General features: G+C 67.0%; 48 protein-coding genes and 3 tRNA genes (1 of these 51 cut by a window edge). 19 read left to right on the top strand and 32 right to left on the bottom strand.

Going from position 1 to position 57049, the window contains the following annotated elements; translation table 11 throughout:
• Positions 1 to 1242, top strand: partial view of an asparagine synthase B gene (gene asnB / locus GIW57_RS10445; protein ID WP_236510537.1) — the 3' portion only. It extends 450 nt beyond the left edge of the window; only the last 1242 of its 1692 coding nucleotides appear in the window; the start codon falls outside the window, past its left edge; it ends in the stop codon at positions 1240 to 1242.
• Between the two features lie 106 nt (positions 1243 to 1348).
• Positions 1349 to 2737 carry a cation:proton antiporter gene (locus GIW57_RS10440; protein ID WP_236510535.1) on the top strand — a complete coding sequence of 463 codons (1389 nt, stop codon included), beginning with the start codon at positions 1349 to 1351 and terminating at the stop codon, positions 2735 to 2737.
• Positions 2738 to 2859: 122 nt separating this feature from the next.
• Here GIW57_RS10440 and GIW57_RS10435 read toward each other — a convergent pair whose 3' ends face one another.
• Positions 2860 to 5190 (bottom strand): penicillin acylase family protein, encoded by a 2331-nt coding sequence (locus tag GIW57_RS10435; protein ID WP_236510532.1) that lies wholly within the window; start codon positions 5188 to 5190, stop codon positions 2860 to 2862.
• 125 nt (positions 5191 to 5315) lie between these two features.
• Here GIW57_RS10435 and bfr point away from each other — a divergent pair, with 125 nt between their 5' ends.
• Complete coding sequence (gene bfr / locus GIW57_RS10430; RefSeq protein WP_025877631.1) at positions 5316 to 5804, top strand: bacterioferritin; 489 nt, start codon at positions 5316 to 5318, stop codon at positions 5802 to 5804.
• A gap of 261 nt (positions 5805 to 6065) precedes the next feature.
• Here the strand turns inward: bfr and parC are convergent, their stop codons facing one another.
• Entirely contained in the window at positions 6066 to 8309 is a 2244-nt protein-coding gene (parC, locus tag GIW57_RS10425) for a DNA topoisomerase IV subunit A (RefSeq protein WP_236510529.1), read from the bottom strand.
• Between the two features lie 59 nt (positions 8310 to 8368).
• Positions 8369 to 9277, bottom strand: a complete 909-nt coding sequence (locus GIW57_RS10420) for a helix-turn-helix transcriptional regulator (protein WP_236510526.1) — start codon at positions 9275 to 9277, stop codon at positions 8369 to 8371.
• A 145-nt stretch (positions 9278 to 9422) separates the two neighbouring features.
• Between GIW57_RS10420 and emrR the strand changes: the two genes are divergently transcribed.
• The 4 genes from emrR to emrB are packed head-to-tail and all read left to right on the top strand — an operon-like array spanning position 9423 to position 14141.
• Positions 9423 to 9866 (top strand): multidrug efflux system transcriptional regulator EmrR, encoded by a 444-nt coding sequence (emrR, locus tag GIW57_RS10415; RefSeq protein WP_025877626.1) that lies wholly within the window; start codon positions 9423 to 9425, stop codon positions 9864 to 9866.
• A complete protein-coding gene (gene emrC / locus GIW57_RS10410) occupies positions 9863 to 11356 on the top strand; it encodes a multidrug efflux transporter outer membrane subunit EmrC (RefSeq protein ID WP_236510523.1) in 1494 nt (497 codons plus the stop codon). Before emrR ends, emrC begins: the two co-directional genes overlap by 4 nt.
• An 11-nt stretch (positions 11357 to 11367) precedes the next feature.
• Positions 11368 to 12546 (top strand): multidrug efflux MFS transporter periplasmic adaptor subunit EmrA, encoded by a 1179-nt coding sequence (gene emrA / locus GIW57_RS10405; RefSeq protein WP_100464331.1) that lies wholly within the window; start codon positions 11368 to 11370, stop codon positions 12544 to 12546.
• Positions 12547 to 12554: 8 nt separating this feature from the next.
• A complete protein-coding gene (gene emrB, locus GIW57_RS10400) occupies positions 12555 to 14141 on the top strand; it encodes a multidrug efflux MFS transporter permease subunit EmrB (protein ID WP_099819969.1) in 1587 nt (528 codons plus the stop codon).
• A gap of 133 nt (positions 14142 to 14274) precedes the next feature.
• Here emrB and GIW57_RS10395 read toward each other — a convergent pair whose 3' ends face one another.
• The 3 genes from GIW57_RS10395 to GIW57_RS10385 all read right to left on the bottom strand — a co-directional run bounded on the left by GIW57_RS10395 (position 14275) and on the right by GIW57_RS10385 (position 15928).
• Positions 14275 to 14553, bottom strand: coding sequence for a hypothetical protein (locus tag GIW57_RS10395; RefSeq protein WP_236510519.1), 279 nt, complete (start codon positions 14551 to 14553; stop codon positions 14275 to 14277).
• A gap of 326 nt (positions 14554 to 14879) precedes the next feature.
• Positions 14880 to 14966, bottom strand: a tRNA-Leu gene (locus tag GIW57_RS10390).
• 50 nt (positions 14967 to 15016) lie between these two features.
• On the bottom strand, positions 15017 to 15928 hold the full coding sequence (locus GIW57_RS10385) for a LysR substrate-binding domain-containing protein (RefSeq protein ID WP_236510516.1): 912 nt from the start codon (positions 15926 to 15928) through the stop codon (positions 15017 to 15019).
• 99 nt (positions 15929 to 16027) lie between these two features.
• Between GIW57_RS10385 and GIW57_RS10380 the strand changes: the two genes are divergently transcribed.
• Entirely contained in the window at positions 16028 to 16774 is a 747-nt protein-coding gene (locus tag GIW57_RS10380) for a sulfite exporter TauE/SafE family protein (protein WP_100464341.1), read from the top strand.
• A gap of 60 nt (positions 16775 to 16834) precedes the next feature.
• Here GIW57_RS10380 and GIW57_RS10375 read toward each other — a convergent pair.
• Both GIW57_RS10375 and GIW57_RS10370 read right to left on the bottom strand, forming a co-directional pair.
• Positions 16835 to 16921: transfer RNA gene (locus GIW57_RS10375), tRNA-Leu, on the bottom strand.
• 159 nt (positions 16922 to 17080) lie between these two features.
• A tRNA-Leu gene (locus GIW57_RS10370) sits at positions 17081 to 17165 on the bottom strand.
• Positions 17166 to 17293: 128 nt separating this feature from the next.
• On the opposite strand from GIW57_RS10370, the gene rnr reads away from it, so the two are divergent.
• From rnr to rlmB, 3 genes are all read left to right on the top strand, one after another.
• Positions 17294 to 19753 carry a ribonuclease R gene (gene rnr, locus GIW57_RS10365; protein ID WP_236510513.1) on the top strand — a complete coding sequence of 820 codons (2460 nt, stop codon included), beginning with the start codon at positions 17294 to 17296 and terminating at the stop codon, positions 19751 to 19753.
• Between the two features lie 130 nt (positions 19754 to 19883).
• A complete protein-coding gene (locus GIW57_RS10360) occupies positions 19884 to 20378 on the top strand; it encodes a GFA family protein (protein ID WP_236510510.1) in 495 nt (164 codons plus the stop codon).
• A 92-nt stretch (positions 20379 to 20470) separates the two neighbouring features.
• Entirely contained in the window at positions 20471 to 21214 is a 744-nt protein-coding gene (gene rlmB / locus GIW57_RS10355) for a 23S rRNA (guanosine(2251)-2'-O)-methyltransferase RlmB (protein ID WP_089239900.1), read from the top strand.
• A 110-nt stretch (positions 21215 to 21324) separates the two neighbouring features.
• Here the strand turns inward: rlmB and GIW57_RS10350 are convergent, their stop codons facing one another.
• Genes GIW57_RS10350 through GIW57_RS10340 form a run of 3 tightly spaced genes read right to left on the bottom strand, consistent with a single transcriptional unit; the run spans position 21325 to position 25954 of the window.
• On the bottom strand, positions 21325 to 22764 hold the full coding sequence (locus tag GIW57_RS10350; RefSeq protein ID WP_329605750.1) for a TolC family protein: 1440 nt from the start codon (positions 22762 to 22764) through the stop codon (positions 21325 to 21327).
• Positions 22761 to 24719 (bottom strand): MacB family efflux pump subunit, encoded by a 1959-nt coding sequence (locus GIW57_RS10345; protein ID WP_108267837.1) that lies wholly within the window; start codon positions 24717 to 24719, stop codon positions 22761 to 22763. The genes GIW57_RS10350 and GIW57_RS10345 overlap by 4 nt, the downstream gene beginning before the upstream one ends.
• Positions 24716 to 25954: an efflux RND transporter periplasmic adaptor subunit gene (locus GIW57_RS10340; RefSeq protein ID WP_236510504.1), complete on the bottom strand. Its 1239-nt coding sequence runs from the start codon at positions 25952 to 25954 to the stop codon at positions 24716 to 24718. The genes GIW57_RS10345 and GIW57_RS10340 overlap by 4 nt, the downstream gene beginning before the upstream one ends.
• Positions 25955 to 26159: 205 nt before the next feature.
• On the opposite strand from GIW57_RS10340, the gene GIW57_RS10335 reads away from it, so the two are divergent.
• From GIW57_RS10335 to GIW57_RS10325, 3 genes are all read left to right on the top strand, one after another.
• The gene (locus GIW57_RS10335; protein WP_025875399.1) at positions 26160 to 26888 is read left to right on the top strand and encodes a response regulator; all 729 of its coding nucleotides are present in this window, start codon (positions 26160 to 26162) and stop codon (positions 26886 to 26888) included.
• A gap of 6 nt (positions 26889 to 26894) precedes the next feature.
• Positions 26895 to 28286 (top strand): ATP-binding protein, encoded by a 1392-nt coding sequence (locus tag GIW57_RS10330; protein WP_099819977.1) that lies wholly within the window; start codon positions 26895 to 26897, stop codon positions 28284 to 28286.
• A gap of 279 nt (positions 28287 to 28565) precedes the next feature.
• On the top strand, positions 28566 to 31511 hold the full coding sequence (locus GIW57_RS10325) for a ligand-binding sensor domain-containing diguanylate cyclase (protein WP_236510501.1): 2946 nt from the start codon (positions 28566 to 28568) through the stop codon (positions 31509 to 31511).
• Positions 31512 to 31799: 288 nt separating this feature from the next.
• Here the strand turns inward: GIW57_RS10325 and rnt are convergent, their stop codons facing one another.
• From rnt to GIW57_RS10245, 16 genes are all read right to left on the bottom strand, one after another.
• On the bottom strand, positions 31800 to 32384 hold the full coding sequence (rnt, locus tag GIW57_RS10320; RefSeq protein WP_032951815.1) for a ribonuclease T: 585 nt from the start codon (positions 32382 to 32384) through the stop codon (positions 31800 to 31802).
• A 248-nt stretch (positions 32385 to 32632) separates the two neighbouring features.
• The gene (locus GIW57_RS10315; protein ID WP_100464362.1) at positions 32633 to 33154 is read right to left on the bottom strand and encodes a DoxX family protein; all 522 of its coding nucleotides are present in this window, start codon (positions 33152 to 33154) and stop codon (positions 32633 to 32635) included.
• 23 nt (positions 33155 to 33177) lie between these two features.
• A complete protein-coding gene (locus tag GIW57_RS10310; protein WP_236510498.1) occupies positions 33178 to 33933 on the bottom strand; it encodes a putative DNA-binding domain-containing protein in 756 nt (251 codons plus the stop codon).
• Positions 33926 to 34801, bottom strand: coding sequence for a DUF692 domain-containing protein (locus GIW57_RS10305; protein WP_236510495.1), 876 nt, complete (start codon positions 34799 to 34801; stop codon positions 33926 to 33928). The genes GIW57_RS10310 and GIW57_RS10305 overlap by 8 nt, the downstream gene beginning before the upstream one ends.
• The gene (locus GIW57_RS10300) at positions 34788 to 35144 is read right to left on the bottom strand and encodes a hypothetical protein (protein ID WP_180164215.1); all 357 of its coding nucleotides are present in this window, start codon (positions 35142 to 35144) and stop codon (positions 34788 to 34790) included. Before GIW57_RS10300 ends, GIW57_RS10305 begins: the two co-directional genes overlap by 14 nt.
• A gap of 183 nt (positions 35145 to 35327) precedes the next feature.
• Entirely contained in the window at positions 35328 to 36035 is a 708-nt protein-coding gene (phoU, locus tag GIW57_RS10295) for a phosphate signaling complex protein PhoU (RefSeq protein ID WP_049465163.1), read from the bottom strand.
• A gap of 65 nt (positions 36036 to 36100) precedes the next feature.
• A complete protein-coding gene (gene pstB, locus GIW57_RS10290) occupies positions 36101 to 36931 on the bottom strand; it encodes a phosphate ABC transporter ATP-binding protein PstB (RefSeq protein WP_025875381.1) in 831 nt (276 codons plus the stop codon).
• Between the two features lie 19 nt (positions 36932 to 36950).
• On the bottom strand, positions 36951 to 37814 hold the full coding sequence (gene pstA, locus GIW57_RS10285; protein WP_032951813.1) for a phosphate ABC transporter permease PstA: 864 nt from the start codon (positions 37812 to 37814) through the stop codon (positions 36951 to 36953).
• Positions 37814 to 38782 carry a phosphate ABC transporter permease subunit PstC gene (gene pstC / locus GIW57_RS10280; protein ID WP_025875378.1) on the bottom strand — a complete coding sequence of 323 codons (969 nt, stop codon included), beginning with the start codon at positions 38780 to 38782 and terminating at the stop codon, positions 37814 to 37816. The genes pstA and pstC overlap by 1 nt, the downstream gene beginning before the upstream one ends.
• An 82-nt stretch (positions 38783 to 38864) precedes the next feature.
• Positions 38865 to 39953 carry a phosphate ABC transporter substrate-binding protein PstS gene (gene pstS / locus GIW57_RS10275; protein WP_025875376.1) on the bottom strand — a complete coding sequence of 363 codons (1089 nt, stop codon included), beginning with the start codon at positions 39951 to 39953 and terminating at the stop codon, positions 38865 to 38867.
• Positions 39954 to 40411: 458 nt separating this feature from the next.
• Positions 40412 to 41431, bottom strand: a complete 1020-nt coding sequence (pstS, locus tag GIW57_RS10270) for a phosphate ABC transporter substrate-binding protein PstS (protein ID WP_100464376.1) — start codon at positions 41429 to 41431, stop codon at positions 40412 to 40414.
• Positions 41432 to 41567: 136 nt separating this feature from the next.
• Positions 41568 to 42347, bottom strand: coding sequence for a hypothetical protein (locus GIW57_RS10265; RefSeq protein ID WP_100464379.1), 780 nt, complete (start codon positions 42345 to 42347; stop codon positions 41568 to 41570).
• Between the two features lie 110 nt (positions 42348 to 42457).
• Positions 42458 to 43669 carry an OprO/OprP family phosphate-selective porin gene (locus GIW57_RS10260; RefSeq protein ID WP_100464383.1) on the bottom strand — a complete coding sequence of 404 codons (1212 nt, stop codon included), beginning with the start codon at positions 43667 to 43669 and terminating at the stop codon, positions 42458 to 42460.
• Positions 43670 to 43897: 228 nt separating this feature from the next.
• Positions 43898 to 44587: an endonuclease III gene (gene nth / locus GIW57_RS10255; protein ID WP_100464386.1), complete on the bottom strand. Its 690-nt coding sequence runs from the start codon at positions 44585 to 44587 to the stop codon at positions 43898 to 43900.
• The gene (locus tag GIW57_RS10250) at positions 44587 to 44940 is read right to left on the bottom strand and encodes a hypothetical protein (RefSeq protein WP_236510493.1); all 354 of its coding nucleotides are present in this window, start codon (positions 44938 to 44940) and stop codon (positions 44587 to 44589) included. The genes nth and GIW57_RS10250 overlap by 1 nt, the downstream gene beginning before the upstream one ends.
• Positions 44941 to 44944: 4 nt before the next feature.
• On the bottom strand, positions 44945 to 45739 hold the full coding sequence (locus GIW57_RS10245; RefSeq protein WP_100464392.1) for an enoyl-CoA hydratase-related protein: 795 nt from the start codon (positions 45737 to 45739) through the stop codon (positions 44945 to 44947).
• 166 nt (positions 45740 to 45905) lie between these two features.
• Here GIW57_RS10245 and GIW57_RS10240 point away from each other — a divergent pair, with 166 nt between their 5' ends.
• The 3 genes from GIW57_RS10240 to GIW57_RS10230 all read left to right on the top strand — a co-directional run bounded on the left by GIW57_RS10240 (position 45906) and on the right by GIW57_RS10230 (position 48438).
• Positions 45906 to 46607: an FKBP-type peptidyl-prolyl cis-trans isomerase N-terminal domain-containing protein gene (locus GIW57_RS10240; protein ID WP_089239934.1), complete on the top strand. Its 702-nt coding sequence runs from the start codon at positions 45906 to 45908 to the stop codon at positions 46605 to 46607.
• A gap of 128 nt (positions 46608 to 46735) precedes the next feature.
• Entirely contained in the window at positions 46736 to 47539 is an 804-nt protein-coding gene (locus GIW57_RS10235) for a CoA pyrophosphatase (protein WP_100464395.1), read from the top strand.
• Positions 47536 to 48438, top strand: a complete 903-nt coding sequence (locus tag GIW57_RS10230) for a sulfurtransferase (protein WP_100464398.1) — start codon at positions 47536 to 47538, stop codon at positions 48436 to 48438. The genes GIW57_RS10235 and GIW57_RS10230 overlap by 4 nt, the downstream gene beginning before the upstream one ends.
• A 216-nt stretch (positions 48439 to 48654) precedes the next feature.
• Here the strand turns inward: GIW57_RS10230 and GIW57_RS10225 are convergent, their stop codons facing one another.
• Complete coding sequence (locus GIW57_RS10225) at positions 48655 to 49221, bottom strand: N-acetylmuramoyl-L-alanine amidase (protein WP_089239939.1); 567 nt, start codon at positions 49219 to 49221, stop codon at positions 48655 to 48657.
• 72 nt (positions 49222 to 49293) lie between these two features.
• Here GIW57_RS10225 and GIW57_RS10220 point away from each other — a divergent pair, with 72 nt between their 5' ends.
• A complete protein-coding gene (locus GIW57_RS10220) occupies positions 49294 to 49821 on the top strand; it encodes a hypothetical protein (protein WP_100464402.1) in 528 nt (175 codons plus the stop codon).
• 144 nt (positions 49822 to 49965) lie between these two features.
• A complete protein-coding gene (gene rlmKL / locus GIW57_RS10215) occupies positions 49966 to 52104 on the top strand; it encodes a bifunctional 23S rRNA (guanine(2069)-N(7))-methyltransferase RlmK/23S rRNA (guanine(2445)-N(2))-methyltransferase RlmL (RefSeq protein ID WP_236510490.1) in 2139 nt (712 codons plus the stop codon).
• A gap of 121 nt (positions 52105 to 52225) precedes the next feature.
• Here the strand turns inward: rlmKL and GIW57_RS10210 are convergent, their stop codons facing one another.
• From GIW57_RS10210 to GIW57_RS10195, 4 genes are all read right to left on the bottom strand, one after another.
• Positions 52226 to 52555, bottom strand: coding sequence for a DUF3325 domain-containing protein (locus tag GIW57_RS10210; RefSeq protein WP_236510487.1), 330 nt, complete (start codon positions 52553 to 52555; stop codon positions 52226 to 52228).
• Positions 52552 to 54180, bottom strand: coding sequence for a PepSY-associated TM helix domain-containing protein (locus GIW57_RS10205; protein WP_236510484.1), 1629 nt, complete (start codon positions 54178 to 54180; stop codon positions 52552 to 52554). Before GIW57_RS10205 ends, GIW57_RS10210 begins: the two co-directional genes overlap by 4 nt.
• The gene (locus GIW57_RS10200; protein WP_236510481.1) at positions 54177 to 54497 is read right to left on the bottom strand and encodes a DUF3649 domain-containing protein; all 321 of its coding nucleotides are present in this window, start codon (positions 54495 to 54497) and stop codon (positions 54177 to 54179) included. Before GIW57_RS10200 ends, GIW57_RS10205 begins: the two co-directional genes overlap by 4 nt.
• Positions 54498 to 54603: 106 nt before the next feature.
• Positions 54604 to 56790: a TonB-dependent siderophore receptor gene (locus GIW57_RS10195; protein ID WP_236510556.1), complete on the bottom strand. Its 2187-nt coding sequence runs from the start codon at positions 56788 to 56790 to the stop codon at positions 54604 to 54606.
• Positions 56791 to 57049 lie beyond the last annotated feature (259 nt).

Genomic DNA, 57049 nt, shown 5'->3' with positions numbered 1-57049 from the left:
TACTGGGGCCATGATGCGCAGGGGCGGCTGCGCGTAGCGTCTGAAATGAAAGCGCTGGTCGACACCTGCGCCGACGTTGCCCAGTTCCCGCCGGGCCACTACTACGACAGCGCCAGCGGTGAGCTGGTGCGCTACTACCAGCAGCCGTGGCGCGAGTACGACGACGTGCAGGGCCGCCAGGCCGATCTCGCCGAGCTGCGCCAGGCCTTTGAACATGCGGTTGAACGCCAGTTGATGAGTGACGTGCCGTATGGCGTGCTGCTGTCGGGCGGGCTGGATTCGTCGCTGGTTGCCGCCGTGGCAGCGCGCTATGCGCGGCGTCGCATCGAAGATGGCGGCCAGAGCGAAGCCTGGTGGCCGCGCCTGCATTCGTTCGCCATCGGCCTGAAGGGCTCGCCGGACCTGGCTGCTGCTGCGGTGGCCGCCGAAGCGCTGGGCACCGTGCACCACGGCTTCGAATACACCTTCGAAGAAGGCCTGGACGTGCTGCCGGAGGTGATCCGCCACATTGAAACCTACGACGTGACCACCATCCGCGCGTCCACGCCGATGTTCCTGCTGGCGCGCCGGATCAAGGCGATGGGCGTGAAGATGGTGCTGTCGGGCGAAGGCAGTGACGAGATCTTCGGCGGCTATCTTTACTTCCACAAGGCGCCGGACGCACGCGAATTCCACCAGGAACTGGTGCGCAAGCTCGATGCCCTGCACAACTACGATTGCCTGCGGGCCAACAAGTCGATGATGGCCTGGGGTGTGGAGCCGCGTGTGCCGTTCCTGGACCGCGAGTTCCTCGACGTGGCGATGCGTTTCGATGCTGCGCACAAGATGGTCGGCGCCGGTTTCGGTGGTCGCCGCATCGAGAAGGCAGTGCTGCGCGAGGCCTTCCAGGGCTATCTGCCGGACAGCATCCTGTGGCGGCAGAAGGAGCAGTTCAGTGATGGCGTTGGCTACGGTTGGATCGACGGCCTGAAGGCGCATGCCGAAGCACAGGTCAGCGACCGGGTTCTGGCGGCCGCCGACAAGCGGTTCCCACACAACCCGCCGCAGACCAAGGAGGCGTACTACTACCGCCACCTGTTCGAGCAGTTCTTCCCCAGCCATGCGGCGGCTGAAACCGTGCCGGGCGGCAAGTCGATCGCCTGTTCCTCGCCGGCAGCCATTGCCTGGGATGCCAGCTTCGCCGCTGCCGCCGATCCGTCGGGCCGCGCCATCGCCGGCGTGCACGAGCAGGCGTTGGCCTGACCGGCACTGCCCGGTCGCCTGACAACGGTAGCGCCGGGCCATGCCCGGCGAGCGCACAGCGCCGGAGCAGGCAAGGACGTATCATCGGCGCCCTGCACATTGGGGAATGTTCATGGACGTACAGACCGGAGGTCCCGTGCGGCCGACGAAGTGGGCGTGGCGTTACCTGGTCTGGGCTGGCGTGCCGCTGCTGGTCGGCCTGCTGCTGGCCCGCTATGCCGGGCCCGGGCTGCCGACGGTGACCAGCAAGGCCGAGGCCGTGGTCGGCAGCGATTGGGCGCATCACCTGGCCTCGCCGCTCGGCCTGTTCCTGCTGCAGCTGCTGGTGCTGTTGCTGGTCGCCAAGGGTGCCGGCGCGCTGTTGAAGCGTTTTGGACAGCCGGCGGTGATCGGCGAGATGGCCGCTGGCCTGATGATGGGGCCGCTGTTGCTGGGCAGCCTGCTGCCGCAGGTGCATGGCGCACTGTTCCCGGCCGCTTCGCTGGGGCCGCTGGGCATGCTCAGCCAGCTGGGCGTGCTGATGTTCCTGCTGGTGGCAGGTGCAGAGCTTGATCTGGGCGCTTTGCGTGGGCGTCGTCGATTCGCCTTCACCGTCAGCCACGCCGGCATCGCGGTGCCGTTCGTGCTCGGCGTGGCCCTGACCATCTGGCTGTACCCGCAGCATGGCCCGCAAGGCGTGAGCTTTACCGCGTTCGCGCTGTTCGTCGGCATTTCGATGAGCATCACCGCCTTCCCGGTGCTGCTGCGCATCCTCGCTGATCGCGGCATCACCCACACATCGCTGGGGCAGACCGCCATTGCCTGCGCGGCGTTGGGCGACGCGACTGCGTGGTGTCTGCTGGCGCTGATCGTGGCCGCAGCGCAGGCCACTGGCTGGTTGCCGGCCAGCCTCAACCTGTTGTGCGTGGTGGCGTTCATCGCGCTGATGCTGGGGCTGGTGAAGCCATGGTTTGCCCGCAAGACCATCGCACCGGGTCGCGAAGGACGCTGGCTGCTGGGCATCCTGCTGCTGTCACTGGCCAGTGCGCTGGTTACCGAAGTGCTCGGCATCCACGCGCTGTTCGGCGCATTCGCCGCGGGTGTGGCGGTGTCGTCCAACGCGCAGCTGCGGCAGCTGCTGGTGGCCAGGGTCGAACCGTTCGCGGTGACCCTGCTGCTGCCGCTGTTCTTCGCCATGACCGGCCTGCGCATGCGCGCCGACGCGTTGCACAGCAGCGACATCCTGTTGTGCGTGGTGGTGATCGCAGTGGCCACGGTGGGCAAGCTGCTGGGCACCTGGAGTGCGGCACGCAGTACCGGCATGGCCTCGCGTGAAGCGTGGCGACTGGGTGCGCTGATGAACACCCGCGGGTTGATGGAACTGATCGTGCTCAACCTGGGCTACGAGCTGGGCCTGCTCGGCGACCGCCTGTTCGCGGTGCTGGTGATCATGGCGCTGGTGACCACCGCAGTGACCGGGCCGCTGTTGAACCTGATCGAGCGCCGCAGGGCCTGACCCGGTCGCGCGGGCGGGCATTTTGTAGAGCCGAGCCCATGCTCGGCTCCGCACCAGAAGCAGCCGAGCATGGGCTCGGCCCTACAGCGTGCAGCGCACCCTCGGGCATGTGGGGGCCGCCGTCAGTGCACCGGTACCAGCGTCATCGTGTGCTGCGCCTTGCCGGGCAGGAACGGGGTGGGGCGACCATGCACCCAATCCTCGTGTCCCGCGCCCCAGTAAGGCGATAGCGGATGGCCGCTCTGCCCACCCGGCATGTGCACGATGCCGTCGGCTTCGTGGCCGGGCGAGACCACCATCCGCTGCGAGGCACCGAAGGACGGCGTTTGTACACGCGGCATGTCACGGTCGCCGGGCAGCGGATCGGCCGGCATGCACAACCAGCGACTGGCGAAGGCGGGCAGGGCGCGCGCGACCGGGTGGCAGATCGCTGCGGTGTTGCGCTCGCCCCAGCTGCGGTGTGCCAGCGGTCCCTGCCTGGACAGCTCGGCTTCGGTGCGACGTGCAGCATCGGCCAGCAGCGCATCCCAGCTGGTGTACGCCGGCGGCAGCAGGTTGGCGGGCCGCTGTTCCAGCATCGGCCAGGCCACACCTTCCAGCTGCGCCAGGCGCGGTGCCAGGAAATCCTCGCCCAGCTGCGCCCGGGCCGGTGCCAGCAGCGCATCGGTCAGCGTGTCGAGCACCTGTGTACGGAATTCGCGCACCACCCGGTAGCTGGTCGAATTGATCGCGGCGCGTCCTTCCCAATGCGCGCTCGCAGCACCCAATCGCTTCAGTGCCGGATCGTCGCTGTGCTCGATCACCTCCTGCAGCAGCACCCACCAGCGCTGCAGGAACACTGCGCGGTCGTCCAGCTGGATTGCCAGCAGGTCGTGTTCGTCGAAGCGTTCCTGGGTGGCCAGCAGGTCACGGATCTGCCGACCGCGTGCGCCGAGGTCGTAGCCGCCATTGCCGACGGTGGCCAGGGTCGCCTCGTCCACCACGCGACTGTTGGCGGTCCACAACCGATGGCTGGGCGGATCGATCAGGCTCGGCGCGGCATCGCTGCGGATCGGCCAGGGCGCGCAGCCCCGGTTGCCCTGATTGTCATTGAAGCCCAGTGGTGAGCAGTGCGGGCCACGGTCAGGCCGCACGCCGATGAGGCGCCACGCGATGCGTCCGCTGCGGTCGCCGACCACCAGGTTCTGCGCGGGAATGCCGGCGTGGTCGGCAATCTGCAGGGCCTGGTCCAGATCGGCAGCGCGTGCCATGTCGGCGAAGTCCATGCGCACCGCGCCCGGCAACTGCGCGACCCAGCGCAGGGCGTCGCCGCTGCCATCGGCGTGGGTGTGCAGGATCGGGCCCCACGCGGTTTCGCGTACTGGAAAACGCACGTCGGCGCTGCCGGCCACGACGATCCGCTCCTCATGCACGGTCACCGCAGCGTCGGCGGGCTCGGTGCGGAAGTCGGCGGTATCGATGTAGCTGTTGGTGAAGCCCCAGGCCACGTGGCCGTTGCTGCCGACAATCACCGCCGGCACGCCCGGCAGCGAGAACCCGCTGACGTCGACCTGGCCACCTGCGGCCTGCGGGTCGGGGTAGCGCAGGCGCACACGGAACCACAGGCTGGGCGCGCGCAGGCCCAGGTGCATGTCGTCGGCGACGATCGCACGGCCATCGGCAGTCAGCGCGCCGGCAACGGCGAAATTGTTGCTGCCGACCGCGTCGGCATCTTCGGCAACTGCGCCAGTTGCGGCCTTCAGCGTGTGCAGGTCCAGCTGGCTGGCATCGGGCAGGCTGGCGTCGCCGCGGGGAGCGCCGGTCAGCGGCGCGTCCCACTCGCTGCCGTCATGCGCCAGCAAGGCGTACAGGGCCGGCGGCACCACCGCGCGGATGCGCTGCAGGGCCAGTTCGGACGGGTTGCTGGGGTCCTGCAGGTCGGCGTACATGGCCAGGCCCGCCAGCACGCTGTCGCTGGCCTGCCACGGTCGCGGCGCCTGCCGCAGCAGCAGGTAGGCCCACGGCCGCACCGCCAGGCTGCCCAGACCCTGGTTGACCCCGTCCACATAGGCACGCACGGCCGCAGGGTCGCTGCCCAGCGCATCCTGCAGATGGGCCTCGGTGCGCGCGCGCAGGCGGTGTACGCGCATGCGCTTGTCGGCTTCGATCGCCTTCGCCCCGAACAGCGCGGACAGTTCACCTGCGGCACTGCGCCGCATCAGGTCCATTTCGAAATAACGTTCCTGCGCGTGAATACGGCCAAGCGCCCGCAGCGCATCAGCCTTGTTGCCGGCGGTGATGGTGACCACCCCCAGCGCATCGCGCTCCACGGTGACCTTGCCGGCCAGCCCGGGCAAAGGGCGCTCGCCATCCAGCTCGGCCAGGCTGCCGCGCAGCAGCAACCACAGGACCAGCACCGCGAGCAGCACGATCGCGACCAACGCACCCAGAATCCACCGCCACTTACGACGCATTGCAGGTCCTTCCCGAGCATGTCGGCCGATTGTAGCCGCAGGCGCAACTGCGACTGATTCCGATTAGATCACCGTATTTCCAGATGGGGCACCATGGGCGCCATCGATTCACAGGAGCTCCCCCCATGAAAGGCAACCCGGACGTCATCGCCTGCCTGAAGGAACTGCTGCGCGGCGAACTCGCCGCCCGCGACCAGTACTTCATCCACTCCCGCCGCTACGAGGACCAGGGCCTGTTCGCACTGTACGAACGCCTGAACCACGAGATGGAAGAGGAGACCCAGCATGCCGACGCGCTGCTGCGCCGGATCCTGTTCCTGGGCGGCGACCCGGACATGCGCCCGCATGCCACCGAGCCGGGCAAGACCGTGGAGGAAATGCTGCGCAAGGACCTGGACACCGAATACGCCGTTCGCAACAACCTCGCCGCCGGCATGAAGCTGTGCGAGGAGAAGGGCGACTACGTGAGCCGCGACATGCTGCTGGCGCAGTTGAAGGACACCGAGGAAGACCACGCCTGGTGGCTGGAACAGCAGCTGGGCCTGATCAAGCGCATCGGCCTGGAGCTGTACCAGCTGAGCAAGATCGACGGCAGTGGCGCCCCGGCGCACTGACCGCTTGATGTAGAGCCGAGCCAAGCTCGGCTGCTGTACCTGATGTAGAGCCAAGCCATGCTTGGCGGCATTTCACAGAAGCACAACGTCCTGTCGCCCGCCAGCACCGGAGCACCGCCAGCCAGCCTTCGCCCGCCAGCTGCTCCACCGCCCGCCAGCCGACAAACAAAGAAGCCGGGGAATGCCCCGGCTTTTTTGTGTCTGGCGTCCCGTTCCCGGTAGCGCCGGGCAGGGTGTGTCAACCAAGGTTGACACCTACCGTCATTCGACCGACAGCCCTTCCACCTTCTGCCAGCCACGCGGCAGCAGGTGGCCACGGGTGGCGCGGGCGCCCAGATAGGCCTCGAGCTCGTTGAACTTCAGGCCCATCGTGCGCTGGCCGCTGCGTACCTGCAGGGTCTGCCCCGGGCTGATCGCCACGATTGCCACCACGCGCTCGGTGGCGAGCTTGGCCTTGGGGATCTCGATGATCTTGTTGCCCTTGCCCTTGTCCAGTTCCGGCAGGTCGTTGGCGGCGATCGCCAGCAGGTTGCCCGAACTGGTCACCGCGACGATGCGGTCGGTGGCGACGTTGGCCACCACCGACGGCGTAAGCACCGACGAGCCCGCCGACAGGTTCAGCATCGCCTTGCCGGCCTTGTTGCGGCCGATCAGGTTCTCGAAGCGGGTGACGAAACCATAACCGTGGGTCGAGGCCAGCACGAAGCGGGTATCCGGTTCGGCGCTGGCCAGGGTCACGAAGCTGGTGCCTGCGGCCGGCGAGAAGCGGCCGGTCAGCGGTTCACCGTTGCCGCGCGCCGAGGGCAGGGTATGCACCGGCGTGGAGTAGGCGCGGCCTTCGCTGTCGAGGAACGCGACCTGCTGGGTGCTGCGTGCACGCACCGCGCCCTGCAGGGCATCGCCATCGCGATAGGACAGGGTCGAGGCATCGATGTCGTGGCCCTTTGCGGCACGGATCCAGCCCTTCTCGGACATCACCACCGTCATCGGTTCGCTCGGCACCAGCTCGGTCTCGTCGATGGCCTGCGCCGCCTGGCGCTGCACCAGCGGCGAACGGCGCTCGTCACCGAACTTCTTGGCATCGGCCTGCAGCTCGTCGCGGATCAGCTTCTTCAGCTTGGCCTTGCTGTCGAGGATGCTCAGGATCTTGTCGCGTTCCTTGGCCAGCTCGTCCTGCTCGCCGCGGATCTTCATCTCTTCCAGGCGGGCCAGCTGCTTCAGCTTGGTTTCCAGGATGTACTCGGCCTGGTCTTCGGACAGGCCGAAGCGCGCGATCAGCGCCGCCTTCGGTTCGTCCTCGGTACGGATGATGTGGATCACCTCGTCCAGGTTGAGGAACGCCACCAGCAGGCCTTCCAACAGGTGCAGGCGGCGCTCGACCTTCTGCAGTCGGTGCTGCAGGCGGCGGGTGACGGTGCTGCTGCGGAATGCCAGCCATTCGCTGAGCAGCGTCTTCAGGTTCTTCACCTGCGGACGGCCGTCCAGCCCGATCACGTTGAGGTTGACGCGGTAGCTGCGCTCCATGTCCGTGGTCGCGAACAGGTGGCCCATCAGCTGCTCGGCGTCGACGCGGTTGGAGCGCGGCACCAGCACCACGCGCACCGGGTTGGCGTGGTCGGATTCATCGCGGATGTCTTCCAGCCACGGCAGCTTCTTGGCACGCATCTGCGCGGCGATCTGCTCGATCACCTTCGACGGCGACACCTGGAACGGCAACGCGGTGACCACCACGTTGTGCGCTTCCTTGGTGTAGGTCGCACGCGCACGCACGCTGCCGTTGCCGGTCTCGTACATGTTCCGCAGGTCGTTGGCCGGGGTGATGATCTCGGCGTTGGACGGGTAGTCGGGGCCCTTCACGTGCTCGCACAGGTCGCGCACGCTGGCATCCGGGTCGTCCAGCAGGTGCAGCAGCGCGCTGACGATCTCGTTGAGGTTGTGCGGCGGCACATCGGTGGCCATGCCCACGGCGATGCCGGTGGTGCCGTTCAGCAGCAGATGCGGCAGGCGTGCCGGCATCCAGGTCGGTTCCTGCAGGGTGCCGTCGAAGTTCGGCGCCCAGTCGGTGGTGCCCTGGCCGAGTTCGCCCAGCAGCACTTCGGCGATCGGGGTCAGCTTGGATTCGGTGTAACGCATCGCCGCGAACGACTTCGGATCATCGCTGGAACCGAAGTTGCCCTGGCCTTCGATCAACGGGTAACGGTACGAGAACGGCTGCGCCATCAGCACCAGCGCTTCGTAGCACGCGCTGTCGCCATGCGGGTGGTACTTACCGATGACGTCACCGACGGTGCGCGCGGACTTCTTCGGCTTGGACGCGGCATTCAGGCCCAGCTCGCTCATCGCATAGATGATGCGGCGCTGCACGGGCTTCAGGCCGTCGCCGAGGAACGGCAGGGCGCGATCCAGGACCACGTACATCGAGTAGTCGAGGTAGGCGCGTTCGGCGTACTCGCGCAGCGGCAGTTGTTCGAAACCGTGGAACACGGGGCGGGCAAGATCGGTCATGCGGCGTTGTTACCTATGTCGGGAGGCGGTGACGGCGGTCGCCGCTCTCAATCCAGTGATTATCCGGATGCGGCGGGGGATGCCAAGCCGCGTGCAGGGTCCAGGCCCGGTTCCAGGCCGTGGCCGGCCCGTGCCAGGTAGCGTCCGGGCGGCAACCCGAAGTGTCGCCGGAACACGGTGACGAAGGCGCTGGCGCTGCTGAAGCCCAGTGCGTGGGCGATATCGGCCACGCTGCGGCCCTCGCTGAGCTGCCGCAGCGCCTCGGCCAGCCGCGCCTGCTGGCGCCACTGGGCGAAACTGAGGGTGGTCTCGTCGCGGAAATGGCGGGTCAGGCTGCGCGGCGACAGGCCGGCCCAATGCGCCCACTGCGCAAGGCCGCGCTCGTCGGCCGGGTCGGCCAGCAACTGCGAGGCGATCTTCAGCAGGCGCCGGTCGCGCGGCATCGGTAGATGCATGCGCTGGCGCGGCGCGGTGCGGATCTCGTCCAGCAGCACGTTGATGATGTGCTGCCGCTCGGTGGTGCTCTCGTAGTCCTGTGGCCAGTCGCAGATGCGTTCGGCCACCGCCTGCGCCAGCCGCGAGATGCCCAGCACGCACGGATCGGCCGGCAGTTCGGCGCACAGCGGTGCGGCCAGTACCATGCCCCAGCCGCGCAGCGGTCCATCGATGTGGACCGTATGCGGTTCGGCCGGTGGCATCCATCCCGCGGAGCCGGGCGCCAGCGACCAGGTGCCATGCGAGGTGCGGGTGGTCAGCAGGCCACGTTCAACGCAGATCAGCTGCGCGCGGACGTGGTGATGCCAGTCCACTTCGCGCGCCAGGCCCTGTTGGCTGTCAAAGCGGAAGGCGATGACCGGCGGGCCGTCATTGCGCTCGAACCAGTCCAGCGCTTCTTCACGCAGCAGGGTGGCAGGGCCGGGTTCGCCCGCCTTCACATGGGCTGGGGGTGGCTTGAATGTGACATTCATTGGCTGGATTGTACTACCGGGCCAGTTGGGAGCGCCATTAAGGTGGCGCCTTCACCTGATCCAGCCCATTGCTGCAACACAGCATTCGATGCCAGATCGAATATTTCCATTGAGAAATATTTTTTTTGGAAGAGAATGCTCCCCCATGATCTGTCCTGCAACCACTCCCCCCAGCTTCGGCCTGCTGCTGCGCCAGGTGCGCGACGGCCTGGTCCGCCAGCTCGATGCGTCCATGGCCGAAGAAGACCTCGGCATCGGCTTCACCCACTACATCGGGCTGAAGGTGCTCTCGAACATGGCGCCGTGCACGGCCAACGAACTGGCCCAGGCCATCGACCAGGTGCCCAGCGCGGTCACCCGCCTGCTGGACAAGCTGGAAGCGCTCGGTTGCGTGCGCCGCGAGCCGCATGCCCAGGACCGGCGTGCGTTGCAGATCGTATTGACCGATGAAGGCCGCGCGCTGTGGGCGCGGTTGAAGCTGCGCGGCGACGCGGTGATGGATTACGCCCTGCGTGATCTGTCCGCCGACGAACGCACCCAGCTGCTGTCCCTCCTGACCCGAATCCGCGATTCCCTGACGACCCCATGAACCCGATCCCGCATCCCACTCTCCGCCGGTCCGGACGCGCGCTGCTGGTTTCAGCGCTGGCCCTGGCCCTGGCCGCCTGCGCCAGCAGCCGCGGCCTCACCCCGCAGGGCCACGTGCTCGACGTGGACAGCCTGCACAGCGAACGCACCCTGGCCGACAGCGACCTGAGCGCCGCCGGTTTTCCCGCCCAGGACTGGTGGAAGGCACTGGGCGATACGCAGCTGGATGCGTTGATCGCCGAAGGCCTGGCCGGCCATCCGAGCCTGGACGCCGCCGACGCCCGCCTGCGCCAGGCACAGTCGCAGGTCGGCACCGCACGCGCCGATCGCCTGCCCAGCCTGTCCGTGTCCGGTGGCTACACCGGCCTGCGCCTGCCCGAATCGATGGCCGGCGATGAAATCGGTGGCCACTACGCCGGCAGCAGCCAGGTTGCCTTCGATTTCAGCTACGGCATCGACCTGTGGGGCGGCAAGCGCGCCGCCTGGGAAGCCGCCGTGGACGGCGCGCACGCCGCCACTGTAGAGGCCCAGGCCGCACGCCTGAACCTGTCCACCGGCATCGCCCAGGCTTATACCGATCTGGCTTATGCCTGGCAGCTCAATGACGTAGCTGAAGAAGAACTGGCGCGCTCGCAGAAGTCGCTGGAACTGACCCGGCAGCGTCGTAGCGCCGGCATCGACAGCGACCTGCAGGTGCGCCAGGCCGAAGCCCGCGTACCGGCCGCACAGCAGCAGTTGCTGGCGGCACAGCAGCGCATCGACGCGGGACGCACTGCGCTGGCCGCGCTGGTGGGCAAGGGCCCGGACCGGGGCCTGTCGATCGAACGCCCGCGGGCGATGAACCCGCTGGCCCTGCAGCTGCCGGGCGTGGTGCCCAGCGAACTGCTCGGCCGTCGCCCGGACATCGTCGCCGCGCGCTGGCGGGTGGAAGCGGCCGACAAGCAGATCAAGGTCGCCAAGACAAAGTTCTACCCGAGCCTCAACCTGACCGCGCTGGCCGGCGTGGTCGCGCCGAATGTCGGCGACCTGCTGCAGAGCAGTTCCAGCTTCGCTTACATCGGTCCGGCGCTGAGCATGCCGATCTTCGAAGGCGGCAAGCTGCGCGCCAACCTGGCCAACACCGATGCGCAGTACGACCTGGCCGTAGCGAACTACAACCAGGCGGTGCTCGATGCACTGCGCGATGTGGCCGACCAGGTCAACGCCGTGCGTTCACTGGCGCAGCAGGCGCAGTCGCAGCAGCAGGCGGTGGATACCGCACGCGCCGCTTTCGACCTGGCCCAGCAGCGCTACCGCGCCGGCATCGGCAGCTACCTGGACGTGCTGACCGCACAGTCCACCCTGCTGCAATCGCAGCAGCAGCTGGCCGGCCTGCAGTCGCAGCAGCTGCAGAGCTCGGTGCGCCTGAGCAAGGCCCTCGGCGGTGGTTTCCAGCCCAGTGACGCCGACGCCGCACCGCTTGCTTCCCATTCCGATTCCTCGCATTCCTGAAGACGCCTGCCATGAGCCAGACCCAAGACACTGCGGCCCCCGCCGCCCCCAACCGTCGCGGCAAGCTGCTGCGCGGCCTGTTCGTGATCGTCGTGCTGCTGCTGGCGGCACTGGCGCTGTGGTACTTCATGTTCGGCCGTTGGTTCGAAGAGACCGACGACGCCTACGTGCAGGGCAACCAGGTGCAGATCACCCCGTTGGTGGCCGGTACCGTGGTCGCCATCAACGCCGATGACGGCATGCGCGTGGAGCGCGGCCAGCTGCTGGTGCAGCTGGACCCGGCCGATACCTCGGTGGCCCTGCAGCAGGCTGAAGCCAACCTGGCCAAGACCGTGCGCCAGACCCGCGGCCTGTACCGCAGCGTCGAAGGTGCGCAGGCAGATCTGAACGCACGTCAGGTGACCCTGAAGCGCGTGCGCGACGACTTCGCACGCCGCAAGGGCCTTGCCGCCACCGGCGCCATCTCCAACGAAGAACTGGCCCACGCCCGCGATGAGCTGGCGGCTGCCGAAGCGGCCGTGGCCGGTTCGCGCGAGACCGTCGAGCGCAACCGTGCGCTGGTCGACGACACCGTGATCGCCACCCAGCCGGACGTGCAGGCGGCCGCCGCGCAGCTGCGCCAGGCCTTCCTCAACAATGCGCGTTCGGGCATCGTCGCGCCGGTCACCGGCTATGTTGCCCGTCGTTCGGTGCAGGTCGGTCAGCGCGTGCAGCCGGGCAATGCCCTGATGGCGGTGGTGCCGACCGAGCAGATGTGGGTCGAAGCCAACTTCAAGGAAACCCAGCTGCGCCACATGCGCCTGGGCCAGGAAGTGGAACTGAAGTCGGACCTGTATGCCGGCGATGTGAAGTACAAGGGCCGCATCGACAGCCTGGGCCTGGGCACCGGTTCGGCGTTCTCGCTGCTGCCGGCACAGAATGCCAGCGGCAACTGGATCAAGATCGTGCAGCGCGTGCCGGTGCGCATCGCCATCGATGCCAAGCAGCTGGCCGACCACCCGCTGCGCATCGGCCTGTCGATGAAGGCTGAGGTGAGCCTGCGCGACCAGAAGGGCGAAGTGCTGCCGAGCGCGGCCGCCAAGGGCACGGTGTTCGACACCGACGTGTACGCCAAGCAGCTGCACGATGCCGATGAGGTGATCCACACGATCATCCAGGGCAACCTGCCGCAGCAGGCCAAGGCGAGCTGAGGTCGGCCATGTCCGCACAAGCTCCAGCTGCGCCCGGCTCTCCGGGCGCACCGGCGGCGCCGGGTGCGGCCGCCGGCTTCCTGCCACCCAGTGTGGCCCTGTGCACCGTGGGCCTGGCAATGGCCTCGTTCATGCAGGTGCTCGACACCACCATCGCCAACGTCTCGCTGCCGACCATCGCCGGCAACCTCGGCGCCAGTTCGCAGCAGGCGACGTGGGTCATCACCTCGTTCGCGGTGAGCACCGCGATCGCGCTGCCGCTGACCGGCTGGCTCAGCCGTCGCTTCGGCGAGCGCAAGCTGTTCGTGTGGGCCACGCTGGCCTTCGTGATCACCTCGCTGCTGTGCGGCCTGGCCCAGAGCATGGGCATGCTGGTGCTGTCACGCGCGCTGCAGGGATTCGTCGCCGGCCCGATGTACCCCATCACCCAGTCGCTGCTGGTCTCGATCTATCCACGAGAGAAACGCGGACAGGCGCTGGCGCTGCTGGCGATGATCACCGTGGTGGCGCCGATCTGCGGGCCGATCCTCGGTGGCTGGATCACCGACAACTACAGCTGGGAATGGATCTTCCTGATCAACGTGCCGCTGGGCATCTTCGCTGCGCTGGTGGTGGGTAACCAGTTGAAGGGTCGCCCGGAGCACGTCGAAAAGCCGAAGATGGACTACGTCGGCCTGGTCACCCTGGTGATCGGCGTGGGTGCATTGCAGCTGGTACTCGATCTGGGCAACGACGAGGACTGGTTCTCGTCGATGAAGATCGTGGTGCTGGCCTGCGTGGCCGTGGTGGCGCTGACCGTGTTCCTGATCTGGGAACTGACCGACAAGGACCCGATCGTCGACCTGAAGCTGTTCCGGCACCGCAACTTCCGCGCCGGTACGCTGGCGATGGTGGTGGCCTACGCCGCGTTCTTCAGCGTGGCCCTGCTGATTCCGCAGTGGCTGCAGCGCGACATGGGCTACACCGCGATCTGGGCAGGCTTGGCGACGGCGCCGATCGGCATCCTGCCGGTGATCATGACCCCGTTCGTGGGCAAGTACGCATCGCGCTTCGACATGCGCATGCTGGCCACCATCGCGTTCGTGGTGCTGTCGATGACCAGCTTCCTGCGTTCGGGTTTCAACCTGCAGGTCGACTTCCAGCACGTGGCCGGCGTGCAGCTGATCATGGGCATTGGTGTCGCGCTGTTCTTCATGCCGGTGCTGCAGATCCTGCTGTCGGACCTGGATGGTCGTGAGATCGCGGCCGGCTCGGGCCTGGCCACGTTCCTGCGTACGCTGGGCGGCAGCTTCGCCGCGTCGCTGACCACCTGGCTGTGGGCGCGTCGCACGCAGGTGCATCACGCGGACCTGACCGAACACATCTCGGTGTATCAGCCGGGCATGCAGGACCAGGTGGCGGCGATGGGGCAGGGCGACCTGCAACATGGTGCGGCGGTGCTGAACAACATGATCAACCACCAGGCGTCGCAGATGGGCTTCAACGACATCTTCTTCCTGCTGGGCTGGATCTTCCTGGCGATCATCACCTTCCTGTGGCTGGCCAAGCCGCCGTTCGGTGCAGGCGCCGGTGCTGCCGCCGGTGGCGGGCACTGATCGATCGTTGTTGTTGAAACGCAGAAACCCCGCCGCAAGGCGGGGTTTCTGTTTGGGCGTTGCGGGAAGTGTGCTGACATGGCTTTCAAACAGTGTGCCGTGGCACATCCAGGTCAAGCGCACTGGCTCGGGCCTAGCGTGTGCGATACACGCGCTTGAACATCACGCGATCGCGGAACAGCTGGCTGATCGCCCACATTCCTGCCACAAGTACGACGCCGCCCGTGACCCAGCCGGCAGTGGCCTGCACGTGGCTACCGACAAATGCGCCGCAGATGACGGCGGCGACGATGACAAGCAGGTGCGCTTCCTTTGGTGCGCCGTAATGGACCTCGGCCTGGCATCCCACGCAGACGGTCACGCCGTAGTTGGAGGTGGTGTGGCAGTGGGGGCAGATGGTGCTGCGCTGCATGGAGCGTCCTTTGTGGGAGGAAGGGGCGCCGGAGCAGAGCGTGATGTCGTGTCTGCCCCCGGTAGCGGTAAATCTGCCTGCCGGGGAAAGGGAATTGGGTGGATTTGGTCTAGGAAAAGTACGAATTCGAGCGGAACGTGAAATGGATTCGGATACGAATGATGTTCAGAGCGTGGCGGCGATGTGCCGAAGGGGGATCGCACAATCAAGTGGCCGCCAGATGGGGCCGGATACGACACGTCGAGCAGCAATCGCATGCAACGCCGCGTCCCGAACTCCGGACATGAAAAAACCCGCTTGCGCGGGTTTGATCATTGTCTGAGTCATGGTGCCCAGGAGAGGACTCGAACCTCCACGAAGTTGCCCCCGCTAGCACCTGAAGCTAGTGCGTCTACCAATTCCGCCACCTGGGCGACTCAGGAGGAGAATTTTGCAGGAAGGTTGGATATGTGTCAACACCATTTCACACATTTTTTTCTGCACCCCTTTCCGCGTCCACGTCCAGATGCAGCAGCAGGCTGCGCATCGGCGGCGAGAGCGTTTTCCAGTCGGCAAACGCGGCACACAGTCGGCGCTGTGCCCATGCGTTGCCGAGTGCAACGGCGACGATGCCGGTGGCCCGTCGGTGCCGCCGTGCGATCGTGCGTGGCGCGATGCCCACGCCGATGCCATGGCCCACCATCGTGCACAGGCCTTCGAAGGTCTTCATGCGGATGCGCACGTCGAGCGTGCGTCCGGACTCTGCTGCCAGTTCTTCGATATAGGTCTGCAGTGCGTTGCCGTCGGCCAGCGCGACGAAGGTTTCGGCCAGCACGTCGCTGAAGTCGAGCGAGCGCCGCGCGGCGAAGCGATGGCCAGCCGGCAGCAGCATCATCAGCGGGTCTTCCGCAACCACATGGCGGTGCAACCCGTCGGCGGGGACGGCGTCACTGATGATGCCGGCCTCTGCCTGGCCGGCACGGATCGCGCGCACGACTTCATTGCTGGTGCGTTCGTGCAGTTCCACGCGCAGGCGAGGGCGTTCGGCCAGCCATGGGGCCAGTCGCGCGGGCAGATAGTTGGTCAATGCCGCGGTGTTGGCATACAGGTGCAGCGTGCCGCGCGCGCCGTGGGCGAAGGCCTGCAGTTCGCCGCGCAGCTGTGCCTGCTGCTGCAGGATCAGGCGCGCGTGATGGGCCAGTGCGGCGCCCGCTTCGGTGAGGCTGACGCCGCGCGGGTGACGGGTCAGCAGCGCGGTGCCGGCGTCGGTTTCGATCGCGCGCAGGCGTTCGCTGGCCGATCCCAGTGCCAGATTCGCCTCTACCGCGCCGGCGGTGATGCTGCCGGCTTCGGCGACCGCCAGGAACAGGCGCAGATCGGCAATGTCCAGACGCATGTCATGACCTCGCATCGTGGCCGTTGCCTTCGGAGCAGCCGAAGGGTAGGGCGGGAATGCCGCATTGTGCGCTGAAGTGCCGCCGGCTCCAATGAAAGCATGAACGAAACGAACTACTTCTATGGGTTGCTGGTGGGGGTGTTCCTGTTGGCCGGGGTGGTCAAGGGCGTGACGGGCATGGGCCTGCCGACCGTGGCGATGGGGCTGCTGGGCGGCGCGTTGTCGCCGGTTGCGGCGGCCTCGATGCTGTTCATTCCCACCTTTGTCACCAATGCCTGGCAGCTGCTGTCCGGTCCATCGGTGGGGCGGATCGTGCGGCGGCTGTGGCCGATGATGCTGGCGGTGGTGATCGCCACCCTCGGCGCCGCCGCGCTGCTGGTGCGGGTGGATCGTGATGTGTCACGGGCCGCGTTGGGCGTGGCGCTGGTGGTCTACGCCGGGTACGCGTTGCTGGCGCCGGTGTTGCGGGTACCGGCTCGGCGCGAGCGCTGGCTGGGGCCGCTGGTCGGCGCGATGTCCGGTGTGGTGACCGGCGCAACCGGCGTGTTCGTGATGCCGGCGGTGCCCTACCTGCAGTCGTTGGGATTGCAGCGCGACGAGCTGGTGCAGGCGCTGGGCCTTGCATTCACGGTGTCCACGATTTCGCTGACCACAGGCCTGGTGCTGCATGGTGCGTTCGGCGTGCAGCAGCTCGGCCTCAGCGCGTTGGCAGTGGTGCCGTCGCTGGCCGGTATGTGGCTGGGGCAGGTGATCCGCCAGCGCATCAGTGCGCGGGTATTCCGTGCCTGCTTCCTCGGCTTCCTGTTGCTGCTGGGCCTGGAGCTGGTGCTGCGTTCGTGGTGGTGATGCTGGCTGGACGCCAGACAAGAAAAAACCCGCTTTCGCGGGTGTTTTTCATTCTCGACATGGTGCCCAGGAGAGGACTCGAACCTCCACGAAGTTGCCCCCGCTAGCACCTGAAGCTAGTGCGTCTACCAATTCCGCCACCTGGGCGTCGAGGAGGAGAATTATGCGGTGCCGTGACGGAGGTGTCAACACCCTTGTGAAACTCCCGCGTCGGTCGCGCTCTGCATATCCACGCCATGCGTGGATGGGTGCCGAACCCGGATTACAGGCAAAAAAAATCCCCGCCGAAGCGAGGAGTTTTTTTGTTGGTGCCCAGAAGAGGACTCGAACCTCCACGGTTTTACCCGCTAGTACCTGAAACTAGTGCGTCTACCAATTCCGCCATCTGGGCGTTCCAGAGGCGCAATTGTGAAGATGAACCGGGGACCTGTCAACGATTTCCCGAAAATTCTTAATGGGGATGCGTCAACCGGTTTGCTGACCCGTTCTGCACGCCCGCAACGGCTACCATGGAGGGCGATGACTACCAAAAAACCAAGCAAGGGCGGGAGCAAGTCCCGCAGTGAAGCCCCCAACAAGGGCGCCAAGGCCGGCCCGGCCCGCAGCAACAAGCCGGGCAAGCCGTTGCCGGGCTGGCTCCCCACACTGGCCGAAGGTGGCGCACCGCCGTCTGGTCGAGGCCGCCGCAACGCAGAGGCACCGGGCCCCGCGCCGGGCCGCAAGCTGCCGCCGACGGGCAAGGTGATCGACGATCCCTATGCGTCCCGCGAAGCAGAAAAGTACGAACAACCCATCGCCAGCCGCGAGGCCATCCTGGCCCTGCTGGAGCGCTGCGAAGGGCCGCAGACCGCTGAAGAACTCGGCGCGCGCCTGGGCCTGACCGCACCGGACCGTGCCGAGGCACTGTCGCGCCGGCTCGGCGCCATGGTCCGCGATGGCCAGCTGGTGCAGAACCGCCGCGGCGGCTTCGCTCCCATCCAGACGTTGAACCTGGTCACCGGCGTGGTGATTGCCAATCCGGAAGGCTTCGGCTTCCTGCGCCCGGTCGAGGGCGGCGACGATCTGTTCCTGCCGCCGTACGAAATGCGCAAGGTGATGCACGGCGACAAGGTGCTGGCCCGTGTCACCGGCATCGATCACCGCGGCCGTCGCGAAGGCAGCATCGCCCGCGTGCTGGAGCGCGGCATGACCCGCCTGATCGGCCGCTTCAGCGTCGAGATGGGCATCAACTACGTGGTGCCCGATGACAAGCGCATCCAGCGCAACGTGCAGGTGCCGCCAGACCAGACCGGCGGCGCGCGCGATGGCCAGCTGGTGGTCTGCGAACTGACCCAGGCACCGGACAGCCGCCGTCCGCCGATCGGCCGCATCATCGCTGTGCTCGGCGACAAGCTGACCGCATCGCTGGTGGTGGAGACCGCGATTCACGGCCACGAACTGCCGTTCGAGTTCCCGCAGGAAGTGCTGGACGAAGCCGCGTCGGTGCCGCTGGTGGTCGAGCCGGCGATGATCGGTGACCGCGTCGACCTGCGCAGCACGCCGCTGGTCACCATCGATGGCGAGGACGCCAAGGACTTCGACGACGCGGTGTACTGCGAGCCGAACGCCGATGGCTTCCGCCTGGTGGTCGCCATTGCCGACGTCTCCAACTATGTCCGTCCCGGCACGCCGCTGGACGATGAAGCGCAGAAGCGCGCGACCTCGGTGTACTTCCCGGGCTTCGTGGTGCCGATGCTGCCGGAAACGCTGTCCAACGGCATCTGCTCGCTGATGCCGAAGGTCGACCGCATGTGCTTTGTCTGCGACATGCAGATCGACCGCGAAGGCGTCGTCACCCACTCGCGCTTCTACGAAGCGGTGATGAATTCGCACGCGCGCCTGACCTACACCCAGGTGTGGCAGGCGGTGGGCGAGGACGATGCCGGTGCCAAGGCGTTCATCGGCGACCTGCTGCCGCAGGTGCAGCGCCTGCACCAGCTGTACAAGGTGCTGTCCAAGGCGCGCACCAAGCGTGGCGCGATCGAGTTTGAAAGCAGCGAAGTCCGCTTCGTGCTCGACAATCGCGGCGAAGTCACCCAGGCCGGCATGCTGGTGCGCAACGATGCGCACAAGCTGATCGAGGAATGCATGATCGCGGCCAACGTGGAGGCGGCGAAGTATCTGTTGTCGCGCCATGTGCCGGCGCCTTACCGCGTGCATGAGAAGCCGCCGGAGACCAAGTACGCCGATCTGCTGGAATTCCTCAAGGAGTTCAAGCTGAGCCTGCCGCCGTGGTCGAAGGTGCGCCCGGGCGATTACACCAAGCTGCTGAAGAAGATCCGCGACCGTCCCGATGCCACGCTGCTGGAATCGGTGCTGCTGCGCAGCCAGAGCCTGGCCGTGTACAGCCCCGACAACAACGGCCACTTCGGCCTGGCGCTGGAGGCGTACGCGCACTTCACCTCGCCGATCCGTCGTTACCCGGATCTGCTGGTTCACCGTGCGATCAAGCATGCGCTGTCGGGCAAGCCGCTGGACAAGTTCACCTACAACGCCCGCGAGATGGCTGCACTGGCACTGCAGTGTTCCGAGCGTGAGCGTCGTGCCGATGAGGCCGAGCGCGAGGTGGATGAGCGTTACCGCGCCGCGTGGATGGAGAAACACGTCGGTGGCCAGTTCGACGGCGTGATCAGCGGCGTGACCAGCTTCGGCCTGTTCGTGGAGCTGGCCGACTCGAAAGTACAGGGCCTGGTGCACGTGACCCAGCTGCCGCAGGACTATTACAAGTTCGACGCGACCCGCAAGACGTTGACCGGTGAGCGCCGTGGCAGCAGTTATCGGCTGGGGGACCAGGTGCGCATCCTGGTGCTGAAGGCCAGCATGGAAGAGCGCAAGATCGACTTCCGTCTGGTCGAGCACAAGGGCGAGGAAGAGGTGGCAAGCCCGGCCCCGTTGCCCGAGCGCGGCAAGCCGGCCAAGCGCACGAAAAAGAAGTATTGACCGACGGCCGTGGTAGTGCCGGCCCTTGGTCGGCATCCTCGGTAGCGCAGGGGTGCCGGTCTAGATTGGCACATCCCCCCATCGGTAGGTGTCGACCTTGGTCGACACGATGTTCCGGAGGAACGCAGCAATGCAGGGCCAACCCGAATACAGCGGCGGCTGCCAGTGCGGTGCGATCCGCTTCCAGGCGCGGGGCGAGCTGACCGACAGCTCGATCTGCCACTGCCGGATGTGCCAGAAGGCCTTCGGTGCGTACTACGCGCCGCTGGTCTCGGTGCGCGGCGTGCAGTTCAGCTGGACCCGCGGCCAACCGCGTTATTTCCAGTCCTCCAACGTCGTGCGGCGTGGGTTCTGCGCCGACTGCGGTACGCCGTTGACCTATGAAGCACCCGATGGCGTGGCGGTGGCCGCCGGTGCCTTCGACCAGCCTGAGCGCCTGCCGCCAACCCTCCAGTATGGCGTCGAGCGCAAGCTGCCCTTCGTAGACGGGCTGGGCAGGCTGCCGGCACGCCGCACCGAAGAGGATGTCGCTGCACTGGAGTTCCTGGCCACGATCGTGTCCCACCAGCACCCCGACCACGACACCCCGCACTGGCCACCGCGCAGCCGTTCGGCCGAAGGGTGAACGGCGGGTAGCGCCGGGCAATGCCCGGCGAGCGCGAAGCGCGGCCGCCCCTGATGCTCTACCATAGCCACCCCCTTTCCGGTCCTGCCCGCATGAGCAAGAACAGCCAGTGGATCGTCGGCGTCAACGCCGTCGCCTCCTCCATCGAGAACGACGCCGAGAACGTCCGCGAAGTGCTGGTCGAGGCCGGTGCGAAGAACCCGCGCCTGACCGAGATCGAGGAAAACGCCCGCCGCAAGGGCATCGACGTGCGCAAGGTCAACAGCCAGGCGCTGGACGGCGTGGGCGGTTCGGTGCGCCACCAGGGCGTGGCCGCGCGTTATGCCGCCGCCCGCACCTACAACGAGAACGAGCTGGAAGGCCTGGTCACCGCTGCGGAAGGCAAGGCGCTGCTGCTGGTGCTGGACGAGGTGCAGGACCCGCACAACCTCGGCGCCTGCCTGCGCTCGGCCGCTGCGGCCGGTGCCACCGCCGTGATCATTCCCAAGGACAAGTCGGCCACGGTCAATGCCACCGTGCGCAAGACCTCGGCCGGCGCTGCCGACCGTATTCCGGTGGTTGCGGTGACCAACCTGTCGCGCTGCCTGAAGGACCTGCAGAAGCAGGGTGTGTGGATCTATGGCCTGGCCGGTGAGGCCACCGCGTCGCTGTACCAGCTGGACCTGAAGGGCAACATCGCCCTGGTGCTGGGCGGCGAAGCCGATGGCCTGCGCCGCCTGACCCGCGAGAACTGCGATGGCCTGGTCAAGATTCCGATGCCGGGCGAGATCGAGAGCCTGAACGTCTCGGTCGCTGCCGGCGTCAGCCTGTTCGAGGTCGTGCGCCAGCGCGGTTGATCGGGCAACCGTCCCTGTAGAGCCGAGCCCACGCTCGGCTGCCGCGCACCGCGCGGCACCGGCATCGAGACGAAAAGCAGCCGAGCGTGGGCTCGGCTCTACAGAAGACGTCACCCCGCGCTGCCGCCCAGTGCCTTGAACAGCGTCACGTCGTTGTTCAACTGGCTCTGCCGCACCCGCGCCAGTGACAGTTCCGCATCGCGCCGGGTCTGCTGCGCTTCCAGCCAGGTGCGCAGATCTGTGGCGCCCACGCGATAGCGCACTTCCTGCGCGCGCTCCACTTCCACCGCTTCGTCGTAGGACGCCTGCGAGGCAGTCACCTGGCGCAGCAGCTGCTCACGTGCGGACAAGGCGTTGTCCACCTCCGACAGCGCGGTGTACAGCGTCTTGCGGAAGGTGGTGGCGGCGATCTGGTAGTTGGTACCGGCCACGTCCGTATCCAGCTGCGCGCGCTGCAGGTTGAGGAAGGGCAGCGACAGGCCAGCTCCCAGCGTCGCCACCGGATTGCGCAGTACATCGCCCAGCGAGGTCGCGCTGGAACCGAGGCTGCCGGTCAGGCTCAATGCCGGGTAGTACTGGGTGGCGGTCACCCGGATCGTCTTCAGGCTGTTGCGCAGCCGCAGCTCGGCCGCGCGCAGGTCGGGCCGGCGGCCGAGCAGGTCGGCTGGCAGGCCTTCGGCAATGGTCGGGCTCTGCGCCTCCAGCAGGTTCTGCGGTTCGTCCTGCTGCGGCCACGGCGTGCCATCCAGCAGTACGGTCAGCGCGTTGCGCACTTCCACCCGCTGCTGTTCCAGCGCGCTCTGCGCTGAACGCTGCGACTGCAGGTTCTGCAGTGCCTGGCGGACTTCCAGCCGCGATACCGCACCGGCATCGAAGCGTGCCTGCACCAGTTCATGCGTGCGTTGCAGACGTTCGAGGTTGGCCTGGCCGGTGGCGATGGACTGGTTGAGGTAGGCCAGTGCCCAGTACTGGTTGATGACATCGCCGATCACCAGCAGGGCGGTGTTCTGCCGGTCTTCTTCGCTGGCGTCTGCCTCCCAGCGGGCGATGTCGCGCTGGGTGCGCAGGCGGCCCCACAGGTCGATCTCCCACCCCAGCGACACACCGGTGGAGTAGCTGCGGCGCCAGTCGTCGGCCTGGTCGGTGGCGCGGCTGCCACTGCCGCTCACCCCGGACGACGAAGGTTGCGGCCACAGCGCGTTGCTGGCCAGCCCGGCCTGCAGGCGTGCACGCTGCACGGCCAGGCCGGCAGCACCGAGGTCGCTGTTGGCGGTCAACGCCTGCGCCACCAGGCGGTCCAGGCGCTCATCGCCGAAGCCGGTCCACCAGCGGTCCTGGCGGATGTCGCGGGCCGGGGTGTCCAGGCCGCTGCGCGGGTCGTCGGCCGGTGCGTTGAGGGTCGCATCGCCACGGCCATAAGTGGCGGCAACGCTGGGGTCTGCGACCGGATAGCGGCCTACCGAAGCGCAGGCGGAGAGTGCAAGCAGCACGGCGCCGGCCAGCAGCAGGCGCGAGGGAGCCGGGAAGGGCAGTCGGGTCATCATCTTCATTCGCGGGCCAGGGCCTCCACCGGGTCGAGCTGGGCGGCACTGCGTGCCGGCAGGAAGCCGAACGCCACACCGATCAGGGTTGAACAGGCGAAGGCGGCAATGATGGAAGCGGTGGAGAACAGCACCTGGAAATCGCTGGCGAAACGGCCGATCAACACACCCATCAGCAGTGCCAGGCCGATGCCGAGCAAGCCGCCGAGCAGGCATACCAGCACCGCTTCGATCAGGAACTGCTGGCGGATGTCGCTCTGCCGCGCCCCCACCGCCATGCGCACGCCGATCTCGCGGGTACGCTCGGTCACCGAGACCAGCATGATGTTCATCACGCCGATGCCACCGACCAGCAGCGCGATGGCGGCAATGGCGCCGATCAGCAGGGTCATCGTGCGCGTGGTCTGTTCGATGGTGTCGCGGATCTCGGCGCTGTTGCTGAGGAAGAAGTCCTCGGTGCCGTGGCGCATGGTCAGCAGCCGGGTGATCGCTTCCTGCGCCGCATCCATCGGCGTTTCATCGTTCACCCGCACGGTGATGCTGGAAACGTGGCTCTGCCCGAGCATGCGCGACATCACCGTGGTGTAGGGCACGAACACGCTCAGGCTGGTGCTGCCGCCGAAACCGAAGCTCTGCTTCTTGGCCACGCCGACCACGCGTACCGGCACATTGCCAAGCAGGATCACCTGGCCGATCGGGTCGCTGTCAGGAAAGAACTGGGTGCGGGTGTTCTCATCGATCACCGCCACCTGGCCGAGTCCCTTCACCGCATCGGTGTCGAAGAAGCTGCCGCTGAGCAGGCTCACGCCCTTCACCCGGAAGTACTGCTCGCCGACGCCGCTGATCTGCGCGGTGGCCGACTGGTTGCGGTAGCGCGCGGTGACCGAACTGGACACGCTGGGGGTGGCGCTGTCGACGTAGCTCTGCCGCGACAGGGCATCGGCATCGCTGGCCTTGAGGGTCTGCACCCGCGCCGAACGCATGTCGCCGAATCCGCGACCGGGGTAGACGTCGATGGTGTTGGTGCCCAGTGCGCTGATGTTCTGCAGGATCTGCTGCTGCGAGCCATTGCCCAGCGCCACCACCGATACCACCGAAGCGATGCCGATGATGATGCCGAGCATGGTCAGGAAGGTGCGCAGGCGGTGGGCGTTCATCGCCAGCAGGGCCATCCGGAACGCTTCGGTGAAGCGGTCACGGGCGGCCTGCCAGCTGCTGCCATGGGCGACGCCCGTGCTCGGTTCGCGTTGCGCACGGTAGCTGGGCGCGGCCGGATTGGCGCGGTCGGCGATGATCTCGCCGTCGCGGATCTCGATGATGCGTTGTGCGTGCTCGGCCACGCTCATGTCGTGGGTGACGATGATGATGGTGTGGCCTTCGGCATGCAGCTCGCCGAGGATGGCCATCACCTCTTCGCCGGATTTCGTATCCAGGGCGCCGGTCGGTTCGTCTGCCAGGATCACCTCGCCACCGTTCATCAGCGCACGCGCGATCGACACGCGCTGCTGCTGGCCACCGGACAGCTGCCCGGGCTTGTGGTGCATGCGGTCGGCCAGGCCGAGGCGCTGCAGCAGCTGCTCGGCACGCGCGGTGCGCACCGGACCGGGGCTGCCGGCATAGACCGCCGGCACGGCCACATTGCCGCGCGCGTCGAGATCCCCCAGCAGGTGGTAGCGCTGGAAGATGAAACCGAAGTGCTCGCGGCGCAGCTCGGCCAACTCGTCGGGCGCCATTTTCCCGGTCTCGCGGCCCGCCACCTGATAGCTGCCACGGGTCGGGCGGTCCAGGCAGCCGAGGATGTTCATCAGCGTGGACTTGCCCGAGCCGGACTGGCCGACGATGGCCACCATCTCACCGGCATGGATGTCCAGGTTGACGTCGCGCAGCACGGCGATGACGTCCTCGCCGGCCGGAAATTCGCGTCGCAGGTCGCGCAGGCGCAGCAGCGGCGCCGTCGTGCTCATCGGCGCCCCATGCCCGGGCCACCGACCCGCATCTGCATGCCGCCGCGGTTGCCGCCGCCCGTGGCCGCTGCAGCGCCGCCTTCGCCGACCACCACGCGCTCGCCTTCCTTCAGGCCGGACAGGACCTCGACGTTGGCGCCGTTGTTGATGCCGACCTTGATCTTGCGCGGCTGCGGCTGGCCCTTGTCATCGACCACCCGCACGATGCGCTCGCCGTCGCGCGACTTCGGGCCCAGTGCAACGGCCGGCACCATCAGCACGCCCTTGGCCTGCTTGAGCAGCACCGATACCTGTGCGGTCATGTCGATGCGCAGGGTGCCATCGGGATTTTCGACGTCGAACAACGCGTTGTAGTAGACCGCGCTGCTGGAGCTGGAACTGGACGAACTGCTGGAACTGGACGAGCTCTCGTTGGCGATCGACGCCGGCGCCGGATTGATCTGCCGCAGCGTGGCGTGGTACTTGCGGTCCGGGTCGCCCAGCGTGGTGAAGTACACCGGCATGCCGGCCTTGATCTTGACCACGTCGGCCTCGGAGACCTCGGCGTTGACGGTCACCACGTCCAGCCGCGCCAGCATCACGATGGTCGGCGCGGTCTGGTTGGCATTCACCGTACGGCCTTCCTCGGCCACCACCGCCACCACGGTGCCATCCATCGGCGCGACGATGCGGGTGTAGGCCAGGTTGGCACGGGCGGTGCCCAGTTCGGTTTCGCGGCCCTTGATCTGCGCTTCGTAGGACTGCAGCTGCGCACGCGCGGTCTTCAGCTGGGCCTCGGCGGCATCGTATTCCTGGCGCGAGGTGGCCTCGGCCGCCAACATCTGCTGCTGGCGTGCGAACTCCAGTTCGGCCTGGCGCAGGGTGGCCTGCTGCACCGCGCGCTGCGCGGTCACCTGGTCCAGCGAAGCCTGTGCGTTGAGCACCTGGTTCTGCTGGGTGGTGGCGTCGATCTCGGCGATCAGGTCGCCTTCCTTCACCGTATCGCCCAGCTGCACCTTCAGCGACTTGATCTGGCCGGAAGCCTGCGCACCGACGCTGACCAGCTTGTAGGCGTCGATCACGCCGGTCGCTTCCACCGTCTGCTCGATGTCGCCGCGGCTGACCGGGGTGGTCGCCAGGGCCGGTGCGGCCGGCTTGCGCAGCAGCCACCAGGCGGAAACGGCGGCGATCAGGACAAGCAGGGCGATCAACATCAGGCGACCCTTGCGGGTCGCGGGCAACAGGCGGGAGATCACGTGGCGGCTTCACTCTGGGGGCCGCAGTGGCGGCGTTGGTGGGCATTGTGAAGATCGAGCGATGCTGCGCTCAATCCTCGGGGTGTGTCTCTATGTAACACTGTCGCCGAGACTGCGTATCAGCAGGTATCCCGCACTGCGGGGGATACAGTGGTACGTATTGGCCTGGATGCGGTTCAGCTGCCGACACGGGATGATTCGCGACATGGAGACTGAAAACCCGATGCACCGTTTGCTGATCGTCGATGACGACAACGATATCCGCACCCTGCTGGCCGAGCAGCTCGGCCGCGCTGGCTACCAGGTCAGCACCGCCGCCGATGGCACCAGCATGCGCCAGCTGCTGGAACGCGAACACGTGGACCTGATCGTGCTCGACCTCAACCTGCCGCGCGAGGATGGACTGACCCTGTGCCGCGACCTTCGCGCGCGCTCGAACACGCCGGTGATCATGCTCACCGCGCGTGCCGAGCCGATCGACCGCGTGCTCGGCCTGGAAATGGGCGCCGATGACTATCTGGCCAAGCCGTTCGAACCGCGCGAACTGCTGGCACGCATCCGCAACGTGCTGCGCCGTACCGAAGCGCTGCCGGCCAACCTGGAACCGCTGGCGGTGCGCCGTGCGCGTTTTTCGCGCTGGATCTTCGACCTGGAGCACCGCCACCTGGTCGATCCGGACGGGCGCGTGGTGGTGCTGTCCGGCGCCGAGTTCCGCCTGCTGCGGGTGTTCATCGCCCATGCCAACAAGGTGCTCTCGCGCGAGCAGCTGGTGGCCCTCAGCAGCGGCCGCAACTATGAAGCGCAGGACCGCGCGATCGACCTGCAGGTCAGCCGGCTGCGCAACAAGCTGGCCGACGATGGTGGCCCCGACGGCCTGATCAAGACCGTGCGCAACGAAGGCTACGTGCTGGCCTCGGCCGTCAACCTGGAATAAGCCGCGATGAAGCGCCTGCGCCACTTCCTGTCCTCGATGGTCGGACGGCTGTTCGTGATCCTGCTGCTGGGCATGAGCGTGGCCGCGATCGGCGCGACCATGCTGGCCAGTTCCAAGCGGCAGCAGGAATTCGAGCGGCAGAACCTGAACCGCATCGCCGACCGCCTGCAGGGCTACATCAACCTGCTCGACGGCAACCCGGAACTGCGCGAGCGGCTGCTGGAGATCGGTGGCCCCAGCGTGCGCGCACTGCAGCCCGGCGCGCGCATCGGGCGCGCCGACAAGGCGCTGATGGAAGTGCTGGAGGACCGCCCCGGCCCGGTGTCACGGGCACATGTGCACTTTGCCTCGTTCCGTTCGTGCATTCCCAAGCTGCAGGACCTGCTGCCACCGCCACCGCCGGGCCACCACAAGCCGCCACGCGAGCGCGATCCCACCTTCATCCCACCCAAGTGCCGGGCGGTGGACGTGGTGCTCAACGACGGCACGCTGCTGAAGCTCGCCCTGGATTCACCGGCGATCGCGCACAACGGCATCCTCGCCGTGGACCCGCTGTTCCTGACCCTGCTGGTGCTGGCCATTGCCGTACTCGCCTACGTGGTTGCACGCATGGCCAGCGCGCCACTGCAGGAGCTGGCGGCAGCGGCGGAGGACCTGGGTGATGACCTGCAGCGGGCGCCATTGCCGCTGCGCGGGCCACGCGAAGTTCAGCGCGCCGCCGAGGCCTTCAATGCCATGCAGCATCGGCTGCAGCGCCACCTGGCCGAACGCACGCAGATGCTGGCGGCGATCACCCACGATCTGCAGACGCCGCTGACCCGGCTGCGCCTGCGCCTGGAAAACGTGACCGACGAGACCTTGCGCGAGCGCCTGATCGGCGACCTGGCCGCGATGCAGGCGCTGGTACGCGAGGGCCTTGAACTGGCCCGAAGTGCGGAGAGTGCCGAACAGCGTGCCGCGCTGGACCTGGATTCGCTGCTGGAGAGCATCGTCGAGGACACTGCCGAGGATGGCGCCGACGTCGTCTTCGAAGGGCGCAGCGGCGCGGTGCTGATGCTGCGCCCGTTGGCGATGCATCGCTTGTTCTCCAACCTGGTGGACAACGCGGTGATGTACGCACAACGCGCCCGGGTACGTGTCGAGCGCGGCGAGGGCACGATCACGGTGGTCATCGCCGATGACGGCCCCGGGCTGGCGGATGACCAGCTGGAAGCGGTGTTCGACCCGTTCGTGCGGGTGGAGACCTCACGTTCGCGCGAGACCGGCGGTGCTGGCCTGGGCCTGACCATCGCCCGCGCGCTGGCCGAAAAGGACGGCGGCCGGTTGTGGTTGCGCAACCGCCCCGAAGGCGGGCTGGAAGCGGTGGTGCAATGGTCGACCAGCGCCGAGGCGCGGTAGCAGCGGGGATCCGCACCCGGGCCCGGCTGTGCCGGATGCGGTGACGCCGACGATAGGGTTTGCCCTATCATCTGCGTACTTCCCCATTCTTCGTCCGATGAGCCTGCCCGTTCCTGCCGGCATGCCGCCCTGCGCGGTGCGGCCATTCCTGTTCGCGTCTGCCGCCACCGCCGGCATCCGCAGCTGGCCGCCGCCGCTGCGCTGATGGGCGGACAGGGGGCGGACAGGCGCCGGGCGGGGCGCCACGCGGAGAGGATCGGTCGCCTGCTGCGACTGGGCATGCTGTGGCTGCTGCTGGTGATGGCCGCGCCGCTGGCCGCGCAGAGTGGCGCACCGCCGCTGCGCGACTACGCCATCGACGTGTGGACCTCGCGCAATGGGTTGCCGCACAACTCGCTGCGCGACATCGCGCAGACCCCGGAAGGCCACTTGTGGTTCGCCACCTGGGAAGGCCTGGTGCGCTACAACGGCCTGGATTTCACCGTGTTCGACCGCAGCACGCGGCCTGGACTGCGCGACAACGGCATCGGCGCGCTGCTGGTCGACGCGCAGGGCGGACTGTGGATCAGCGACTCGCGGGGCAATGTCAGCCATCGTGGCAGCGATGGCCAGTGGCGGGTCTGGGAGCATCAGCCGGATACGCCGCAGGTGCTGATCCAGTCCATGCAGATGGACAGCCAAGGACGCCTGTGGCTGCTGTATGAAGGCAAGGGCATCGCCTATCTGACCCCGGACAAGGGCATCGTCTACCAGCGCCCACCACCCGGCCTGCCGCTGGCGATGAGCTTCACCAAGATGGCGGTCGACGCGCAGGACCGGGTCTGGATCGGCACTCTCGACGGCCTGGTGCTGCGTGACAACGACGGCGTGCTGCAGCGCGCGCCGGCGGCGTGGGGCGTGGACAAGGGGCTGTCATGGCCCTATCGCGCACCCGATGGCGCGCTGTGGATCGTCGCGGGCGAGCGCCTGTACCGGGTGGAGGATGATCGCCTGGTGCTGGTGCACCGGCTGCCTGGCCAGCTGCACTTGACCGCCATGCTGCAGGACCGCCATGGCGACCTGTGGCTGGGTACCGAGAATCAGGGCCTGCTGCGCATCTCGGCACATGGCCTGGAGCGCCTGCCGGCCGGCTTGAACCTGCCCGGCGGGCGCGTGGTCAGCCTGCGTGAAGATGCCGAGGGCAGCATCTGGGTGGGTGCCAACGGCGGCCTGTACCGCCTGCGCGAAACCCTGTTCAGCAGCTACACCGAGCGCGATGGCCTCAGCGGCGACTACGTGCGCACGGTGCTCGAAGACCGTGACCGCCACCTGTGGGTGGGCAGTGCCAGCGGCCTGGACCTGCAGACCTCCGACGGTCGATTCCGCGCGATGCCGCTGCACAACCGCGGTGGCAAGGCGCCCTCGGTACTGAGCCTGGCGCAGGATGCTGGCGGCGATCTGTGGGTGGGCACCTTCGGCGACGGCATCTACCGGTTGCGCGCCGACGGACGGCTTCGCCACAACTACGCTGCGGCCGATGGCCTGCCCGGCGGCAACATCCGCGCGATCAGCATCGCCCCTGACGGCGTGGTCTGGGCGGGGACGCAGAAGGGCGTGGTCCGCATCGAGGGTGACGAGGTAAGTGTGCCCACGGTTCCCGGCATGCCGGCGGGCCTGACCACCGCGCTGGAACACGATCACCAGGGAAATCTGTGGATCGGTACCATCGAAGGCGTCCGCGTGCTGCGTGGTGATCGCGTGCAGTCGATCGACCTGGCGCCGCTGGGCGGTGGCCGCAGCGTGTTCGGCTTCCACCAGATCGGCGATGCGATGTGGATCAGCAGCGACCGTGGGCTGTACCGCTGGCAGCGCGGCACGCTGGCGCGCGTGGGCCTGGAGCAGGGCATGCCGGTCGATGCGGTGTTCCAGCTGGTGCCCGACCGCCTGGGCAATGTGTGGATCAGCAGCAACCGCGGTGTGCTGCGTACCGATATGGCAACGCTCAACGCCGTGGCCGACGGACGCGCGCCGCGGGTAACCGTGGAGCGTTACAACGAAATCGACGGCATGGCCAATGCGCAGGCCAACGGCAGCTCCGGACCCTCGGCGATCCTGCGCCAGGACGGCACGTTCTGGGTGGTGACCGCCGGTGGCCTGAGCACGGTCGATCCGCAGCGGCTGCAGCGTTTCCGCGAGCGTCCGGCGCCACCTGCGGCAATTGAGAACGTGCAGGTGGACGGCGCGCCGGTGCACTGGGAAGGCCGCGAGCGCAACCTGATTCCCGGTGGGCGACGGCTTGCGGTGAGCTACGTGGGCCTGAGCTATCTGATGTCCGACCGCATCCGCTACCGCACGCGGCTGGAGGGGCTGGACAACGGCTGGGTGGAGCGTGGCCCGCAGCGCAGCGTGGAGTTCGTCGGCCTGCCGCCGGGCGATTACACGCTGCACGTGGCCGCTTCGCACCCGGGCGGCAGCTGGGGCCATCAGGAAGCGGTGTGGAGCTTCACTGTCGAGCCGTTCTGGTGGCAGCGGCGCAGCGTGCAGGCGCTGACCGGACTGGTGCTGCTGGCCGCGCTGGTGGCGCTGTACCGTTTCCTGCTGAAGCAGTACAAGGCCAGCAACCTGCGCCTGGCACGGCGCGTGGACGAGGCAACCTTCGACCTGCAGGCGCAGACCGTGCACCTGCAGGCGTTGAACCAGGAAAAGACCGAGCTGGCCGAGCGCCTGGCGCGGCAGGCCGAGGCATTCGAAAGACAGGCCCGCGAGGACGCGCTGACCCGGTTGGCCAATCGCCGCGGTTTCGACGAGGCGCTGGCCCGCGACTTCGCCCGCGCCCAGCGCAGCGGCCATCCGCTGTGCCTGGTGGTGCTGGACATCGACCACTTCAAGGACGTCAACGACCAGCACAGCCACAGCATCGGTGATGCAGTACTGGTGGAAGTGGCCCAGGTGATCGCAGCGGCCAGTCGCGATTCGGACCTGCCGGCACGCACCGGCGGCGAAGAATTCGCGCTGCTGCTCAACGACACCCGGCTGGAGGAGGCGGCGCAACTGTGCGCGCGCCTGCGTGGCCTGTTCCATGACCACCCGGACTGGGCCGGCATACCGGGCCTGCGGGTGACCTTCAGTGCCGGCCTGGTGGAACTGGATGGCGACGACCGCACCCCGGCGCTGCTGTACCAGCGTGCCGACCGCGCGTTGTACCGCGCGAAGAGCGACGGCCGCGATCGTACGAGTATCGGTTGATCCAGTGCGAAGCATCCACGCATGGCGTGGATCTACTGGAGTGCCGTACCAACGGTCGGCACCCATCGAGCGCAGCGACCCGCTGTTGCCCCCGCTTTTATGATCTTTCCGTGGCGCCCAGGAAACTGTCCGTGGCCGGGCGGGTGGGCTGCGCAGGGGCGTGAGCCGCATGGATGCGGCGACCGAGCTTACAGGGATGTACTTGCAGCGTCCCCTGCGCAGTCCACCCGCCCGGCCTGCCCAGGAATCGCTGTCAGCCCGCCACGAGGGGCTCCGCCGTTGGCCGCCTTACCGCGGCCAGGCATTGGCGATCGTGCAGAACAACCGCGCCGTCTGCTCGGTGTCGTACACCGCGCTGTGCGCCTCGTTGGCATCCCAGCCCAGCCCGGCCGCCGTTGCCGCGCGCGCCAGCACGGTCTGGCCATAGGCGATACCCGCCAGGGTGACCGTATCGAACACGCTGAACGGATGGAACGGATTGCGCTTGTGCCCGGTACGGGCGACGGCCGCGTTGACGAAGCCCAGGTCGAAATGAGCGTTGTGGCCGACCAGGATCGCGCGCTGGCAGCCGTACTTCTTCATCGCAGCACGCACCGGAGTGAAGACGTGATCCAGCGCCGCCTTCTCTTCCTTGGCCAGCCGGAACGGATGGTCGAGGATGATGCCGGTCACTTCCAGCGACTTCGGGTCGATCTCCAGACCCTCGGCCGGCACCACGTGGGCGCTGGCGGTCTGGCCGGGGTAGAGCAGGCCGTTCTCGTCCATCTCGATCGGCACGGCAGCGATTTCCAGCAGCGCGTTGCGCTGGCTGTCGAAGCCGCCGGTTTCAACATCCACCACCACCGGCAGGAAGCCGCGGAAGCGTTGTGACATCGCGCGCTGCGCCTGGGGTACGTCGGAAGCCGGGGCGGCGGCAGGTGCGGAAGTGGGGTCAGTCATGTGCGGATTCTAGCAGAGCGACCCTGAGCGCCCGGGATCCCGGCAGGTGGCAACCTTGGTTGGCGCACTGCGCGCCGACCAAGGTCGGCGTCTACCGGACCGCGCGACTTGCACCAGGGCGCCCGGGATCCTGGTAGGTGCCAACCTTGGTTGGCACACCGCGCGACGACCAAGGTCGGCGTCTACCGGACCGCGGGCTGCACCGTGGGAGCCGACGGATACCAGCGTGCCAGCACTGCATCCACGCTCAGGCGCCCGGCACCGGTGAACAGCAGCGGCAGCAGCATCGCCATGAACAGCAGCGGCAGTTTGAAGTTGCCAAAGCCCTGGTCGCTGATCGCATAGCCCATCGCCAGATCGCCCAGCGAGCCCCATTCGGCTGGCCAGTGCACCGCATACGTGGCCACGACCGTCAGCACCAGCAGGCTGGCGGCGGCGAAACGGGTACCGAAGCCGAGCAGCAGGCAGGCTGCGCCCAGCAGCTCGAACCAGGTGGCCAACTGCCAGTTCAGCGCGGCGGGCAACTGGTCGAAGGGGAACGGGAATGCGCCCTGCAGGTCGGCGAACCAGTTCTCGCCGTGCAGTTTCTCGCGGCCGGATTCAAAAAATTCCCAGGCCAGCAGTATGCGCAGGCCAAGCGGGGCCAACCACGGGGCGAAACGGTCCAGCTGGCCGCGGGCGGCGGCCAGGATCGGGGTCTTCATCGGTGAATCTCCTGGAAGGGGCGTCAGGGTGAAGCGGGGAGCGGACCGATCACGCCGGCACGCAGGAACTGATGCAGCAGTTGCGCACCCGGGGCGGCCAGGGTCTCGGGATCGAGGTGGTGCAGGACAGCCAGTTGCTGCAGCTGTTGTTGGCCGGTGGCCCCGGGCGCTTCGCCGATCAGGGTCAGCAGATGCACCGCCAGACTGGTCAGGGTGGCAAAGCGCACCGCGCCATCGGCATCGCGCCGTACCAGCAGGCCGGTGGGTTCTGCCGGTGGTTGCGACGGTGCATCGTCGCTACCCAGTTGATGCACCGGCCAGCGATACAGCAGCGGCCAGGCCAGTGGCGAGCGCCGCAACGGCACCTGCAACGGATCAATGTCGCCCGGTTCCGGCAGCGGATCAGCCTGCAGCTGGTACAGCGCGGTCTCCACCCACTCGTAGTGGGCCAGCTCAGCCAGCGCCGGGTGCGGCAGCTCCGGTTGCACCTGCAGCCACTGCACGAACTCGGCAGCCAGCTCGGTGAACAACGGCGCCTGGCAATGGTGGCTGGCGAAATAGTGGCGCACCAGCGCACTCCAGGCCGGTTCGCCCAGCAGGCGCACGCAGACCGGGAAGCCGTTGCTCAACAACCCCAGCAGATTGTTGAACAGCAGGCGTTCGTACACCGCCACCCGGCGCGGGTCCATGCCGGGCGGCGCCGGTACCTGCGCCGGGTCGCGCAGGTGTGCGGTGAACGCGTGCTGCTGCGCGCGCAGTCGTTCGGGGGCGTCAGCCATGGGCGGCTCCAGCATGCGCGGCCTGCAGGCGATGGATGGTCTGCAGCTCGCCCCGCAGCTCGGCGTAAGGCGGGAAATTGAAGTCGCGTTCGAGCAGGGTAGGGCGCGGGCCGATGCGCGCGTAGGTGCGCGCCAGCAGGTCCCACACCGGGTCGATGACCGGACTGCCATGGGTATCGATCTTCAGGTCCGGAGCGTCGTCCAGGTGCCCGGCCACGTGCAGGCAGACGATGCGCTGCGCGGGCAGGCCGGCGATGAAGGCATCGGCGTCGTAGCCGTGGTTGCAGGCATTGACGTACACGTTGTTGACGTCCAGCAGCAGATCGCAGTCGGCCTCGGCCAGCACCGCATTGGTGAAGGCCAGTTCGTCCATCATCGGCTCCGGCGCCAGGTAGTACGACACGTTTTCCACGGCGATGCGGCGGCCGAGGATGTCCTGCACGCGGGCGATGCGTGCAGCGGTGTGGCGTACTGCTTCATCGGTGAATGGAATCGGCAGCAGGTCGTACAGATGGCCCTCGTCGCTGCAGTAGCTCAGGTGTTCGCTGTACAGCGGCACCCGGTGTTGCTCAAGAAAAACACCCACCTGTGCCAGCAGCTGGGTATCCAGCGCTGCGCTGCCACCGAGTGACAACGACAGGCCGTGGCAGCTCAACGGATGGCGCGTGGCCAGTTCGGCCAGCGCGTCACCGGCGGGGCCACCGACACCGATCCAGTTCTCCGGCGCGCACTCAAGGAAATCGAAATCGCCGGCCGGTGCGTCGCGCAGGTCCTGCAGCAGCGCGCGGCGCAGGCCCAGGCCCACGGCCGCCGCAGGAAGCGGCGACCGCGGGTGGACTACGCCGGCGTGGACGTCAGTGCTTGCCACCGCACTTGCCTTCGCCGCACTTGCCTTCGGCCGACTTCTTGTCGCCGCCGGTCTTGGCCTTGGCATCGCCAGCCTTGCCCTTGTCGGCGCCACACTTGCCTTCACCACACTTGCCTTCGGCGGTTTTACCTGCCGCAGCATGATCGCCGGCCTTGCCCTTGTCGGCGCCACACTTGCCTTCACCACATTTGCCTTCGGCGGTCTTGCCGGCCGCCTGGCCAGCTACCAGGTAACCCTGGGCGAGGTCGCTCATGCTCAGCGCCGAGGCGCTGGAAGCCATGCCCAGGCCAGCGGCCAGGGCGGTAGCGGTCAGCAGGGACAGGGTCTTGTTGGAACTGCTCATCGGTCGAACTCCTTGGGTGGTGGGCGGGGGGCCCGGGGGTGAACTGATGGTGCAGCGATCCTACTCAACGAATCCTCGCCGGTAATTCAAATTTTCGTGAGAATTGTTACAGCGCAAACAAAAAGGCCGCTGTCGCGAGGACAACGGCCACCCTGGAGTCGAATCCGGTGTTGCAGTGCAGTATCAGATATCGCCGGCGCTGGAGGTCTCGTCGCGCTTCTGGCGCGGCGGCAGCGGCTGTTCGCCGTGCACCAGGAACCACACGTTCTCGGCGATGTTGGTGGCGTGGTCACCCACGCGCTCCAGGTTCTTGGCCATGAACAGCAGATGGGTGCACGGGGTGATGTTGCGCGGGTCTTCCATCATGTAGGTCAGCAGCTCGCGGAACAGCGCGGTGTACTGCGCATCCAGGCGGGCGTCGTCCTCGCGCAGTTCCAGCGCGGCATCGGCATCGTTGTCGCGGTAGGCGGCGATGGCGCGGCGGACCTGCTGTGCGGCCAGACGGCCGAGGGCGCGCAGGCCCTGGATCTGCGGCAGCGGCGGCACCTTGCCCAGTGCGATGGAGCGCTTGGCGACGTTGGCCGCGTAGTCGCCGATGCGTTCGATGTCGGCCGGAATGCGCAGGCCGGCGAGGATCTCGCGCAGGTCGCGTGCCATCGGGCCACGCAGCGCCAGGCGCATCACGTCGTGGCTGATCTGCTGTTCCAGCGCGTCGATTGCTTCATCGTTGGCGATGATGCGATGGGCGGCGTTCTCATCGCGCTTCTCGATGACGTCCATCGACGCCTCCAGCTGGGCGACGGCCATCTCGCCCATGCGCACGATTTCGGCCACCAGGCGCTGCTGCTCTTCGTCGTAGCTTTTGACGATGTGGTCGTTGGGAAGGTTCATGTTCTGCAATCCAGGTAGAGCCAGGCCGCGCCTGGCTGGGACATGTGGCGAAGCGTCAGCGCCGATCAGCCAAAGCGACCGGTGATGTAATCCTCGGTCTGCTGCTTGGACGGCTGCGAGAAGATCACTTCGGTGCGGTCGTGCTCGATCAGGTCGCCCAGGTACATGAAGGCGGTGTAATCGGACACGCGTGCGGCCTGCTGCATGTTGTGGGTGACGATCACGATGGTGTACTCGTGCTTCAGTTCTTCCACCAGCTGCTCGATGCGGCTGGTGGAGATCGGGTCCAGCGCCGAGGTCGGCTCGTCCAGCAGCAGCACCGACGGGCGCAGGGCCACCGCACGGGCGATGCACAGACGCTGCTGCTGGCCGCCGGACAGGCCCAGCGCGCTCTGGTTGAGCTTGTCCTTCACTTCGTCCCACAGTGCGCCCTGGCGCAGTGCGTGCTCGACACGGTCGGCCATGTCCGCCTTGGACAGCTTCTCGTGGTGGCGGATGCCGTAGGCTACGTTCTCGAAGATGGTCATCGGGAACGGCACCGGCTTCTGGAACACCATGCCGACCTTGCTGCGCAGGCGGTTCATCGGGTACTTCGGCGACAGGATGTTCTCGCCGTCGAGGATCACCTCACCGCGCGCTTCCAGCTTCGGGTACAGCGCGTAGATGCGGTTGAAGATGCGCAGCAGGGTCGACTTGCCACAGCCGGAGGGACCGATCAGCGCGGTCACGCGCTTTTCCGGGATCTCCAGGTTGATGCCCTTCAGGGCATGGAACTTGTCGTAGTAGAAGTCCAGTCCACGCGCGGCGAGCTTGACCGGTGCCGGAGCGTGCAGGTTCTCGTGCGAGGCCGGCACCACGATGCGCTGCATCGGCACGGCGTTGGAAAGGTCGTTCATGGCGGTATCCACGGAAAGGTCAGTCATGGGAGATACGGTTGCGCAGCAGGATGCCGCGCGCAGAGAGGCTGACCAGCAGCACGAACACGGTCAGCACCAGCGCGCCGGCCCAGGCCAGCACCTGCCAGGATTCATACGGGCTGCCGGCGAACTGGTTCATCACCACCGGCACCGAGGCCATCGGCTGGAACACGTTGCTGTTCCAGTACTGGTTGCCGAAGGCGGTGAACAGCAGCGGTGCGGTCTCGCCGGAAATGCGGGCCAGCGCCAGCAGGATGCCGGTGATGATGCCGGCCGAGGCACTGCGGTACAGCACCTGCACGATCACCTTCCACTGCGGGATGCCCAGCGACAGGGCCGCTTCGCGCATCTGCGAAGGCACCAGGCGCAGCATCTCGTCGGTGGTGCGGACCACCACCGGCAGCACGATGAAGGCCAGCGACAGTGCACCGGCGAAAGCGGAGAAGCTGCCGCCGGTCTGCATCACGTAGAGGGTGTAGACGAACAGGCCCAGCACGATGGACGGCGCCGACAGCAGGATGTCGTTGACGAAGCGGACCACGGTGCCGGCCTTGCGGGCGTTGCCGTACTCGGCCAGCCAGGTACCGGCCAGCACGCCCAGCGGAGTGCCGATGCCGATCGCCAGCGCACACATCACCGCACTGCCGAAGAAGGCGTTGGCCAGACCGCCTTCCTGCATCGGCGGCGGTGTCATCTTGGTGAACAGATCCAGATTGATGCCGGCCAGGCCCTTGGAGGCCAGGGTGAACAGGATCCAGCCGAGGAAGAACAGGCCGAACAGCGCAGTGGCGCAGGACATCGCGATGGCGATGACATTGCCGATGCGGCGGCGCAGGTACAGGGAGTCAGCGGTGCTGGACATCAGTTGCCCTCCTTGCGGGACAGGCGCATCAGCATCAGGCGGGCGATGGCGAGCACCACGAAGGTGACGATGAAGAGGACGAAGCCGAGCAGCAGCAACGCCGAGCGGTAGGTTTCAGTGGCTTCGCCGAAGTCGTTGGCGATCAGCGCGGCGATGGTGGTGCCCGGTTCCAGCAGCGACGGCGACAGGCGCACGCTGTTGCCGATCACGAAGGCCACGGCCATCGTCTCGCCCAGTGCGCGGCCCAAGCCGAGGAACACGCCACCGATCACCGCCGAGCGGGTGTAGGGCAGCACGATGTCCCAGCTCACTTCCCACTTGGTGGAACCCAGCGCGTAGGCCGATTCCTTCAGGCGGGTCGGCACGGTCAGGAACACTTCGCGCATCACCGAGGAGATGAAGGGGATGACCATGATCGCCAGCACGAAACCAGCGGTGAGCATGCCGATGCCCAGCGGCGGGCCCTGGAACACCGGGCCGATGATCGGCCATTCGCCCAGGGTTTCGTTGAGGAACGGGGTGACGTACTCGGTCATCACCGGCACCAGCACGAACAGGCCCCACATGCCGTAGATGATCGAGGGAATGCCCGCCAGCAGTTCGATGGCGGTACCGACCGGACCCCGCAGCCAGCGCGGTGCCACTTCGGTGAGGAAGAAGGCGATGCCGAAGCTGACCGGCACGGCGATGACCATCGCGATCAGCGCGGTGACCAGGGTGCCGTAGATCGGGGCGAGGGCGCCGAACTTGTTTTCGACCGGATTCCAGTCGGAAGAGAAGAAGAAGCTCAGGCCCTGCATCTGCAGGGCATGGCGACCACCCCACAGCATCGACAGTGCGGCGCAGGCCAGCGCGATCAGGACGAAGATGACGGTGCCGACCAGCACCCATCGGAACAGTTTGTCGTTGCGGGCATCACGCGTGTCACGCGTGGACGGGGCGGCTACAGGCTGGGCGATGGCATTCATGGGGACGGCAGGGCCAGGAAGGGGCGGGGCAGCACGATGTTCAGGAGGCGGTGCCCGCACGTGGCGGGCACCGTCGGGTCCATCACTTCAGTTCGGTCGCCCAGTAGGCTTCGATCTGCTTGACCAGCTCGGCCGGCAGCGGCACGTAGTGCAGTTCGTTGGCCTGGGTCTGGCCGCTTTCGAAGGCCCACTTGAAGAAGGCCAGCGCATCCTGGTTGCGCTTGGCATCCTTCGGCTTCTTCTGCATCAGCATGAAGTTGGTGGCGGTGATCGGCCACGCCTGCTCGCCCGGGGCGTTGGTGATGACCAGGTTGAAGTCCTTGGCGCTGGCCCAGTCGGCGCTGGCAGCAGCGGCGGCGAAGGTTTCAGCGTTCGGCTGCACCCAGGTGCCGGCCGCGTTCTGCAGCGAGGTGTACGGCATCGCGTTCTGCAGGGCATAGGCCAGTTCGACGTAGCCGATCGAGCCCTTGATCTGCTTCACGTAGGAAGCAACGCCTTCATTGCCCTTGCCACCCACGCCGTCCGGCCACTGCACCGAGGTGCCTTCGCCGACCTTGCTCTTCCACTCCGGGCTGACCTTGGACAGGTAGTTGGAGAAGTTGAAGGTGGTGCCCGAACCGTCCGAACGGTGGACGATGGTGATCTTGCCGTCCGGCAGGGTCACGCCCGGGTTGGCGGCGACGATGGCCGGGTCGTTCCAGGTCTTGACCTTGCCCAGGAAGATGTCGGCGAGCAGGGCGCCACTGAGGCGCAGCTTGCCGGCTTCCAGGCCGTCGATGTTGACCACCGGCACCACGCCGCCGATGGCCGACGGGAACTGGGCCAGGCCGGCCTGGGCCAGCTCGTCGCTGCTCAGCGGCTTGTCGGAGGAGCCGAAATCAACGGTGCCGGCCTTGATCTGGGCGATGCCACCACCGGAACCGATCGACTGGTAGTTGATCTTGGCGCCGGTGGCGGTGTTGTAGTCGGCCGACCACTTGGACACCAGCGGGAAGATGAAGGAGGCGCCAGCACCGGAGACCTCAGCGGTCACCTTGTCGCCGGCAGCGGCCGGAGCAGCGGCACCGTCAGCGGCCGGCTGCTGTGCGGCCTGCTTGTCGCCACCGCAGGCAGACAGGCCCAGGGCGATGGCCAGGGAAAGGGCGGCAAGGCTGGCCGAGTGCAGTTTCATGGTCACTCCATAGCGGGGTAGAGCCGACGGTGTCGGCGGATGCGGCTATGAAATGATGTTTTTGTTACAGCCGTATGACGTCCATGACAGAGGTGTCCTGGATCACGTTCTGGCAAGGGTTTCACAGGGTTGGCCGGCCCCCGGCGGAGGCCCGGAGACCACGGATCTGCGCACCGATATGACGATGGAGGCAGGGTAGAGCCGAGCCCATGCTCGGCTGCCCGCGAGGGCAGGCCAGAAGCAGCCGAGCATGGGCTCGGCTCTACAGGTGCTTCTGCATGACCCCATCGCCGCAACAACAGATCAACGGAAACGCGGCGCTCTTCACGACCAACCCAACAGACAACCGCACAAAAAAGAAGAGCGCCGGACCCCGAAGGATCCAGCGCCCGGTGGGGCCGGCGGGGGAGAGAGGACCCGCCGACCCCGTTCCTGCGGGGGAACGCCTTGCAACGAACTCAGTACTTCAGGTTCTGCGTCCAGTAGGTCTCGATCTGGCGCACCAGCGCGTCCGGCAGCGGCACGTAGTCCAGCTGCTTGGCCTGCGCATCGCCATTCTTGTAGACCCAGCGGAAGAACTCCTGGGTGGCCTTGGCGCCCGCCACGTTCTTCGGCTGCTTGCGCACCAGGATGAAGTTGGTGGCGGTGATCGGCCATGCGTCAGCGCCCGGGGCGTTGGTCATCACCAGGTAGAAGTCACGGGCGTTGGCCCAGTCGGCGCTGGCCGCGGCGGCCGAGAACGAGGCGTCCGACGGCTGCACGATCTTGCCGGCTGCGTTCTTCATCGCCGCGTAGGACATCTTGTTCTGCAGCGCGTAGGACAGTTCGACGTAGCCGATGCCGCCCTTGATCTGCTTCACGTAGGCAGCAACGCCTTCGTTGCCCTTGCCGCCGATGCCGGCCGGCCACTGCACCGAGGTGCCTTCACCGACCTTGCTCTTCCACTCCGGGCTGACCTTGGACAGGTAGTTGACGAAGTTGAAGGTGGTGCCCGAGCCGTCCGAACGGTGGACGATGGTGATCTTGCCGCTGGGCAGGGTCAGGCCGCTGTTCAGGGCGGCGATGGCCGGGTCGTTCCAGGTGGTGATCTTGCCCAGGAAGATGTTGGCCAGGGTCGGACCGTCCAGCTTCAGCGCGCCCGGGGCGACGCCAGCGACGTTGATCACCGGCACCACGCCGCCGATCACCGACGGGAACTGGGCCAGGCCAGCCGCAGCCAGCTCTTCCGGCTTCAGCGGCGCATCGGACGAACCGAAGTCCACGGTCGCGGCCTTGATCTGGGCGATACCACCGCCGGAACCGATGGACTGGTAGTTGACCTTCTTGCCGGTGGCGGTGCTGTAGTCGGCCGACCACTTGGACATCACCGGGTAGATGAACGAGGCGCCCGCGCCGGTGACATCGGCGGCGTTGGCGGCGAACACGGACGACGCGGCCAGAATGGCGACGGCGGCGCGCGACTTGAAGGTGTGGATCACGGGAGAGACTCCTGGGGTGGTCGAGGGGCGGCTGCCCGACGTTTCGGTGCACATTCCATAACGGTTCCATGACACGCCCGCGTCTGTCATATGACGCAGGCGTGACAGCCGTCATGGCGGTGCCCAAGCCTCCCTTTCAGAGCCCGCGCAACGCCTCCGGAACGGCATAGCGGCCGTCGCTGGGCAGCAGTGTCCAGCGCTGCGCAGGAGCCGTCGTGTCGGTTGCATGGCAGTCGTCACCGGCGGCGACGCTGATCGTATCGGTGCGCTTTTCGCGCACCACGATCGGTGCCAGGCCAGGGCGAGTGCTGCTGCCCATTTCCAGCGTGCGCTCGAAGCGGCTGAACTCGCCGGCGCAGCGCGTATCCCATTCGCCGCGACTGCCGCTGACGGCCAGCGGTGCAAGCACCCGGCGCAGCCGTCTGCCATCACGCACGAACAACTGCAGTTCGGTCTGCGCAAACGGGTTGGGGCCTGAGCTGCCGCTGTAGTCCATGCGCACGCCGAACGCGCGGGTGGCCGGGTCCAGTTGCCAGCGTGCGGTGTCCAGGCTGAGTCCGGTGAAGCGCAGCGCATCACTGCTGACCGCATCGGCCACGCGGGTCCAGGCCAGCGGCTGGCCACTGGCGGTATCGATCAGCAGCAGGTCCAGGTCGCCACCGCGCGCGTCTTCCGAGGCGGGGGCGGTCCATTGCGCGACGGCCAGCAGGGTCGTGCCGGGCTGCGCGGGCCACGCACGGCAGGCGGTGCTGTCGGCATCGGAAAAGCGTGCCGTCACTGGCAACGCGCCAGCGGGCAACTGCCGATACGCGGACTCGCGCACGGCCTCTGCATCGTCACAGGCGAGCGCGGTGGCGGGCAGGGCGGCGAGCAGGGCAGCGCACAGCAGGCGGCGCAGGCGAGGGGAAGTGGGCATCCCGAAGGTCCATGTCGACAGGGCAGGACATCATCGCGCGGCCACCACCTGCCCACAACGACGAAGGCACGGCGGGAGCCGTGCCTTCGTTCGAACGCGTGCTTCCGGTCTTACCAGAAGAACTGCGCGCGGGCTTCCAGGATGTTCGGATCGTCGTTGACGAAACCACGGGCGGTCGAGCTGTACTTCTTGCTGTCGACCATCACGTAGTTGAGCATCAGCTTGAAGTTCGAGCGCCAGTACCAGTTGGCGCCGACGGTCCAGATGTCCATCTTGCCGCCGAGCACGCCATCGACGATCGGCGGACGGCCGGCCACCGGGTTGGCGGCGAGGTTGCCATCGTTCAGATCCATGTGGTCGTAACGCAGGCCCAGCTGCCACTGGCCGCCGGCCGGGTTGTTCGGCAGGCCGGTGCCCGGGGTGCCGCCCTTGTAGCTCCAGCTTTCGCCGGTGACATTCCACACGCCGCTGACGTAGTAGCCGTCGGTGGTGTAGTTGTCATGGGCATAACGCTTGGCCTTGCTGGTGTAGTACTCGGCCTGGGCCTTGAACGGACCCTGGAAGTACATCGCCTCGGCTCCGATGGTGCTGACGCGGTCGGTGTCGGTCATGTTGCCGCCATCGACCAGGCGCGCAGTGGCCAGGTCAGCGTTCGGGCGGGCACGCACGCGCAGGGTGTCCGCGTCGGTGTCGTAGTCCACGTAGCTCAGGCCGAAGTGCAGGACCTGGCCCTTCTCGTTGATCGGGGCCCAGGTACCACGTGCGCCGTAGCCGCTGCCGTGGGCCAGGTTGCGGGTCAGTTCGCGGCCGAAGGCGCTGGCGGTGACCGACCAGTTGTCCTGGCCGTAGCTGTACGCGCCGCCGAGGCGACGGGCGACGGCGTAGGTGTTGGTGACCGCAGCCTTGGAGATGAAGTCGTTGTTCTTGGTGCTGGACAGCTCTTCCAGGCTGTTGGGCTGCTTGAACTGGCCGACCTGGATGAAGTGGTTGGCGTTGCCCAGCAGCTTGTACTTCACGTTGGTGTCGAGGAACTTGTCGGCCTTGGCGTCATAGCCGACCACCCACTCCACGTTGCCCGGGCCCTTGCCCTTCAGCACCAGCTCGGCGCGACGCAGTTCGAACTCGCTGTTCTTGCCGTTGCCGGCGTCACCGCCGTTGAGGTCCACGACGTCGTTGTCGTACCAGTTGCCGTCGGCCTGGACCAGGCCTTCGAAGGTGATTTCCGAACCGCCGATCACATCGATGGCGACTTCGGCGTGGGCGGCCGGCACATACAGCGCAGCAGCCACGGCGACCGTCAGGAGTTGGTGATGCAGTTTCATGGAGAGGAGCCTTGCAGGCAGGTGGGAAGATGCGCGCAGGCTAAAACGTGAAGATTGCGTAAATGTGACAGTTCGCGCACGGCTGCGATCCGCCGCAGGCCCCGTCAGGGCTGGGCCTGCCATTGAAACCGGTTACGTATGACGCCCGGATTGCGCCACGGTTGCAGTAGATCCACGCCCTGCGAGGATGGTTTTTCCGTGCATCCACGTCATGCGCGGATACCGCCATCACTCGGCGATGGTCTTGTCCTTGAACCGGCAAAGATCGGCAATCACGCACCCAGGGCAATCCGGTTTGCGTGCTTTGCACACGTACCGTCCGTGCAGGATCAGCCAGTGGTGCGCATCCAGCAGGAACTCGGCGGGAATCGCTTTGACCAATCGGTCTTCGACCTCGCGCACGTTCTTTCCTGGCGCAAGTCCTGTGCGGTTGGCGACGCGGAAGATATGCGTATCCACCGCCATCACCGGTTCGCCGAAGGCGGTGTTGAGGACCACGTTGGCGGTCTTGCGACCGACACCGGGCAGCGCCTCCAGTGCATCGCGATCGCGTGGCACTTCGCCGCCATGCTTCTCCAGCAGCAGCGCGCAGGTGGCGATCACGTTCTTCGCCTTCGCGTTGAACAGGCCGATGGTGGCGATGTACTTCTTCAGTCCCTCTTCGCCCAGGGCGAGGATTTTTGCCGGCGTGTTGGCAACCGGGAACAGGCGACGAGTGGCCTTGTTGACGCCGACGTCGGTGGCCTGGGCCGACAGTGCGACCGCCACCAGCAGTTCGAACGGCGAACTGTATTCCAGCTCGGTCTTCGGATGCGGGTTGAGTTCGCGCAGGCGGGTGAACATTTCCACCACGTCGGCGCGCGGCATCGCACCGCCACGGCGCGCAGGTGCGCGCGCGGTCTTCTTCGCGGTCGCCATTACTGCCCCTTGCCGGCGGCGCGGGCCTTGGCCCGGGCGAGGATGGCAGCCGCTGCGGCAGGCAGGGCAGGTTTCGCGTCCGGTGCCGGCGCGGGCGTCCGCCGCGCATCACGCTCGGCCTCGCGGCGGGCCAGGCGCAAGGCGCGTGCGCGGAAACGTTCGCGCGCGGCCCATGCACGCTGCAACTGCAGCTGCATCTGGCAGAGGCGGTCGGGCAGGTCGGGATGATCGGGCAGCAGTCGGTCATCGCCAGCGCGCGCGACGTAATCCATCAGTCCAGCCTGCAGGGCGCCATCGGGATCGTCTGCCTGGACCCGGGCGAACAGCAGCACGGGATTGGGTCGGGATGCCATGGCGTCAGCGGTTCTGGAAGGCGGGAGGACGGCGCTGCAGGAAGGCGCTGGTGCCTTCGCGCATGTCTTCGGTGGCGAAAAGCAGGCCGAACTGCGCACTTTCGTATTCCAGGCCGGCATCCAGGCTGCATTCGCCGCCCACATGCACCGCATCGAGCAGGCCACGCAGCGCCAGTGGTGCCGACTGTGCCAGCTGCCGGGCCAGGGCCTGCACGCGGGCGTCGAGCTCGGCGGCGGGCACCACCTCGTTGACGATGCCCAGGGCCAGCGCGCGCGCGGCGTCGATCGGTGTACCCAGCAGGCACAGCTCCAGCGTGGCCGCGCGGCCGCACAGGCGCAGCAGGCGCTGGCTGCCGCCGAAGCCGGGAATCAGGCCGAGATTGATCTCCGGCTGGCCGACCTTGGCGGAATCGGCCGCAATACGCAGGTGGCAGGCCATCGCCAGTTCCAGCCCGCCGCCCAGCGCAAACCCGTTCACGCGGGCGATCACCGGCTTGGGCATGCGTTCGATGCGGCGCATCAGCGCCTGGCCGAGCAGGGAGAAGTCACGTCCCTGAACCGCGCTCAATGTGTTCATTTCCGCGATGTCGGCCCCGGCCACGAAGGCCTTGGGACCGGCGCCGGTCAGCACCACCACCCGTACCGCCGCGTCGTCGGCGGCGTCGCTGAACGCCCCGGCCAGAGCCTGCAGGGTGGCGGCATTGAGGGCGTTGAGTTTGTCCGGGCGCTGCACGGTAATGGTGCGGATGGCGCCGTCGTCGCTGATGGCGACCGGGTGGGGAGCGGGGGCCTCGGCCACGGGAAACTCCTGGAACGTTAAAAAAAAGTGAGATTGAACTCTGTAAACGCAGACAGGTCATAGCCTGCGTGGTGAGTAGCGGTTACACGTTGTGGCCGTTATCCTAACCCGTCGCCTCAGGGCGGCGCAGAACGTCCCTGAGTTACCACCCCTGGAGAACTGTTTGATGAAGTTGCGTTCTATCGCGGTCGCCGTCGCGGCCCTGGCCCTGACGGGCAATGCCTTCGCCCAGGACATCGCGTCCGAGAAGGGCAAGCTGAGCTACTACTTCGGTTACGACTACGGCAACAACCTGGCGGAGCTGACTGGTCGCGGTGAGCAGCTGGACATCAACTCGGTGGTGAAGGGTCTGCAGGACGCCTACGCCAAGAAGCAGCCGGCGATCACCGCCGAGCAGCTGAAGCCGGCCGTTGAAGCGTTCCAGAAGCGCGAGCAGGGCCGTGCCCAGGCCGCCAAGGCCGAGTACGAAAAGGCTGCTGCCGACAACAAGACCAAGAGCGATCAGTTCATGGCGCAGAACAAGGCAAAGGCGGGCGTGCAGACCCTGCCGAGCGGCGTTCAGTACCGTGTGATCGAAGCCGGCAAGGGTGCCAAGCCGACCCAGGCCAGCACCGTGCAGCTGGAAGTGGCCGGTCCGTTCCCGTACGGCCAGCGCCCGACCGAGGCTCGTCCGGCCCAGCAGATTCCGTCGATCAAGGTCAGCGAAGTCGAAATGAAGGCCATGCGCGAGACCCTGCTGCAGATGCCGGCTGGCTCGAAGTGGGAAGTGTCCCTGCCGCCGGATCAGGCCTATGGTGCCGACCCGCGCACCCCGTTCCCGCCGAACGTGGCTGTGCAGTTCGAGATCAAGCTGATCAGCGTCAAGTAAGAAGAAACAGCGTCAACAAAAACGCGCCGGTGATTCCACCGGCGCGTTTTTGTTTCTGCGGTACGTAGCAGCCGTGCGGGCCCATCCCAAATCCAGCCCATTCGCGCTACTGTTGACCGGTGCAAATAATGGAAGAAACGGCGCGTGCTGTCGCAAGCCCCTGCATCAACGTGTGCAAGCTGGATCGCAACCGGCTGTGCGCCGGCTGCGGGCGGCATATCGACGAAATCGCACGGTGGTCGTCGATGAGCGACAGCGAGCGCACCCACATCCTGCAGCGCGTGCTGCCACTGCGCCAACAGCTGCAGCAGTCGCTGCGAGGCTCGTTGGCCGATCATGAGCGCCTGCTGCGCGCGCTGCATCCGCTGGCCGAGCCGCCGGCTGGCGACGGTTGGAACCGCAGTGAACTGGATGATCTGCTGCCCCCCGGCCCACCGGTCGAGGCGGCGGTTCTGGCCGGCATCGTGCCGCGTGCCAACGGTGCGCAGGTGATCCTGACCCGGCGTACCGAAACCCTGCGGCAACATGGTGGCCAGGTCGGTTTTCCCGGTGGCCGTACCGAGCCGGATGATCGTGATGCGCTGGCCGCAGCACTGCGCGAAAGCCAGGAAGAAATCGCATTGGCGCCGACGCAGGTGCAGGCACTGGGTTATCTCGATCCATTCGTGACCATTACCGGCTACCGGGTAACCCCGGTGGTGGCGGTGATCGATCCGGATTTCGTGGCGGTACCGCAGCCCAGCGAAGTGGCCGAGGTGTTCGAAGTGCCGCTGGACTATCTGATGGCCGCCGACAACCTGCGCCAGGTCGAAATCAACCATCGCGGCCGCGTCCGCCATGTCCTCGAATACGGCTGGCCCGGCCAGCGCATCTGGGGTGCCACTGCGGCCATCCTGTACAACCTGCGTCGCCGCTTGGAGCAAGTGCAATGAAATCGATCGATCCGCCGTGGACCACCCTCGTTGATGTCGCGACCCTGGCTGCGGCCCTGGGCGATGGAGTACGCGTGGTCGATGCCCGCGCGACCGCAAGCACCGCCGTGCGCGTGGTCGACGCGCGTGCATCGCTGTCCGATCCGCAGGCGGGTAATGGCCTCTACGCGCAGGGACACATTCCCGGTGCGGTGCATGCCGATCTCAACCGCGACCTGTCCGACCTGGCGCGGATCGGCCATGGGCGCCACCCGTTGCCGGACAGCGATGCGTTCGCCGCGCGCTTGGGGCAATGGGGCATCGCCACCGATACGCAGGTGGTGGTGTATGACGGCAGCGATGGCAGCATGGCCGCCGCGCGACTGTGGTGGCTGCTGCGCCTGATCGGGCACACGAAGGTGGCTGTCCTCGATGGTGGTATCGCCGCCTGGCAGGCTGCCGGCCAGCCGCTGGCGACCGGCAGCAGCGAGGTCACGGCGTTGCCGGCGTACCCGGGACGGTTCGATACCAGCCAGGTTGCCAACGCGGACGAGATCGAATCGCGGCTCAAGCATGCATCCGGCTGGCTGGTCGATGCCCGCGCAGGCGAGCGTTTCCGCGGTGAGGTGGAACCGCTGGATCCCGTCGCCGGCCATGTGCCGGGGGCGGTCAACCGACCGTTCGCGTTGAACGTTCTGGACGGCCGCCTGCGCGACGCACAGGAACTGCGCGCCGAACTGCAGGGCGTGATCGGCAACCAGGACCCGCAGCGCGTGGTGCTGATGTGCGGCTCGGGCGTGACCGCCTGCCATCTGCTGCTGGCGATGGAAAGTGCGGGCCTGTCCGGCGCACGCATCTATGCCGATTCCTGGAGTGGCTGGGTCAGCGACAGCAGCCGCCCGGTGGCTACCGGCGTTTGAGCAAAGCGGGTAGATCGATTTGACGTTCATCCACGCATGGCGTGGATCTACTGGCCACCGGTTCATATCCGGGGCAGAGCCCCCTGAGTCAGGGGGCGGCCGCGAAGCGGCGGGGGTGTGGGAGCTGGTAAGTGGGGCCCGCGGTTCGCGCAGCGAAGCGTGGGAGCGACAGCGCGCATGCGATGGCGTGTACCCAAGGCGCAGCCCTGCCGGCCCTCAGCCCAGCGGCTGCAGCGGCACCTTGGCCAGGATCCGCTGCCACGGGAACAACGGGCCCGGATCGCGCTTGCGCGCCACGGTCACGGCCGGGTCGTCACTGGCGGGTACCTGCTCCAGGTCCAGCTGGTCGTGGCCGGCGATCTGCCGCAGCGAGGGATACTGCAGCACCAGCGCCTGCAGCAACCGCTCCAACGCCAGCAGCTGCGCTTCGGTGTAGGGCTCGTCCATCGCCTGGTGGCGGCTGTCGAGCCAGTGCGGGTAGCGCCCGGAGTTGACCAGTTCGATGCCCACCGAATCGGCATTCATGCCACGCACGTGGTGGGCGATGCGCTCCGGCGCCACGTACTGCACCACGCTGCCGTCGCGGTCGATGTAGAAATGCCCGCTGTTGCCGGCGCCGCTGTCGTACAGCACGCGCTCGCCGTACTCGCGGGCGGTAGCCAGGTCGGGCAGTTCGGTGCAATGGATAACCACCATCGCCAGGCTGGATGGATCGCGCACGGGCAGGCGGTCGTGGTAGGGCAGCGGCTGCAGCTGCAGGCCGGGCAGGAGCGGGTTGGGCATGCGGCGATGCTAGCATTGCCGAATGAAACTGCCTTCCCTTCTGCTGTCGGTCCGCTCCGTGGGAGCGCACGCATGAGCCGCGGTCATTGCATCCTGTCGCACGGTTTCGAGAGCGGCCCGGAGGCGACCAAGGTCACCGCCCTGGCCGAAGTTGCCGAGCGCCTGGGCTGGACCCATGAGCGCCCCGATTACACCGACCTGGACGCGATGAGCGAGGTCAGCCGCGTTGGCGACGTGCGCACCCGCCTGCAGCGCCTGATCGAGCGCACGGCCGCTGCCGCCGCGCAGGGGCCGGTGGTGCTGGCCGGCTCCAGCCTGGGCGCTTATATCTCGGCCATCGCCTCGCTGCAGGTGCCGGTGGCCGGTCTGTTCCTGATGGTGCCGCCAACCACCATGGGCCCGATGCCGGCGCTGGATGCCGCACCGGTGCCGACCACGGTGGTGCAGGCCTGGCATGACGAGGTGGTGCCGGCCGCCGGGGTCATCGCCTGGGCGCAGGCGCGCTCGGCGCAGCTGCTGCTGGTGGACGACGGCCATCGCCTGGAGCACCACGTGGAGGCCTCCGCGCAGGCCTTCGAGCGCCTGCTGCGGCAGCTGTGAAGCCCGGGCGCACGGCGCGCCCGCCCGCATTGACTACAATGGCAGCCCCGCCGCCCCCGGCGCGGGCCTGCCGGCCGTGCCTACGGCCCTCCCTTCCGAATGGCCCGGCTCCCTGCCGTGCCTGACCACCTGCGAACCGATCCCGTGAAATTTTTTGTCTCCTGCGCCAAGGGCCTGGAATACCTGCTTGCCGATGAGCTGTCGGCCCTCGGCCTGGAAAAGGCCACTGCCACCATCGCCGGCGTCAATGCCGATGGCGAACTGGAGCAGGCGCTGCGGATCGTCATGTGGTCGCGGCTGGCCAGCCGCGTGCTGTGGCCGATCGACGAATTCGAATGCCCGGACGAGCAGGCGCTGTATGACGGCGTGCGCGCGCTGCCGTGGCACGAACACATCAAACCGGAGATGACCCTGGCGGTGGACGCGCATGTGTCCGGCGACAAGATCACCCATGCCCGTTTTGCTGCGCAGCGGATCAAGGACGCCATCGTCGACCGCATGCGTGACGAAGGGCTCGAGCGCCCTTCGGTCAACACCGATCTGCCGGACGTGCGCGTCAACCTGTCGCTGCGCAAGGGCCGCGCCTCGCTGTCGATCGACCTCGGTGGTGGCCCGCTGCATCGCCGTGGCTGGCGTGGTGCTGCGCATGACGCGCCGTTGAAGGAAAACCTGGCTGCCGCGCTGCTGATGCGTGCGCAGTGGCCGCGCCTGCATGCTGCCGGTGGCGGCCTGCTGGATCCGATGTGCGGCAGCGGCACCCTGCTGATCGAGGGCGCGCTGATGGCCGCCGACGTCGCTCCCGGCCTGATGCGCCATGGCAGCCTGCCGCCGAGCCGCTGGCTGGGCTTCGACAAGGCGGCCTGGAAAACCATCCAGAGCGAAGCGCGTGATCGCGAGGCGGCCGGCCTGGCTGCGCTGAAGCCGGTCGTCCACGGCAGCGACATCGACCCGGTGGCGATCCAGGCGGCGCGCGAGAACGCGGAAGTTGCCGGCGTCGCCCATGCCATCCGCTTCACCCGCGCCGATGTGGCCGACCTGCCCACCCCGGAGCAGGAGATCGGCGCGGTGGTCTGCAACCCGCCGTATGACGAGCGCCTGGCCGCCGATCCGGCGCTGTACCGCAAGCTCGGCAATGCCCTGCAGAAGGCGGTGCCGCAGTGGCGCGCCAGCCTGCTGTGCGGCAATGACGAACTGGCCTTCGCTACCGGCCTGCGTGCGGGCAAGAAGTACCAGATGTTCAATGGTGCACTGGAATGTGCACTGATCGTCTGCGATCCGATCGCGGTGCCGGGTCGCGATCCGGCACAGGTGCGCGAGCTGAGCGAAGGCGCGCAGATGGTGGCCAACCGCCTGCGCAAGAACCTGAAGAAGTTCAAGAGCTGGCGCGCGCGCGAAGGCATCACCTGTTTCCGCGCCTACGATGCCGATCTGCCGGAATACGCAGCGGCCATCGACGTGTACGAAGAGGATGGCGGCCAGCGCCGCACGTTCCTGCATGTGCAGGAGTACGCCGCACCGGCCGCGATTCCCGAGAACGACGTGCGCCGCCGCCGTAATGAACTGCTGGCCGCTGCGCGCGAAGTGTTCGGCGTACCGCCGGAACAGGTGTCGATGAAGTCGCGCGAACGTGGCAAGGGCGGCAGCAAGTACGGCCGTTTCGAGCAGCGTGATGAGTTCCTCGTGGTACGCGAGAACAACGCGCTGCTGCAGGTGAACCTGTTCGATTACCTCGATACCGGCCTGTTCCTCGACCATCGCCCGCTGCGTCGCCTGATGGCCGAGCAGGCGCGCGGCAAGCGCTTCCTCAACCTGTTCTGCTACACCGGCGTGGCCAGTGTGCAGGCGGCGGTGGCCGGTGCGGCCAGCACCACCAGCGTCGACCTGTCGGCCACCTACCTGCAGTGGTGCTACGACAACCTGGCCTTGAACGGGCAGGGCGGCAATCAGCACCTGCTGGTGCAGGCCGATGCGATGGCATGGCTGGAAGGCGATCGCGGCCAGTACGACGTGATCTTCTGCGACCCGCCGACGTTCTCCAACTCGGCCCGCGCCGAGGACTTCGACGTGCAGCGCGAACAGGTGAAGATGCTGCGTGCGGCCGTCGCCCGACTGGCGCCGAACGGCGTGCTGTACTTCTCCAACAACTTCCGCCGCTTCAAACTGGAAGAGAACGCCATCGCCGAGTTCGCCCAGTGCCGCGAGATCAGCGCCAGCACCATCGGCCCCGATTTCGAGCGCAACGCACGCATCCATCGTGCGTGGGAGCTGAAGCGCCTGGCGTGACGCGTCGCCGGGCATGGCCCGGCGCTACCCATGTGCGCGCAGAACGGTAGCGCCGGGCCATGCCCGGCGAGCGTGGGTCCGGTAGATCCACGCCATGCGTGGATGCGGTCCGCCGCACGGGTTACAACAACGCCACCACCAGCCCGATCACGGGCAACGCGACCGCCAGCGGTGCGATCCATTTCGGCCGGTACGGATACAGGCCGAACGCCAGCACGATTCCACCCAGCGTAAGCGCGCCGAGCCACAGCACCGGGCCCATCGCCCAGCCCTGGTCGACCACGCACAGGGCGAACGCCACGGTCAGCAGCACCCAGCCCAGCACCCGCCATTGCGTGCGCCGTACTGGTGACGCCGCTGCCTTGCCGTGCAGTTCCTGCTGGTGCTTTTCCATCGCCAGCGACAGCGCGGTGAACGCTGTGAACGACAACCCCAGTACCAGCAGCATCATGCGCTGGCCTCCGCTTCCACTGCATCGGCCGGTGCCTTCGTCGCTGCAGCGGCCGCCGCGCGCTTCTTTTTCTCGGCGGCACTCAGCGGCGGCGTCCAGCGCTGCATGCGCCAGCCGCACAGGGCCAGCATCGCGCCGAAGGCGATCATCGACAGGTCGAAGCCGGCCAATGCCCAGTCACCATTGAACAGGGTCAAGCCCAGGTGTGCGTGGGTGGTCAATGCGTTCACTACCGGGATCAGCGCGAACGCGGCCGCGCCGATGTACAGCTGCCACGCCCACATCATCCGCTTGGGCCAGATGAAGGCCGCCAGCAGCGAGGCGCCCCATGCGTAGAAGAACACGTTCGCCTCGGCGTTGGAGCGCTCGGCCAGGCCCAGCGGCAGCAGCCGGTTGCCCCAGAAATAGGCGGCAAAGGCGATCGGCAGGCCGGCCACGGCGCCGATGTTCAGCGCATCGACCAGGCGCAGGCCGAAGCCGGTGCGACCGCTCTTGGCATGCTTCGGGCGCTCCTTCACTGCCCACAGCACCACGCCGCTGGCCACCATCAGGCAGCCGGTCAGGCCGGACAGGAAGAACAGGGCGCGTCCGCCCCAATCGGCGAAGCGTGCCAAGTGCAGGCCGTACAGCACGCCACGGGTGGCGGTGGCGCCACCGGAAGGAGGGGTTTCCTGCAGCAGCGCGCCAGTGACCATGTCATAGCGCAGCGCGGGCGTGTCGATGGACAAACGCTTGCCGTCGCGCTGGCGGATGTCGATCACCGCATTGGCGGCACCGGGATTGGCAACGCTGAAACCGGCGACCTCGGTGCCGTGCCAATGCGTGCGGGCACTGTCCAGCAGCTGCCGCAGCGGCAGCGGGGCTGCCTTGCCTTCGGCGGGCGCGGTGACCTCGGGCAGGCCACCAAAGGCCTCCGAATAGAACGCATCCTGATCGGTGCCGTAGGCCACGTTCACTCCCCACGGCAGGTACATGATCATCAACGTGACGATGCCGGTGTAGGTGATCATTGCGTGGTAGGGCAGGGCCATCACCGCGCTGACGTTGTGGAAGTCCAGCCAGGAGCGCAGGCCCTTGTCCTTCCGGAAGGTGAAGAAGTCCTTGAAGATCTTCTTGTGGGTGATCACGCCGGTGATGATCGCCACCAGCATGAACATCGCGCAGAAGCCCACCAGGTAGCGCGCCCACAGCACGGGAATGTAGTGCAGGTCGAAATGCAGGCGGTAGAAGAAGTCGCCGCCACGGGTCTCGCGGGCCTTCAGTTCGGTGCCGGTGTTCGGGTCCAGGGTCGCATCACCGAAGGCGCCGCGTCGGCCCTTGGCGGGGTCGGCCAGCTCGGCTGGCAACCGCCAGAACATCTGCATGGCCGGATTGCGCGGCTGCGGCAGGGTGACGAACCAGCTCTCGGCCTGTGGTGCATTGGCCAGCAGGTAGTCGGCCGCGCGCTGCGCCGCTTGGTCGGTGCTGACCGTGCTGCGCGGCAGTTCCGGGCGCATCCAGCGGCTGATTTCCTCGCGGTAGTAGCTGGCGGTGCCGGCCATGAAGATCAGCAGCAACAGCCAGCCGACCAGCAGGCCGGTCCAGGTGTGCAGCCAGGCCATGGATTGGCGGAATCCATTCTTCATGCCCACGCTCCCAGCAGGCGCGAAATGCCGGCCATCAGCAGGGTGGGGGCGAGAATGCCGACCCAGGCACGCAGCGCACTGCGCGTGGCGAACGCCCACAGTGCGGAGCAGGCGGCGACGAGGATCGCCAGCAGCATGCCGGTCAGCACAGCCTGGCCGCGCGCGCCTGGCAGCGCCAGCGCACAGAACACGGTGGTCATCGAGGCAAGCGCGTAGCCGCCGAAGATGGCGGCCAGCGATCGGGACAGCACGCCCCATCGCGGTTTGGCGAAGAAGGTGCTGAGGCGGGGGCTGGCGGTTGCGGGCGAGCGGTCCACGGCGGTCCTGCAGGTTGAATGAAAGAGGACCGGCGCACCGAAGCGCGCCGGGGGTGGCCATCCGTGGCCGGTGCCGGTCGCAGAACCGGCGCCATCCATCAGATCGTCAGAGCTTCCAGCGCAGCGTCATCATCACGTTGCGCGGCTCGCCCCAGTACACGCCGTCGTAGAAACCGACGCGGTTGTAGTACTTCTTGTCCAGCAGGTTGTTCACGTTCACCTGGGCGCTGAAGTTCTCGTTGAAGCGATAGCCGGCCGACAGGTTGAGCAGGTAGATGTCACCCTGTTCGATCGCCACGCGGTCGCGCTTGCCGCTGACCAGGAAGTCCTCGCGCGGCTTGTTGCTCAGGCTCCAGATGCCGCTCTGCCAGGTTGCGCCGCCTCCGATCCAGAAGCGGCCTTCGGCACCACCTGGGCGCCAGCTGGCGTTGAGGCGGAACAGATCGACCGGAACGGTGGTGTTCTGGCGAACGCCCAGCGCATTGCGGCTGACGGTATGGGTGAACCCGGTCGACAGGTTCCAGTGCTCGCCCAGGCTGCCCTGCGCTTCGATTTCCCAGCCCTTCACCTTGTTGCCCTTGCCGGTGGAGCGGTAAGCACTGATGCCACCGGGCAACGAGTTTTCCGGCACCGAATCATCCAGCTCGGCGACGTTGTCCTTCTCGCCCTTGAACACCGCGACCGAGGTGTTGAGCAGGCCATCGAAGAACTCGGCCTTGACCCCGGCTTCCCACATGTCACCGACGACCGGTTCGAGATAGTTGTTGGCCTTGTCGCGGTAGTTCTGCGGCTGGAAGATGTCGGTGTAGCTGACGTAGCCGCTGAAGTAACGGTTGAAGTCGTAGATGAAGCCCGCGTACGGGGTGAGCGAGTCGTCCGGCTTGTAGCCACCGCGGTTGGTACCGGTCAGGCGGCCGGCGGCATCGTGGGTGTAGGTCCAGCTGCGCGTCTCCCAGCTGCCGTAGCGGGCGCCGAGCACGGCGGTCAGCGGCTCGGCCAGCTGCAGGCGTGCGGCCAGGTAGGCGGCACGCTGGCGCAGTTCGTCTTCCGAGGCGAGATAGCCCAGGCGGGTGACCTGCAGCGGCGCGACGTCGCCGTTCCAGCTGCGCCAGTCCGGCACGCGGGTGTAGCTGTCCGGGTAGTCTGCGGTTTCATTCGCAGGCACTTCGCCCTTGCGCACCGACTGGCCGAAGCCGAATACCAGTTCGTGTTCGCGGCCGAACAACTGGAACGGACCGCCGACGTTGAAGTCGAACACCTGCATGTCGCCGTTTTCACCGAAGCTGCCGACGAAGGCAGAGATGCCGCTGCCATCGGCGCGCGGGTAACCGGACGCGCCGTACCAGACCGCGCCGTCGGTCTCGCGCTTGGAGCGGGTGTAGGCGAATTTCGCGGCCCAGCCATGGCCCAGTTGCTGTTCAAGGCGGGCGAAGGCGCTCTTTTCGACGATCGGCCAGCTGCTCCAGCGCGCCGACAGGTTGGTCGAGCGCGGCAGGTTGGCCGGCTTGCCATCGGCGCCCCAGTACGGCACCACGCCCCAGGTCACGCCGGTGGTGCGCGGCGACTGGTACTCGTAGCCGGCTTCCAGCAGGGTGGTGTCGGTGATGTCGGCCTGGACGATGCCGTAGAAAACGTCCTTGTCCAGCTTGTAGACGTCGCGGAACGAATCGCTCTGCTGCTTGGCGGCGACCACGCGGGCGCGGATGCGGCCATCCAGGGCGATGGGACCGCCGAGGTCGGCTTCCAGGCGCTGATTGCCCCAGCGGCCGAGCGTCAGGTTGGCGCTCATCTGGAACGTATCGGTGGGACGCTTGCGGACGAAGTTGATGGTGCCCGATGGATCACCCGCACCGGTGGTCAGGCCGGTGGCACCACGCACCACTTCGATTCGGTCGTAGATCACGCTGTCGGTGTTGGTCTTGATGTAGCCACCGAAGGTGTTGAGCATGCCATCGACCTGGAAATTGGTGATGTTGTACCCGCGCGAGACGTAGTTGATGCGTTCGCTGTCGGTGACCGACACCGCCACGCCGGTGACCTGGCCCATCACATCGGACAGCGAGAACAGTCCCATGTCGTCCAGCCGTTGCCGGGTTACCACGGTCATCGACTGCGGGGTGTGGCGCAGTGACAGGCCGAGCTTGGTTGCGGTGCTGGCCCGCTTGACGGTGTAGCTGTCGGCAATGTCGCCATCGGCGGTTACCTGGACGGTGTCCAGGGTGCGCGCGGACGGGTCGGCAGAACCTTCCTCAGCGTGTGCCAACGGTGCGTTCAACAGTGCGGTCACGGCCAGGGGGGTCTCTTTTAAACATCTCCGAGGCCACGAGACAGATCCATTAATTTCGTATGCCGTCTTCTGCTTGAAAAAAAAAAAATCACCGGCTTGAAACTCTCGTGGTACATCGGGATGTTCAGCAATCATTCGTGTTGTTCTTTGTAGGTCACCAGCACCCGCACGCTGCTCTGTAACAGTGCCTTGAAACGTCTTGTTATGAGCAGCTGATCGCCTCTATCGTGCGCATGTACTTCATCGAGACACCGCACTCTGAATG

Origin of the sequence: Stenotrophomonas sp. PA-6-5C, from assembly GCF_021605635.1 — a bacterium.
Classification (GTDB): Bacteria; Pseudomonadota; Gammaproteobacteria; order Xanthomonadales; family Xanthomonadaceae; genus Stenotrophomonas; species Stenotrophomonas lactitubi.
Note: the sequence above shows the minus strand (reverse complement) of the source record. Positions and strands in the feature narration are given on the sequence as shown.

Bases quoted from the DNA above. Each gene is read 5' to 3' on its own strand.
- GIW57_RS10440 (WP_236510535.1), top strand. From the start codon at position 1,349: ATGTTCATGGACGTACAGACCGGAGGTCCCGTGCGGCCGACGAAGTGG.
- GIW57_RS10435 (WP_236510532.1), bottom strand. From the start codon at position 5,190: ATGCGTCGTAAGTGGCGGTGGATTCTGGGTGCGTTGGTCGCGATCGTG.
- bfr (WP_025877631.1), top strand. From the start codon at position 5,316: ATGAAAGGCAACCCGGACGTCATCGCCTGCCTGAAGGAACTGCTGCGC.
- parC (WP_236510529.1), bottom strand. From the start codon at position 8,309: ATGACCGATCTTGCCCGCCCCGTGTTCCACGGTTTCGAACAACTGCCG.
- GIW57_RS10420 (WP_236510526.1), bottom strand. From the start codon at position 9,277: ATGAATGTCACATTCAAGCCACCCCCAGCCCATGTGAAGGCGGGCGAA.
- emrR (WP_025877626.1), top strand. From the start codon at position 9,423: ATGATCTGTCCTGCAACCACTCCCCCCAGCTTCGGCCTGCTGCTGCGC.
- emrC (WP_236510523.1), top strand. From the start codon at position 9,863: ATGAACCCGATCCCGCATCCCACTCTCCGCCGGTCCGGACGCGCGCTG.
- emrA (WP_100464331.1), top strand. From the start codon at position 11,368: ATGAGCCAGACCCAAGACACTGCGGCCCCCGCCGCCCCCAACCGTCGC.
- emrB (WP_099819969.1), top strand. From the start codon at position 12,555: ATGTCCGCACAAGCTCCAGCTGCGCCCGGCTCTCCGGGCGCACCGGCG.
- GIW57_RS10395 (WP_236510519.1), bottom strand. From the start codon at position 14,553: ATGCAGCGCAGCACCATCTGCCCCCACTGCCACACCACCTCCAACTAC.
- GIW57_RS10385 (WP_236510516.1), bottom strand. From the start codon at position 15,928: ATGCGTCTGGACATTGCCGATCTGCGCCTGTTCCTGGCGGTCGCCGAA.
- GIW57_RS10380 (WP_100464341.1), top strand. From the start codon at position 16,028: ATGAACGAAACGAACTACTTCTATGGGTTGCTGGTGGGGGTGTTCCTG.
- rnr (WP_236510513.1), top strand. From the start codon at position 17,294: ATGACTACCAAAAAACCAAGCAAGGGCGGGAGCAAGTCCCGCAGTGAA.
- GIW57_RS10360 (WP_236510510.1), top strand. From the start codon at position 19,884: ATGCAGGGCCAACCCGAATACAGCGGCGGCTGCCAGTGCGGTGCGATC.
- rlmB (WP_089239900.1), top strand. From the start codon at position 20,471: ATGAGCAAGAACAGCCAGTGGATCGTCGGCGTCAACGCCGTCGCCTCC.
- GIW57_RS10350 (WP_329605750.1), bottom strand. From the start codon at position 22,764: ATGAAGATGATGACCCGACTGCCCTTCCCGGCTCCCTCGCGCCTGCTG.
- GIW57_RS10345 (WP_108267837.1), bottom strand. From the start codon at position 24,719: ATGAGCACGACGGCGCCGCTGCTGCGCCTGCGCGACCTGCGACGCGAA.
- GIW57_RS10335 (WP_025875399.1), top strand. From the start codon at position 26,160: ATGGAGACTGAAAACCCGATGCACCGTTTGCTGATCGTCGATGACGAC.
- GIW57_RS10330 (WP_099819977.1), top strand. From the start codon at position 26,895: ATGAAGCGCCTGCGCCACTTCCTGTCCTCGATGGTCGGACGGCTGTTC.
- GIW57_RS10325 (WP_236510501.1), top strand. From the start codon at position 28,566: ATGCTGTGGCTGCTGCTGGTGATGGCCGCGCCGCTGGCCGCGCAGAGT.
- rnt (WP_032951815.1), bottom strand. From the start codon at position 32,384: ATGTCACAACGCTTCCGCGGCTTCCTGCCGGTGGTGGTGGATGTTGAA.
- GIW57_RS10315 (WP_100464362.1), bottom strand. From the start codon at position 33,154: ATGAAGACCCCGATCCTGGCCGCCGCCCGCGGCCAGCTGGACCGTTTC.
- GIW57_RS10310 (WP_236510498.1), bottom strand. From the start codon at position 33,933: ATGGCTGACGCCCCCGAACGACTGCGCGCGCAGCAGCACGCGTTCACC.
- GIW57_RS10300 (WP_180164215.1), bottom strand. From the start codon at position 35,144: ATGAGCAGTTCCAACAAGACCCTGTCCCTGCTGACCGCTACCGCCCTG.
- phoU (WP_049465163.1), bottom strand. From the start codon at position 36,035: ATGAACCTTCCCAACGACCACATCGTCAAAAGCTACGACGAAGAGCAG.
- pstB (WP_025875381.1), bottom strand. From the start codon at position 36,931: ATGAACGACCTTTCCAACGCCGTGCCGATGCAGCGCATCGTGGTGCCG.
- pstA (WP_032951813.1), bottom strand. From the start codon at position 37,814: ATGTCCAGCACCGCTGACTCCCTGTACCTGCGCCGCCGCATCGGCAAT.
- pstC (WP_025875378.1), bottom strand. From the start codon at position 38,782: ATGAATGCCATCGCCCAGCCTGTAGCCGCCCCGTCCACGCGTGACACG.
- pstS (WP_025875376.1), bottom strand. From the start codon at position 39,953: ATGAAACTGCACTCGGCCAGCCTTGCCGCCCTTTCCCTGGCCATCGCC.
- GIW57_RS10265 (WP_100464379.1), bottom strand. From the start codon at position 42,347: ATGCCCACTTCCCCTCGCCTGCGCCGCCTGCTGTGCGCTGCCCTGCTC.
- GIW57_RS10260 (WP_100464383.1), bottom strand. From the start codon at position 43,669: ATGAAACTGCATCACCAACTCCTGACGGTCGCCGTGGCTGCTGCGCTG.
- nth (WP_100464386.1), bottom strand. From the start codon at position 44,587: ATGGCGACCGCGAAGAAGACCGCGCGCGCACCTGCGCGCCGTGGCGGT.
- GIW57_RS10250 (WP_236510493.1), bottom strand. From the start codon at position 44,940: ATGGCATCCCGACCCAATCCCGTGCTGCTGTTCGCCCGGGTCCAGGCA.
- GIW57_RS10240 (WP_089239934.1), top strand. From the start codon at position 45,906: ATGAAGTTGCGTTCTATCGCGGTCGCCGTCGCGGCCCTGGCCCTGACG.
- GIW57_RS10235 (WP_100464395.1), top strand. From the start codon at position 46,736: ATGGAAGAAACGGCGCGTGCTGTCGCAAGCCCCTGCATCAACGTGTGC.
- GIW57_RS10230 (WP_100464398.1), top strand. From the start codon at position 47,536: ATGAAATCGATCGATCCGCCGTGGACCACCCTCGTTGATGTCGCGACC.
- GIW57_RS10225 (WP_089239939.1), bottom strand. From the start codon at position 49,221: ATGCCCAACCCGCTCCTGCCCGGCCTGCAGCTGCAGCCGCTGCCCTAC.
- GIW57_RS10220 (WP_100464402.1), top strand. From the start codon at position 49,294: ATGAGCCGCGGTCATTGCATCCTGTCGCACGGTTTCGAGAGCGGCCCG.
- GIW57_RS10210 (WP_236510487.1), bottom strand. From the start codon at position 52,555: ATGATGCTGCTGGTACTGGGGTTGTCGTTCACAGCGTTCACCGCGCTG.
- GIW57_RS10205 (WP_236510484.1), bottom strand. From the start codon at position 54,180: ATGAAGAATGGATTCCGCCAATCCATGGCCTGGCTGCACACCTGGACC.